This window comes from Chryseobacterium shigense (assembly GCF_900156575.1).
GTDB classification, from domain to species: domain Bacteria; phylum Bacteroidota; class Bacteroidia; order Flavobacteriales; family Weeksellaceae; genus Chryseobacterium; species Chryseobacterium shigense.
The window spans coordinates 1-57,671 of sequence record NZ_FTNY01000003.1 but is presented as its reverse complement, the minus strand read 5'-3'; the positions used below and the strand labels follow the sequence as shown (position 1 = coordinate 57,671).

Annotated in this window: 48 protein-coding genes, 1 tRNA gene and 1 pseudogene (1 of these 50 running past the window's edge); 27 read left to right on the top strand and 23 right to left on the bottom strand. The window is 36.9% G+C overall.

The window, feature by feature from the left end:
• From BW964_RS22825 to BW964_RS09730, 6 genes and pseudogenes are all read right to left on the bottom strand, one after another.
• A protein-coding gene (locus tag BW964_RS22825) for a T9SS type A sorting domain-containing protein (protein ID WP_262484542.1) crosses the window boundary here: on the bottom strand, positions 1-72 show its beginning. 297 nt of this gene lie to the left of the window's left edge; the window shows 72 of its 369 coding nt (coding positions 1-72); its start codon is at positions 70-72; the stop codon falls past the left edge of the window.
• A pseudogene (locus tag BW964_RS22820) lies at positions 58-702 on the bottom strand (S8 family serine peptidase); the annotation flags it as partial. The pseudogene BW964_RS22820 and the gene BW964_RS22825, both read right to left, overlap by 15 nt.
• 39 nt (positions 703-741) lie before the next feature.
• Complete coding sequence (locus BW964_RS09745; RefSeq protein ID WP_076506845.1) at positions 742-1,359, bottom strand: hypothetical protein; 618 nt, start codon at positions 1,357-1,359, stop codon at positions 742-744.
• A 243-nt stretch (positions 1,360-1,602) separates the two neighbouring features.
• Positions 1,603-2,730 carry a serine hydrolase domain-containing protein gene (locus BW964_RS09740; protein WP_076506844.1) on the bottom strand — a complete coding sequence of 376 codons (1,128 nt, stop codon included), beginning with the start codon at positions 2,728-2,730 and terminating at the stop codon, positions 1,603-1,605.
• A 75-nt stretch (positions 2,731-2,805) separates the two neighbouring features.
• Positions 2,806-3,255: a D-aminoacyl-tRNA deacylase gene (gene dtd / locus BW964_RS09735; RefSeq protein ID WP_076506842.1), complete on the bottom strand. Its 450-nt coding sequence runs from the start codon at positions 3,253-3,255 to the stop codon at positions 2,806-2,808.
• 1 nt (position 3,256) lies between these two features.
• Positions 3,257-3,712: a hypothetical protein gene (locus BW964_RS09730; protein WP_076506840.1), complete on the bottom strand. Its 456-nt coding sequence runs from the start codon at positions 3,710-3,712 to the stop codon at positions 3,257-3,259.
• 109 nt (positions 3,713-3,821) lie between these two features.
• Between BW964_RS09730 and greA the strand changes: the two genes are divergently transcribed.
• The 7 genes from greA to BW964_RS09695 all read left to right on the top strand — a co-directional run bounded on the left by greA (position 3,822) and on the right by BW964_RS09695 (position 9,675).
• Positions 3,822-4,292, top strand: a complete 471-nt coding sequence (greA, locus tag BW964_RS09725; RefSeq protein WP_076506839.1) for a transcription elongation factor GreA — start codon at positions 3,822-3,824, stop codon at positions 4,290-4,292.
• A gap of 36 nt (positions 4,293-4,328) precedes the next feature.
• Positions 4,329-4,718 (top strand): HIT family protein, encoded by a 390-nt coding sequence (locus BW964_RS09720; protein ID WP_076506837.1) that lies wholly within the window; start codon positions 4,329-4,331, stop codon positions 4,716-4,718.
• A gap of 60 nt (positions 4,719-4,778) precedes the next feature.
• The gene (clpX, locus tag BW964_RS09715; protein WP_076506836.1) at positions 4,779-5,969 is read left to right on the top strand and encodes an ATP-dependent Clp protease ATP-binding subunit ClpX; all 1,191 of its coding nucleotides are present in this window, start codon (positions 4,779-4,781) and stop codon (positions 5,967-5,969) included.
• Positions 5,970-6,044: 75 nt separating this feature from the next.
• The gene (locus tag BW964_RS09710) at positions 6,045-7,979 is read left to right on the top strand and encodes a T9SS type A sorting domain-containing protein (RefSeq protein WP_084175776.1); all 1,935 of its coding nucleotides are present in this window, start codon (positions 6,045-6,047) and stop codon (positions 7,977-7,979) included.
• Between the two features lie 5 nt (positions 7,980-7,984).
• Positions 7,985-8,203, top strand: a complete 219-nt coding sequence (locus tag BW964_RS09705) for a signal peptidase (RefSeq protein ID WP_076506834.1) — start codon at positions 7,985-7,987, stop codon at positions 8,201-8,203.
• 61 nt (positions 8,204-8,264) lie between these two features.
• Positions 8,265-9,557, top strand: a complete 1,293-nt coding sequence (locus BW964_RS09700; RefSeq protein WP_076506833.1) for a TlpA family protein disulfide reductase — start codon at positions 8,265-8,267, stop codon at positions 9,555-9,557.
• A 44-nt stretch (positions 9,558-9,601) separates the two neighbouring features.
• A tRNA-Met gene (locus tag BW964_RS09695) sits at positions 9,602-9,675 on the top strand.
• A gap of 184 nt (positions 9,676-9,859) precedes the next feature.
• Here the strand turns inward: BW964_RS09695 and BW964_RS09690 are convergent.
• From BW964_RS09690 to BW964_RS09655, 8 genes are all read right to left on the bottom strand, one after another.
• A complete protein-coding gene (locus BW964_RS09690; RefSeq protein WP_076506831.1) occupies positions 9,860-12,061 on the bottom strand; it encodes a peptidase domain-containing ABC transporter in 2,202 nt (733 codons plus the stop codon).
• A gap of 5 nt (positions 12,062-12,066) precedes the next feature.
• Positions 12,067-13,104 carry a hypothetical protein gene (locus BW964_RS09685; RefSeq protein WP_076506829.1) on the bottom strand — a complete coding sequence of 346 codons (1,038 nt, stop codon included), beginning with the start codon at positions 13,102-13,104 and terminating at the stop codon, positions 12,067-12,069.
• Between the two features lie 4 nt (positions 13,105-13,108).
• On the bottom strand, positions 13,109-14,302 hold the full coding sequence (locus tag BW964_RS09680; protein ID WP_076506828.1) for a lanthionine synthetase LanC family protein: 1,194 nt from the start codon (positions 14,300-14,302) through the stop codon (positions 13,109-13,111).
• Positions 14,299-17,472 (bottom strand): lantibiotic dehydratase, encoded by a 3,174-nt coding sequence (locus BW964_RS09675; RefSeq protein ID WP_076506826.1) that lies wholly within the window; start codon positions 17,470-17,472, stop codon positions 14,299-14,301. Before BW964_RS09675 ends, BW964_RS09680 begins: the two co-directional genes overlap by 4 nt.
• Positions 17,473-17,539: 67 nt before the next feature.
• Complete coding sequence (locus BW964_RS09670; RefSeq protein ID WP_076506825.1) at positions 17,540-17,782, bottom strand: class I lanthipeptide; 243 nt, start codon at positions 17,780-17,782, stop codon at positions 17,540-17,542.
• 63 nt (positions 17,783-17,845) lie between these two features.
• Positions 17,846-18,067, bottom strand: coding sequence for a class I lanthipeptide (locus BW964_RS09665; RefSeq protein ID WP_076506823.1), 222 nt, complete (start codon positions 18,065-18,067; stop codon positions 17,846-17,848).
• 157 nt (positions 18,068-18,224) lie between these two features.
• Positions 18,225-18,452 carry a class I lanthipeptide gene (locus tag BW964_RS09660; RefSeq protein ID WP_076506822.1) on the bottom strand — a complete coding sequence of 76 codons (228 nt, stop codon included), beginning with the start codon at positions 18,450-18,452 and terminating at the stop codon, positions 18,225-18,227.
• 336 nt (positions 18,453-18,788) lie between these two features.
• Positions 18,789-21,140 (bottom strand): outer membrane beta-barrel family protein, encoded by a 2,352-nt coding sequence (locus BW964_RS09655; RefSeq protein ID WP_084175773.1) that lies wholly within the window; start codon positions 21,138-21,140, stop codon positions 18,789-18,791.
• Between the two features lie 536 nt (positions 21,141-21,676).
• Between BW964_RS09655 and BW964_RS09650 the strand changes: the two genes are divergently transcribed.
• From BW964_RS09650 to BW964_RS09635, 4 genes are all read left to right on the top strand, one after another.
• Positions 21,677-23,191, top strand: a complete 1,515-nt coding sequence (locus BW964_RS09650) for a tyrosinase family protein (RefSeq protein ID WP_076507869.1) — start codon at positions 21,677-21,679, stop codon at positions 23,189-23,191.
• Positions 23,188-23,955 (top strand): copper chaperone, encoded by a 768-nt coding sequence (locus BW964_RS09645; RefSeq protein WP_076506821.1) that lies wholly within the window; start codon positions 23,188-23,190, stop codon positions 23,953-23,955. The genes BW964_RS09650 and BW964_RS09645 overlap by 4 nt, the downstream gene beginning before the upstream one ends.
• Before the next feature lie 404 nt (positions 23,956-24,359).
• Positions 24,360-26,096: a hypothetical protein gene (locus BW964_RS09640; RefSeq protein ID WP_076506820.1), complete on the top strand. Its 1,737-nt coding sequence runs from the start codon at positions 24,360-24,362 to the stop codon at positions 26,094-26,096.
• Positions 26,093-27,466, top strand: a complete 1,374-nt coding sequence (locus tag BW964_RS09635) for a hypothetical protein (RefSeq protein WP_076506819.1) — start codon at positions 26,093-26,095, stop codon at positions 27,464-27,466. Before BW964_RS09640 ends, BW964_RS09635 begins: the two co-directional genes overlap by 4 nt.
• 100 nt (positions 27,467-27,566) lie before the next feature.
• Here BW964_RS09635 and BW964_RS09630 read toward each other — a convergent pair whose 3' ends face one another.
• From BW964_RS09630 to BW964_RS09595, 8 genes are all read right to left on the bottom strand, one after another.
• The gene (locus tag BW964_RS09630; RefSeq protein WP_076506818.1) at positions 27,567-28,865 is read right to left on the bottom strand and encodes an HlyD family secretion protein; all 1,299 of its coding nucleotides are present in this window, start codon (positions 28,863-28,865) and stop codon (positions 27,567-27,569) included.
• A 41-nt stretch (positions 28,866-28,906) separates the two neighbouring features.
• The gene (locus BW964_RS09625) at positions 28,907-31,099 is read right to left on the bottom strand and encodes a peptidase domain-containing ABC transporter (protein WP_076506816.1); all 2,193 of its coding nucleotides are present in this window, start codon (positions 31,097-31,099) and stop codon (positions 28,907-28,909) included.
• A 153-nt stretch (positions 31,100-31,252) separates the two neighbouring features.
• Complete coding sequence (locus tag BW964_RS09620) at positions 31,253-31,447, bottom strand: bacteriocin-like protein (RefSeq protein ID WP_076506814.1); 195 nt, start codon at positions 31,445-31,447, stop codon at positions 31,253-31,255.
• A 99-nt stretch (positions 31,448-31,546) separates the two neighbouring features.
• A complete protein-coding gene (locus BW964_RS09615) occupies positions 31,547-33,055 on the bottom strand; it encodes a vitamin K epoxide reductase family protein (RefSeq protein WP_076506812.1) in 1,509 nt (502 codons plus the stop codon).
• Between the two features lie 754 nt (positions 33,056-33,809).
• The gene (locus tag BW964_RS09610; RefSeq protein ID WP_317044341.1) at positions 33,810-34,769 is read right to left on the bottom strand and encodes a DUF3810 domain-containing protein; all 960 of its coding nucleotides are present in this window, start codon (positions 34,767-34,769) and stop codon (positions 33,810-33,812) included.
• 91 nt (positions 34,770-34,860) lie between these two features.
• On the bottom strand, positions 34,861-36,630 hold the full coding sequence (locus BW964_RS09605) for an MFS transporter (protein WP_076506809.1): 1,770 nt from the start codon (positions 36,628-36,630) through the stop codon (positions 34,861-34,863).
• A 39-nt stretch (positions 36,631-36,669) separates the two neighbouring features.
• Positions 36,670-37,398, bottom strand: a complete 729-nt coding sequence (locus BW964_RS09600) for a lysophospholipid acyltransferase family protein (protein WP_084175770.1) — start codon at positions 37,396-37,398, stop codon at positions 36,670-36,672.
• A gap of 3 nt (positions 37,399-37,401) precedes the next feature.
• Positions 37,402-37,860, bottom strand: coding sequence for a GtrA family protein (locus BW964_RS09595; RefSeq protein WP_076506807.1), 459 nt, complete (start codon positions 37,858-37,860; stop codon positions 37,402-37,404).
• A gap of 515 nt (positions 37,861-38,375) precedes the next feature.
• Between BW964_RS09595 and BW964_RS09590 the strand changes: the two genes are divergently transcribed.
• The 3 genes from BW964_RS09590 (at position 38,376) to BW964_RS09580 (ending at position 41,871) form a co-directional block, all read left to right on the top strand.
• Complete coding sequence (locus tag BW964_RS09590) at positions 38,376-38,639, top strand: hypothetical protein (protein ID WP_073335575.1); 264 nt, start codon at positions 38,376-38,378, stop codon at positions 38,637-38,639.
• Between the two features lie 75 nt (positions 38,640-38,714).
• Complete coding sequence (locus BW964_RS09585; protein WP_076506806.1) at positions 38,715-39,566, top strand: ATPase; 852 nt, start codon at positions 38,715-38,717, stop codon at positions 39,564-39,566.
• 16 nt (positions 39,567-39,582) lie between these two features.
• Positions 39,583-41,871: an NADP-dependent malic enzyme gene (locus BW964_RS09580; protein ID WP_076506804.1), complete on the top strand. Its 2,289-nt coding sequence runs from the start codon at positions 39,583-39,585 to the stop codon at positions 41,869-41,871.
• Between the two features lie 118 nt (positions 41,872-41,989).
• Here the strand turns inward: BW964_RS09580 and BW964_RS09575 are convergent, their stop codons facing one another.
• Positions 41,990-42,349 carry a helix-turn-helix domain-containing protein gene (locus BW964_RS09575; protein WP_076506802.1) on the bottom strand — a complete coding sequence of 120 codons (360 nt, stop codon included), beginning with the start codon at positions 42,347-42,349 and terminating at the stop codon, positions 41,990-41,992.
• A 147-nt stretch (positions 42,350-42,496) separates the two neighbouring features.
• Between BW964_RS09575 and BW964_RS09570 the strand changes: the two genes are divergently transcribed.
• The 13 genes from BW964_RS09570 (at position 42,497) to BW964_RS09510 (ending at position 57,465) form a co-directional block, all read left to right on the top strand.
• Positions 42,497-42,712 carry a hypothetical protein gene (locus tag BW964_RS09570; protein WP_073335579.1) on the top strand — a complete coding sequence of 72 codons (216 nt, stop codon included), beginning with the start codon at positions 42,497-42,499 and terminating at the stop codon, positions 42,710-42,712.
• Between the two features lie 151 nt (positions 42,713-42,863).
• Positions 42,864-43,829, top strand: a complete 966-nt coding sequence (gene gwsG, locus BW964_RS09565; RefSeq protein WP_076506801.1) for a grasp-with-spasm system ATP-grasp peptide maturase — start codon at positions 42,864-42,866, stop codon at positions 43,827-43,829.
• Entirely contained in the window at positions 43,826-44,026 is a 201-nt protein-coding gene (locus BW964_RS09560) for a hypothetical protein (RefSeq protein ID WP_076506799.1), read from the top strand. Before gwsG ends, BW964_RS09560 begins: the two co-directional genes overlap by 4 nt.
• Complete coding sequence (locus tag BW964_RS09555; RefSeq protein WP_076506798.1) at positions 44,001-44,999, top strand: hypothetical protein; 999 nt, start codon at positions 44,001-44,003, stop codon at positions 44,997-44,999. Before BW964_RS09560 ends, BW964_RS09555 begins: the two co-directional genes overlap by 26 nt.
• Positions 45,000-45,005: 6 nt before the next feature.
• A complete protein-coding gene (locus BW964_RS09550) occupies positions 45,006-45,605 on the top strand; it encodes a hypothetical protein (RefSeq protein WP_123912031.1) in 600 nt (199 codons plus the stop codon).
• Positions 45,606-45,674: 69 nt separating this feature from the next.
• Positions 45,675-46,478 (top strand): vitamin K epoxide reductase family protein, encoded by an 804-nt coding sequence (locus BW964_RS09545; RefSeq protein ID WP_165789221.1) that lies wholly within the window; start codon positions 45,675-45,677, stop codon positions 46,476-46,478.
• Between the two features lies 1 nt (position 46,479).
• On the top strand, positions 46,480-47,139 hold the full coding sequence (locus tag BW964_RS09540; RefSeq protein ID WP_076506793.1) for a DsbA family protein: 660 nt from the start codon (positions 46,480-46,482) through the stop codon (positions 47,137-47,139).
• A gap of 9 nt (positions 47,140-47,148) precedes the next feature.
• The gene (locus BW964_RS09535) at positions 47,149-47,955 is read left to right on the top strand and encodes a GLPGLI family protein (protein WP_076506791.1); all 807 of its coding nucleotides are present in this window, start codon (positions 47,149-47,151) and stop codon (positions 47,953-47,955) included.
• Between the two features lie 79 nt (positions 47,956-48,034).
• Positions 48,035-48,619, top strand: coding sequence for a Holliday junction branch migration protein RuvA (ruvA, locus tag BW964_RS09530; protein ID WP_076506790.1), 585 nt, complete (start codon positions 48,035-48,037; stop codon positions 48,617-48,619).
• 57 nt (positions 48,620-48,676) lie between these two features.
• Positions 48,677-55,645, top strand: a complete 6,969-nt coding sequence (gene sov, locus BW964_RS09525; protein WP_076506788.1) for a T9SS outer membrane translocon Sov/SprA — start codon at positions 48,677-48,679, stop codon at positions 55,643-55,645.
• Positions 55,646-55,776: 131 nt separating this feature from the next.
• A complete protein-coding gene (locus BW964_RS22715) occupies positions 55,777-56,601 on the top strand; it encodes a cell wall anchor protein (protein WP_228432161.1) in 825 nt (274 codons plus the stop codon).
• A gap of 134 nt (positions 56,602-56,735) precedes the next feature.
• Entirely contained in the window at positions 56,736-57,113 is a 378-nt protein-coding gene (gcvH, locus tag BW964_RS09515) for a glycine cleavage system protein GcvH (RefSeq protein WP_076506786.1), read from the top strand.
• 25 nt (positions 57,114-57,138) lie between these two features.
• Entirely contained in the window at positions 57,139-57,465 is a 327-nt protein-coding gene (locus BW964_RS09510; RefSeq protein WP_076507866.1) for a VanZ family protein, read from the top strand.
• The last annotated feature ends 206 nt before the right edge of the window (positions 57,466-57,671 follow it).

Here is a 57,671-nt window from a genome sequence, read left to right as displayed (position 1 = left end):
TAGCGGCCCTATTTTCTGATTGGCAACCGTCCCTCCCTGAGGAATTCCCGTAGAGATTAATAAATTTTTCATCGCAGCCGGAGTGAGATACTGACCTGTATTCTGGTAATAGAAAGACTGGATCAAAGTAGCTGCAGAAGCCACAACAGGAGTTGCAGAACTTGTTCCGCTAAAATAATTATAAGTTCGGTTATCGTCATTATCATACTTTTGATAAGAACCATATCCGGCTGCTAAAACATTGCTTCCCCAGCCCTGAACATCCACCCTGTTTCCAAAGGTACTGAAGCTAAGTTTGGAATGGGTGGTATTAGGCGAACCGGCACCTACAATAATCGCTCCGCTGTTTCCTCTTGCCAGATAAGAGGCATAAAAAGGATCGTCCAGGTTTTGATTTCCATTTCCGGCAGCTGCAATAATGATGATTCCTGAGTCGGTAGCTGCTTTGGTCAAGTCCCAGATCACACGGTCGTATTCAGCAGGACAATATTGTCCATCTTTTCCGCCTGTCTGCATTTCATACAATATAATATCCCCGGCCTGCGAGGCATTAATGGATCTGCTGACTGCGGAAGCTCTGTTGTAGCCTACCGTCGTCCATTCCATATAGCCTTTGATTTGCGAAGCACTGTAAGCTGCACCTGAAAGTCCGATATTATCTTTTACTGAGCCTAATATACTCACAACAGCCGTTCCGTGATCGCGGTAGTTATTCCCCGATAAACCTGAATTCGGGGTGTATCATGTCTCCAGTTGGATGGAATTTTGATTGGATAGCATTTCGTGCGTTTTGTAAAAACCATATTCTACATCACGAATTCTGATATTTTGACCCGTAATTCCTCTTGACCAGGCATATTTGGCATTAATTCCAGGATTATCATTCAGATAGGTCTGCACACTTTCCAGGTCAGGAGTAGCCACGAATGCTTTGACAAAAGGAGGTTCTATTGGAGTACTGCTCATCACAGAAACATATTCTATTTCCGGGAATTTTTCAAGCGTACGGGCCAATTTATCAGCTGCTTCCGTATTTTGCAGAGGAATATTGACTTTGAATATTCGCTTGAGTTTTTCAACAGATTCTCCTGAGTTACCGTTGGCTCTGCTGTCTTTGATCATTTCGTCCAGCTTTCGTTCACTAAAACCGAAATCATTGATGAATGAAATCTTATAAGTTTTAACAAATTCTGCGAGCTCAGGATTTTGGCTGAGCGCTGTTTTTTCAGAAGTAATGTTTTTTGAAAAACATACATAAATGTTTGAGTTGAGGGGGGCATTTCTATCAGTCGGATTCTGACCGAAAGACAGGAAAAAGCTGAAAATAAAAAAGGTGAAAAGTCTAATTTCTGTTTTCATAATATTTTATTAAATGGTTGTAAACCAAATGTATAATTAAAAAAATGAAAAACATGAAATAAGAATATTAATAAACGAATTTAATTAATGAATTGATAATCGTAAAGTATAATCAATAAATATATTGATAAAATTAATTTAAATCACAATTTTGTGAAATTAAATCAATAGCAATAATTTTAATATTCTGTAATTAATAATGTAAAAATTATATCGAAGAAATAAGGAGATGATGAAATCTGTTTAGTCGATGTATTTCATCTGAAGAAGTATTCTGCGGATATGGCCTGTAATAAACTTATTATTGTTGGTCAGCCATACAATGGAAATGTTTTTTTCAGGGATCATGATGAGGTGAGATTTAAAACCGCCCTGATCACCGGCATGTTCTATAACATTTACCGTTTCTTCTGTTTTTGTATCAGCATAAAAACCCTGATGAACAAACCAGGTTCCGGTATGGTAGGCGGGTTTTTTGTCCTTCCAGCCAGAAGGATTATACACCTTTTTTGAAGCTTCAATAACAGAACAGTCCGTAAACCTGCATTGACTGATTGCTGTCATATACTTTTTCAGATCCTCAATAGAGCTCCACACGCCTCCGTTTCCGGCCGCTGTAAAAGTAGGGTATTCGCCATAGTCATATTCCTGATAGCGTTTATCCTTCAAAATATAACCATGAGCTACATTTTTATCCGGAAAGCTGCCATCCGTGATCCGGCTGTTTTTCATTCCTGAAGGCTTAAAAATATAGTCACGGATAAAACGCTGCCATTTCATGCCGCTGGTCTTTTCAATAACCATTGCCAGTCCATTGTAAGCCGGATTTGAATACTCGAATTGGGTTCCCGGTTCAAACGCCAGAGAATCTGCAAATTTTAACGGCTTGAAATTCTCTTCATCTTTGGCCGTAAGGTAAAATATACTGTCTTTGTCTACATTTCTCAAATCCGGCAACCCGGAGCTATGGGTAAGGACGTGGCGCAGTTTGATCTTAGTGGCGATATCCTTGTTCTTGAAATCCGGGAAAAATTTCAGCAGATTGTCATCTGTTGAGAGTTGGTGTTGATTCTGAAGGACCAAAATTCCGTAAGACACAAACGTTTTAGAAATAGAACCCAGGTTGGAAACGGTTTTGCTGGTGAACTTATCTTTGGTTTTCAGATCAGCCAGTCCGAAAGAGTTTTCGTACAAAACCTTATTCCCTTGTTGGATTAAAACAGCACCACCCGGCTCATCTGCTTTAAACAATTCTGAAAAGGCAGAATCCAGTTTTGACTTTAAAAGTTCATCACGACTCTGGGCATACCCCATGAAATAAAGACTGAAGGTTAAGAAAAATCCGGATATTAATTTAAAATCAAGGTGCATGAATAGAGCATTTTTTATTCAAATCTTAAGGCTTTGGAGACTTAAGTTACAGACGGGGATATTTTGTTTCCGTTGTTAGATTTTGGTGATGGAGTCCATGACGATCGTCACGGGGCCGTCATTAATGAGAGAGACCTTCATGTCCGCTCCGAAAATTCCGCTTTCGGTCTTTAATCCGGATTTAGCTATTTCCTCTTTGAAATAATCGAATAGAGGGATCGCTTTATCTGGTTTGGCTGCTTTGATGAATGATGGACGGTTTCCTTTTTTATAGTCAGCAATCAATGTGAATTGACTGATGCAAAGGATTTCTCCTGAAATATCCTTTACAGAAAGATTCAGTTTATCGTCTTCATCACCAAATATCCTGAGGTTTAAAATTTTCTGGACAAGCCAGTCTGCATCAGCTTTTTCATCATTCTCATCAATTCCGGTCAATAGCATCAGTCCTTTTCCAATTTCCCCGACAATCTGGCCCTCTACCTTTACACTGGCCTCAGAAACTCTCTGTATAACGATCTTCATTTTAATAGTAAATATTTAAATTTTTAGTGGCAAAGTCATAATTGTAAAGATAGGTTTTAGGCGGAAGGGATGTTTTTGCTCCGGTCTCCGGCTGACCTGTTCTCAGAATCCATCTGGTATTGTCTTTAGGGCAAAGAACACTGATATTGTCTTTAACTTCAAGGGTTGTGTTGGCATCAGGGCAAATGTGGGGGGCATTTCTGTCGTATACTTTGAAGGTGTCTCCCGCACGGACTACGATCAGTCCTCTTGTTCCGGATTGCTGCTCATTCACATAAATCCAGCTTCCGTCATAGTTAAGAGCATTATAAGCAGGAAGGTTAAGGTTTAAAGATACATTAATAGGGTTGTTGGGAAAGCAGCTTACCGTATCTTCTCTGCTTCCACATGAGTTTATAGTTAAATTACTGAAAATCAGTAGGGTTAAAATAGAGAGTATTGAAAAAGTTTTTTTCATTTCAATTTAAATTTTTATATATTTGTAAAAGTTAAACGATATAACACGTAATACATTGTCCGGCAAATGTCGGATTATTTTTTTATACCAAACCTAAATTTTGAAAATTATGGCAAGCTATGTAACAAAGGAGGGACAAGAGAAAATGAAAGCTGAGCTGGAACAGTTAGAAACTGTAGAAAGACCAAAAATTACCCAGCAGATTGCAGAAGCAAGAGATAAAGGAGATTTATCTGAAAACGCCGAATATGACGCGGCCAAAGAGGCTCAGGGTATGCTTGAAATGAGAATTTCAAAGCTTAAAGATATTATTTCAACTTCCAAGATCATAGATGAAAGTCAATTAGATACTTCAAAGGTTTCTATCCTTACAACGGTAAGACTTAAAAACAATGCAACCAACCTGGAACAGGTGTTTACATTGGTACCGGATAATGAAAGCGACCTTAAGACAGGAAGAATTTCTGTGAATACCCCTATCGCAAAAGGATTGCTTGGAAAAGTAATAGGCGAAACAGCAGATATTACATTGCCAAACGGAAACAAATTGTCTTTCGAGGTATTGGAAATTACTCTATAATCTAAGTACAAAATCCGGAATTTAACTTCTAAAAATATGAGCAGTATATTCACAAAGATCATCAACGGCGAAATCCCTTCATACAAAATTGCCGAGGATGACAATTTTATAGCATTCCTTGATGCAATGCCCCTGGTGAAAGGACATACGCTGGTAGTTCCTAAAAAAGAAGTTGACCTGATCTTTGATCTGGAAAGCGAAGAATATAAAAACCTTTGGGGATTTGCACAGCAGATCGCTCAAAAGATAAAAAATGCAGTGCCTTGCGTAAGAGTAGGAGTAGCTGTAGTTGGACTTGAAGTTCCGCATGCTCATATTCACCTTATTCCCTTAAACCAGGTGGAAGACATGAACTTCAAAAATGAAAGATTGAAATTAACAGACGAAGAATATAAAGAGATCCAACACTCAATTATTAATTCTTAAAAAGTATAAAATCGTAAAAAAGAAATTTTTTACGATTTTCTTTAACCTATATAATATAGTATGAATTCAAATCAATGTTCATTCTGCGGCAGAAAAAGAAATGAAGTACAAATGCTTATTTCTGGGCAGAGCGGATTTATCTGTGAAAACTGCATCGAACAGGCGCACGTTATTGTAAAAGACAGTGTTTCCAAACCTGGGGCTTCTGGTCCTGCAGAAAATATAGACGAACTTAAGAAACCGAAAGAAATCAAAGAATTTCTTAACCAATATGTAATTGGACAGGATCAGGCAAAAAAACAACTGTCGATCGCGGTTTACAATCATTATAAAAGACTTCTTCACGCTAAAGATGAAAACAGAGAAGTAGAGCTGGAAAAATCAAATATCATTATGATAGGTGAGACCGGTACAGGGAAAACGCTTTTGGCTAAAACCATTGCGAGAGAGCTGAATGTTCCTTTCTGTATCGTGGATGCTACGATTCTCACAGAAGCAGGCTATGTAGGAGAGGATGTGGAAAGTATTCTTTCAAGACTTCTTATGGTGGCTGATTACGATGTGGAAAAAGCTGAAAGAGGAATTGTATTTATTGACGAGATCGATAAAATTGCTAGAAAATCAGATAACCCGAGTCTTACAAGAGATGTGTCCGGAGAAGGAGTACAGCAGGGACTGTTGAAACTTCTGGAAGGAAGTATTGTCAACGTTCCGCCTCAGGGAGGAAGAAAGCATCCGGATCAGAAATATATTCAGGTGAATACCCAGAACATCCTTTTTATTGCGGGAGGTGCTTTTGATGGGATCAAAGAGATCATTGAAAGAAGAATGAATAAACAGGCAATAGGATTCAGCTCTGAAAAAATCAATAAAACGGATGAAGATGAATATATCTTAACCCATATTAATGCTATTGATCTTCGAACTTTCGGATTAATTCCTGAACTTTTGGGTAGATTTCCAATCATTACTTACCTCGATAAACTCACCAAAGAGACCATGGTAAGAATTATGAAAGAACCTAAGAATTCCATTATCAATCAGTTTGTAGAGCTGTTCAAAATGGACGGTGCCAATTTGGTTTTCACAGACGGTGCCATTGAAAAGATCGTAGAAGAAACGATTGAAAAGGGATTGGGGGCCAGAGGCTTAAGAGGAACAACCGAAAAGGTACTGGAAGATTATATGTTTTCAATAGGGGAAGAGAAGGAAATCATATTAACTGAGGATAATATTTTTGTTAATAAATAAAATATTTTTTTTTCTATTAAAAAAAATCTTACCTTTGCGGGTGAAGATTGTATTAACACACAAATAATTTATACAATGAGAAAAAGTTTATTTGCTATAGGTCTTTTAGCAATTAGTTACTCTGTTCAGGCGCAGATACTATGTCACGTTGACACTAATGCTAATATGTATGTGAGCGAAGGCACCCTTGTTTATAGTGGTGGAGGTGTACAGACAAGAGGTAATGGCCTTTTGGATGTGCATGGAAACGTTATGGTTGTAGGTACAGCCGGAGATGCGTTTAAAACAGTTGACACTGGCGGTGGAGATAAAACCGATGGTGGAAATATTATTTTAAGACTTAATACTCCAACGGCTACCGACGACGTATCTACTTACGGACAATTATATGTTGATGGTTTAAGCCAGGGACAGATTACCGGAATCGTAAGTAAAGAATTCAGAACCAAGAAACATGGAAATGGCAATTTTTACCAGCAGGTCGCAATCCCTTTCTCTGGTAAACTTTTGAATACATTATCCACTGAGCTTGGTAAAACATTTACTAACACACGAAGAAGCAACAATGAAATCTTAAAAATAAACAACACAGCAGCTGTTGCAGATTTTACAGATTTACTTGCTCCAACCACTGATGGTACCATATATTATATGTTGGGATCTGCCAATAATAATTTGGACACAAGTAGTGCGCTTCGTACTGTTAACGGTCGTCCATTTACTACATTGGCAAGCAATACCACGCTTCAAAATGGAGGAAACGTCCCTTTTGGACCAGGAGGTACCACTGTTAATGCGTATAACGAAAGGTACAATACCTATCTACAGGATCAATTCGAAGTTTCAATTACTCCATGGGGAAACACATACGGTAAAAATATTTATCAGTTTGGAAATCCTTTCTTAACCAATCTTGATTTATCAAGAATTGGATATGTAGAAAATGCAGGAACTACTGATGGAAATAACATCTCTAATATTTGGGGAGTTAGATACGATCCAGGTACTGTAATGGTAGGGGCTCAAGGAAATGCTTACAGTGCAGGAGCATTAATTCAGACTTATACTACTCCCGGAGGAGTTCCGGTTGGAGATATTGGTATGATTATCAAGCCAATGCAGACTTTTGTGCTGAAATTAAGAACCTCTGCAGCACAGACATTGAATTTTAATACTCTTAGAAGGTTTAACCAGACGGTACGAGCTGCAGCAACTGATTATAGCGTTACTGCTGCCAAAAACGGTGGTAAAAGTATTGAAGGAACTGTAAAACAACTAGGAGTCATTGGGTTAGATGCTGATGGAAAAGAAGTAGCGAGAACTTATTATGTAGTTTCACCTAATTTTACTACAGGTCACCAGACTTCTGTAGCTACTACTGTTCAGGCAACATCTACTCCAGAAAATATGATTGGTACATATGAAGAAGCTTTAAATGGAGGATATGATACCAATTATACAGGACAATATTGGTTATATATCAATGAAGCCAATGAAAGTAATTTTGCAGGTAAAAATGTGAAACTTGTAAATTACAGAACAGATAAAGTTAAATCTTATAAATTTGAAATAAGAGAAAACGGAGAGTTAGTTCCTGCCGGAACTCATCTGCTTTCTGCTGGTATCGGCTTTTACTATAAAGCATCTAACGGTACTGTACAGCAGGCAAAGCAGGGAGGAATTGCACCTAACGCTGTTTCATCTTATGATCTATATTACGGGGAACCGAGCAATGTGGTGTTAACGACAAAAGATATTGCGGCTACACCTTCAAGAACAGTGGTGGTATATAATGCAGAAATTACCAACTACATTGTTAGATTCGATCCAAACTGGAAAAAAGCAGATATTGAAGTTTATGATATGAGCGGTAAACTGGTTATCTCTAAAAAGGCAGTTGATGCATCTAGGGATTTTGTAATTGAGCTTAACGGCGCTATTAAAAATTCTTATGTTGTAAAAATTGTTTCTGATAAGGGAGAAACTGTTAACACTAAAATCTTAAAATAAATATTATGAAAACTATTAGTAAACTATTATCCGCTCTTTTTCTATTTGCAGTGCTGCTGGTCAAGGCAGATGATATACCGCCCGTACCAGGAGGAGGGGGTACAGGAACAGTAGGACCAGGAGCTGCAGCATCACCTATTGATACGTATGTTTATCTGCTATCTGTAGTTGCCATTGCACTTATTATATTCTATACAAAAAAAATTAAAAGCGTAAAAGCCTAAAATTTTATTAAAATAGCATTAAACTCTCTGATTAATCAGAGAGTTTTTTTATTTTTACTTTATGAAAAAGATATATATATTATCTGCAGTATTAGCTGCATTTTCTTTGCAGGCCCAGTTTACCGTTACAGTACAAGCTCCTGCCGAATTTAAAGATCAGGATGCCATTCTATATACATTAAACGGTTCCAAAGACATCATCGTGACAAAAGAACAGAGCAAGAATAATACATGGACTTTTAAATATCCCAATCATTATATGGGAATGATGAAAGTCTATTTTCCTGCTTCAAATAATGCGGTGAGCTTTATTTCTGAAAATAAAAACGTAAGTGTAAAACTTGAGGTGCAAAATAATAAGATCAAAGACGTCGCCTATCTTGATGAAGCCAATGATCTTATGAGCAGACAGCAGGAAGGTTCTCAGAAAAAAGAACTCATTCTTCCGGCATTAGCACAAATCAAGGAGTATTATAAAGACAATACCGAATTCGGAAAAGCACTTAAAACAGAAATAGAGAGACTTTCCGGAACAAGCAATAGCATTGATGCGGCAAAACATCCGTTTATTTCATATTATAATACCAACTACAGTAAGTTCTTATCTAATTCTACAGATCCTGCTAAAAAGGTCACTCCTGATGATATTGTTAACTTCCTGGATAAGTCTAATGATATGCTTGAGTCTTCTTCCCTTTTAAGACCTGTTTTGGTCTCCTATCTTAATTCGGGAGGCAATACCAATGTTGCAGGTTCAGTAGACACGCTTTTAGACCGTTTAAAGGTTGAAACTCCGAGAGGGCAGACTGTTCTTTCAGAGCTTATTGATATTTTTGATGCGTATGATATGGAAGAATTTAAAACTAAATATCTTACATTGGCCAAAAATCTTAAATGTACCATTAATGACAGACTGGCGACGACTTTAAAATCTAATGCCAATGTTGAAATGGGAGCAACCTTTCCTAACGTTAAATTTCAGTCAGCAGCCAATACATCTGCCAAGTCGCTGTATGATGTGAAAGCTGATAAAAAAGTGATTATTTTCTGGTCGTCCACATGTTCACACTGTGAAAGTGAACTGCCGAAATTATTGGAAAAATACAATGATTTAAAGTCAAAAAATGTTCAGATTATCGGTCTTTCATTAGATACAGATAAAGCTTCATATACTCAAAAAATTGCGGCATTCCCTTGGATCAATGATTCCGAATTAAGAGGATGGAACAGTAGTTATGTAGATACTTACAATGTTCATGCAACTCCGACGTATTTTATTTTAGATGCTAACAATAAGATAATCAATAAACCAGACCATGTGGGAGATGTTTTAGAATATTTTAAGCTAAAATAATTTTGGTGGTAAACAAATATTTTCTATATTTGCACCACCAAAACGGCGAGGTAGCTCAGTTGGTTAGAGCGCAGGATTCATAACCCTGAGGTCACGGGTTCAATTCCCGTCTTCGCTACAATAAGAGGGAAAGTAATAAGTATTACTTTCCCTTTTTTATTTTGGTAATTTATCATTTAAAATTTTAGAATGATAAATTAAAGATGAATTACCATAGTTTTATGTAACTTATTTTCACATTACATTTTCAATACTGAACTTTTTATAGTGACATCTGAATCTGATCATTGAAAAAGTTTTTCTTACAGTCCCAGCTCTAATTGATTTTTGACCAAATTGAAATATTCGGTTCTTTCGCTGACTAATTGCTGATGATTTCCTTTCTCTATAAGTTCTCCATTTTTAAGAACCAGGATCTGATCTGCATTTTTGACCGTTGAAAGTCTATGCGCAATGATGATCACTGTTTTTCCTTTAAAAAACTCCTGAAGATTATCATGAATAATTTTTTCATTTTCTGAATCCAGAGCTGATGTAGCTTCATCGAAAAAAATATAATGTGGATTTTTGTATACCGCACGTGCAATAAGAATACGCTGCTTCTGTCCACCGGAAATTCCATTGCCTGAAGCACCTATTTTGGTTTCATATCTTAAAGGAAGGGATTCAATAAACTCCTCGATATTGGCCGTTTTTACAGCCTGTCTGAGTTTTGCCTGATCTGCATTTTTTTCACCGGTTATAATATTCCTTTCGATACTGTCGGAGAATATATATCCATCCTGCATTACCACTCCACAACTGCTTCTTAAGTTTTCGGGAGATATATCATTAATATTGATGTCGTCATACGAAATTTTGCCTTCTGTAGGCTCATAAAATTTTAACAGGAGTTTCATCAGCGTTGTTTTGCCACTGCCGCTGGCCCCTACAATAGCTGTTATTTTTCCTTCGGGAATAAAGAGATTGATATTTTTTAATACATAGGGAGATTTACTGCCTGCGTATTGAAAACTTACGTCGTCGAAACTGATTCCTTTGAGTTCAGAATTATTTTCTGTATATAAAGGTAATGCTACCTGTCCCGGACTTTCTTCAGCAGGATAGTTCTGTACTTCGTTCAACCTTTCCAGGCTGAGCTTTGCATCCTGAAGTGACCGGAAAAAACTGATGAGCTGATTAACCGGTGAATTCATCTGGCCGATAATGTAAGAGACACTAAGCAGTCCACCCAAAGTCATCTTATCATTCACAACAAGCGTTGCAGCCAGAAAAGTGACAAGAATGTTTTTCAGCTGGTTCATAAATTCAAAACCAGAAAGCTGAATTTGATTTAGCTTTAGTATTTTAATATTTACTTTAAATAACTTTTGCTGTACTTCTTCCCACTGACTGCGTTTGAAATCTTCAAACTGATTAAGCTTCATTTCCGTAACACCTTTAATGATCTCAAATACGGATTCCTGATTTTCTGCACGCTGCTGGAAGCGGAGGTAATCTAAAACTTTCCTTTTTTTCAGCCAGTAATAAGACCATCCTATAGAGAGCACCGTAAGAATCAGGTAGACCGTGAGGATAGTATAATTGTAATAAAGAAGAACTCCAAAGAAAACCGAAAAATTGATAATGGAGAAAAATGTAAGCAAACTCTGTGAAGTAAGAAATTCTTCTATCCTTTCATTGTCCTGTATCCTCTGATTGAAATCCCCCATTTTTTTTGTGTCGAAAAATCTGATGGGAAGCTGGAGCATCTTTTTTAAGTATTCCGAGATAATGGTAATGCTCAGTTTGGTCCCTATAAAAAGCATGAGCCAGTTTCTGACCACCTCTATAGTGATTGATCCCAGGAATAATCCTAATTGTGAAAGAAGAATTAATGCGATGAGATTAAGATTTTTTGCACTTACTCCATCATCTATTAATGCCTGCGTCAAAAAAGGAAAGGCAAGGGTTACAGCACTTCCTGCCAACAATAAAAAAAACATGACGATAAGCTGTCTTTTGTAGGGAGTAAGATATTGCAGGATATAATTCAGGGTTATTTTTTTTTCTTTCGGAACCTGAAGATTAAAAAATTCTGCGGTAGGCTTTAAAAATAAAGCTATTCCCATATTGTCATTGGAAATCCAGTATTTTTTAAATTCCTGTTCTTTAATGGAGATCAACCCGTGTGCCGGATCTGCAATCTGAAAAGTATAGTCTGAGGACAAAAATTTTTTAGTTACTTTCTTTAGAACCACAAAATGGTTTTTACCCCAGTAAAGGATACAGGGGAAAGATTCTTGTGAGCTGATCAGTTTTTCTATGGTGAGTTTTACCGGATATGTCTCAAAACCGATTTTTTTTGATGCTTCAACGATACCGAACATAGACACTCCTTCTTTCGTGATAAATGAATTGTCACGCAGATACTGAAGACTGTAGTTTTTTCCATAATTGCTGGCTACCATGGCAAGACATGCCGGGCCGCAATCCATCTGATCATGCTGAATAATAATTTTCATATACGTTATGCTTTGAAAATATTTTTAATAAGAAGTGTACGGATCGATTGATTAAAGTATAATTTGTTTTCCATAAAATCAATGATTTCCCGTGTCAGTACAGGATTTACAGAGCTGTTCTTTTCTGCAAACTTATAAAGATCAAGAAGCAAAGATATTTTCAGAATATCATAAAACTGATTATACGACTGCTGGAAATAATACATTAAACCCTGAAAATAATCTTTATAATTGGAATCCCGAAGCTGCTTATTGATGTAGATCCAGTTATAGATAATCTGTCTGTCCGGAGTGTTGACTTCAAAATCTAACCCTGAGTACCAATTATCCGGCAGAAATTCTTTACTGTGAATATTAAACCTGATCATGTCTTCGGTGATCATCGTAAAAAGCTCATATGAATAAGTTTCTCTTATAATGGGTACTTTCATCCAATATTGGTTATGGCTGAAAATATTCCCGTAAAGGTTTTCATTAACCCCGTTAAGAAGATAGTTAATCAGATTGAATATAAGCTGGTGTCCGGATTCTTCCTGGTGGTCTCTGAAATATATTCTTGAGATGTTTTTATTCTGCTCAAAGCATCTTAAATTTAAAGTATAAATACCCTGCTGGACGAGATAGTCATTCAGAACCAAACATTCTAAAGTGAAGGTAAGAGCCTTTGGAAAATCCTTGATCTTATAGTAATAAAGTGATTTTACAGATAACGCTCCTTGCTTGGCGTACATATAGAGATTTCCGGAAAAAGAGTCTTCAATTTTCTTTTCAATATCAAGGTAATCTTTTAAGGACTGATCCAGATTTGTTTCTCTAAGGAGATCGGAAACAATTTTTCCTAGTTCCCGGTCAGTCCGGTCTATTGAATCATACTGTTCTTCGTCCGTATTGCATATTTCAAATACCTCTTTTTTCTGTAAGATTTTAATTAATTTTCCGGTATCATACTCAAACGTTGCATTGAAAGACGAGGCTGGAAAAGAAGGCATTGTTTCCACGAATTCTGTCAGCTCTTTATGATATGTTGTTATTTCTTTTTCCATAGGATTATGCAATAAAGGTTAAGTCTGCCAATGAAGGGAGAGAGGGATGATCAAAATACATAAGCGTCGTACCTATTCCTAACAGTCCCCATCCAAAAGAGATCTGCCATAGCATATTATCTTCGAGAAGACGGCTTTTGAACCCAGCACAATCATTGGAATGAACTGCATACGTCAGAATTTGTTGATTCCAGTAATCTGCTCTTTGGGTATATCTGATGTCACCGGATATTTTTCCCAGTTTATCAAAGGTAATGGCAAGCCCCGATGCTCCATAAAATATTCCTGCATCCAGCGTAAGATTGTCTTCTTTGGTTCTCAGCAAGCAGTCGTCGAGTATCTTATTGGCAAAGTCTGCAATATCACTGTCTTTCAGTACTTGTGAAGCTCTGAGAAGCGCATATCCTATTCCGAGATCTCCATAGCACAAAGCAAATTGCATCGGTTCTACTGCATCTCCGATCATATTGGGAAACAGGCCTTTATATTCTGATTCTCTATATTGTTTAATAAGAAATGCAGTTGCCTTTCTGATGATGTTTTCACATAATTGCATTTCTAATCCTGCTTCACAGACTGAGCTGAGAAATGAAATGATAAGTGATGAGCCGTGTGAAATTCCCAGATATATCCTGTCATACAGAGACGGACATTTCCAGTAATAATCTCCTGCATCATCTTGAAAGGCTGCTTCATCGATGCTATGGATAAGAAATGAAAGCTGCTCCTGGACAGCGGCACCACTTTTCAGACGCGCCAGATAATAGTATCCTGCGGCCATAGCTCCCGTTCCCGAGTCAAAATCTTTGATATTGATTTTACTCTTCATGAGACCGAATAGGATCTGGTCCAGATTTAACAGATAGTCTTCACTAGATACAGATAGCAGGCCACTGTTTTCACAGAAAATCAAATATCGTCCAATATGAGCCAGGTGAGCATCCAAAGAATCGGTACCGTGTACCCTTTGAAATGTTTTGGGATTAAAGCTGGACAGGCCTTTATTAAAATATTCCTCTGCAGTGGTCATATATTCCTGGTCACCGGTATATTTTGATAAGTACAAATAATAAAGAGAATATCCTAAAAGCCCCGTTTCATAGGAAACATTTTTTAACTGGTCTTCATCAGAATATTTTTCTACAGATTCTGTTATTTTATCAATGAGTTCTCTATGTTTAGTTTGATCTTTTATCATATGGATATATTATTTTTGGCTTTTGCAATTTCCGATTCGTAGAATTTTTTCAAAAAATAATAGATAACAAGCTCATGTTTCCGCTGGTTTACCATAAATAGACGGTTTAAGGTCATATGAATGTAGCTCATTATGAGATGGTCTTTAGTTTCCTGCGGCAATTCAGGATATCGGGATAGCTCAGCCGTAATGCTCTCACTTCTTTTATTAAAGCATTCATATGCTTCATCATATTGTGCTCTCTCTTTTTCAAAAATAATGTCAGATATTTCTTTTTTAAGTTCCCTGTGCCTGGCACTCAATGTTCTGGACAGAGCTACATAATGATCAGCATTGTTGAAACTGAATTCATTGGTGAAATTTTCACATAAAGTGCCGATAACTTTTATTTTATCTTTTACCGAATATTTAAAATCATCCAGGAGTTTGTCTACATTAACTAATGCAAATTTCCATCTTAATTTCTCACCCTCATTACCATGAATAAGATTGAGAAACTCTGAAACGGCTGTGCTGTCATAATAAAAAATATTTTCGCTCATTTCCATGGTATGATCACCGTACCTTTCCAGTTCTCTTACATAAGTATCTACTGTTAGCCTTAACGCTTGCTCTTCGGGAATAAATTCATGGATAGCCTTTTGTAGTTTTTCTGATATGAGATACCATTCTTCCTTTTTCTGGTCAGGATTAAAGCAGTGAAATCTGACCCGTATATGATGGTCGGGATCATTATATTTGATAAAGAACCATTTGTCAATGATTTTTTTGTTTAAAAGATCAGCGGCAAAGTCGGAAATGACTTCTGTAAGGATGTCCTCAACATTTTTACTTCCTGAATAGATTTTTATATAAAACCACTCGCTTCCGGGAGGGAATACTCTTTTTATTTTTGGAGATGAAAAATTGTGTAAGGATGGCAGATAAACCTGCTTTGTATTCAGAAGAGGAATGACTACTTCATTAGCATAATGGTTTTCTCCTTTTTTGATAAAACAATTTTCCTTAGTATGAATGTTCTCATAAAGAATAACGTTTTGCTGGCTGATTTCTTTGAGTAGAATAGCCTGACTTATTTTGTTGTCCAGATCGATAAGAAGTTCGTTGTCCCCGGAAGATAAAACGACGTACTGGGGTAATTTATATTGTATTCTAAGATCTGATATAGCTTTTTCTGCCGTGTGTTTATTATTGTAATCTGTTTTTACTTTTTTTAGGAACCAGCGTGCCCGGCTGATAATGAACTTTTTATATTCAATTCTTGGCAGAAATGGTTCATTCTGAAATATGCCCCAATCCCAAAAATAACCCAGTCTCATATTTTGGCTTCCCACATCAGCAAGAAACTTATATAATGGCTGTGCCAGTGTTGTATTATAGGTATTGGAAAGGCACGGGATAATTTCTTTATTCAGTTTTTTGGATCGTAAAATTACTTTTCCGTTTCTTACGGAAACCATAAGGTCGTCAGCATTGATCTGATGATCCGGATTTAATTTTGAGTTTGACAGGAACGGAATCTCATAATCCCTGATTGTGGCATATAAGGTTATATTGGCATAATTGTCATCCGGTATGGTGAGTACCTCAGCCATCACAACATTAGGATTGGCTTTCTGCTCTAGCTTGGCTATTTTTTTCACCTGATCTTTAAGCTGGCTGTCTCCGTGTGTGAACCGTGTTAATAATCTGTTTGCGAAAGGGGCATGGCATTGAGTTGGAAAAAATTTATAATTTCCGCTATCAAGCGATTCTACAGAGGAAGATAAAATTCTTCCGAATATATAGGCACTTGGAGCTTCTCCTTCATGAGAAAGCTGTTTTTTAGGGGATAAGTAATTTTTGAAATCTTCGTCAGCATAAATAACAGTTTCGCCTGTTTTACAATATTGTTTGAATATTTTTTCCCTCATCATTTCAAATCCTCCATACATGATTCGTGTTTCAATGCGGGAGTCTGCCATCACAGGAATACCATCCAAAAGGGGAGTATATTCAGCATTACCGGATACAACTTTCTCATATCCAATACCGTAATTAGTATCTAAAACCTGTACCAGCGGAAGTTCTTTATCTTCATATCTGGAGGCAAATGCCATTACAAAATGACTTAATGCTAAAGAAGTTCTCGGCGAAAATAGGTGCATTACTTCGTAAGAAGTGGCATTGATTTCCTCCAGGATTTTTTTATTTAAATTTTTCTGATTCAGCTGGTAAAAAAGATCCAGCTTGTAGAAGTCCTTTGATATAATCTTGCTATCTGAATTATTTTTAATGTTGGTTCTGAAAGGCTCAATATCATTAACAGAAGAAATATTTCTGATAATGCTGTCGATCTCTTTTAATTCATTGATCTGCTCAATATTTATTTCCTTTTCGTCTATAGTGTTTATTAAATCTTCAATGAAATTTTCTGTGGAAACGCTTGGAAGAAGCTGGCTCACCAGCATTTGGGACTGGATAATATTTTTTATAAAGTTTTGTTTCTGTTCAAGAGTGATGGTAGGGTTTGATATTTCGTTAGCCATTTCAGCTACTGTTGCTCCCTGTTCAGCGCATTTCAGGATGATCTTCACATATTCGCTGAGTCTTATGGAGGTGAGGTTGGACGCTATATATCGGCCATTATCAAATTGCTCAACAAAAAAAGCTTTGGTTCCTAAAGTATAAAGGGTATTGTTTTTATAATATTTTATTTTGTCAATAAGCTCATTATTCAATGGGTCAATACTGCGGATCAGCTTGGTAAGGCTGTGGATATTGAGCTGACATACGAGTTTGTATCTGTCAGAGTCGAATTGTATGGTACTGGGTTCATCATGTATACTTGCAGAAGATGTACCAGAAAAGAGGCCGTATGGAGTTGACCTGTTAGACATTCTTGAGAGGTATTTATAGAAAGTAATAAGGAAGCGCTTTGCTGCATCCTTGTTGGTAAAATCGTTTTCTTTAAGTTCTAAAAAAGTTTCATACAGGTCTTTGGAGGCGATGTAAATTGCTTCTTTGTAATAGGCATTCGAAAAAATATGATTTAAAACCTGTACCAGTTGTTCATGATTTTCTATGCTGATTTTTTTGATGTTTTCATTAAAATCCAAAAAGGTTTCTATAGGATGAGATGGGATTCTCAGACAGCAATGATCAAGTAAGTGATATTTGTTATTCTCCATTAGTGTATATCCGGTGTTTGGTAATTAAAGAAAGAAAGGGCTGTAAAAAATACAGCCCCTCTTGTTGTTATCCAGCTGTTGCCTGTGCAGAACAAGTACTTCCTCCGGAACCGCATCCTGTAGATCCTCCTCCGGTGCTGATAGTAGTTGTTGTTTGTGCAGCACCGCAAGTACTGCCTCCTGTACCGCATCCTGTGGATGTTCCCGGAGCTACAGCTTTACCGCCGATAATTTCCATCAACTGCTTTTCATCTAATAAAGCAATTGTTTCCTTGTCTAATGACAATGGGTCTAGTTCTAATTTTTTCATAATAAAAAAGATATGATGTTGTGTTGCCTACTCTTTAAAGGTTTTTCGGCTTCCCCCTTGTCTTTATTTTATAGCTACTTCTGCCTGTGATACACAAGTACTACCTCCGGAACCACATCCTGTAGAACCACCGCCGGCACCACATCCACTTCCTCCTGATCCACATCCTGTAGATGTTCCCGGAGCCGCGGCCTGCCCGCCAATGATTTCCTGCAGTTGCTTCTCATCTAGTAAAGCAATGGTTTCCTTGTCTAATGATAATGGATCTAATTCTAGTTTTTTCATGATAAAAAGATTGAATGGTTGGTCTGTTTTAAGATTTTTTCAGGAATTATTCCTTAATAATTCTCAGTTCGAGATCAAAATAATCCCTCTATTTCATTGAATCAGAAGAATAAGGGCAATTTTTCTGAGTGAAAATTACCCTTATAAAAGTCTAAGATTAGTTTGCGCTGATAGTATCTGTCACACTGCAGGTACTACCTCCTGATCCACATCCTGTAGATGCGCCTGTTCCGGTATTGTCACAAGTACTGCCTCCGGTACCGCATCCTGTAGATCCTGCAGGAGCAATACCTTTACCTCCAATAATTTCCATTAATTGCTTCTCATCCAATAAAGCAATGGTTTCCTTGTCTAGTGACAATGGGTCTAATTCTAATTTTTTCATATTAAAAAAGTTTTTATAAGCGCCTACTCTTTAAAGGTTTTTCGGCTTCCACCTATTGATCGTATGGTGTATATGATGAATTGATTATTCTAACCTGGAGCGAGTACAGAAAATTGAAAACTGCCACATCATGGCGTAAAGAATAGGTGCTGTATAGTATGGAGCTGTGGCTTTCTGCCCAATAGGGAAATCCTTTCTTACAGCTTTTAATGTTGAATTTCTGTTTTCAGCCAGGGAAAATAGTTTACCTGTTTAACGGGGAATAGATAAGATTTTCTTTTTTTTCATAGTATAATTTGATGTATGGTTATTGTTTGTTTTTGGTTCGTTTATATTTTAATTTGCTCTGTTTTTTTCTTCGAGTTGTATTTGCTTATTATTTGTTTTTATATTCTTGTTTCCAAATGAATAGGTAAGATTTAAGGTAAAACGTCTTGTATCGTAGTAGTTATTGTAGAATTGAGTGAATTCATCGTAGAAAATCTTTCCTTTACTTTGAGTGCCTCTAAAAATATCTTCCACCATCATATTCACTCTCAGCTTTTTTTCCATGAGTGAGAATCTAAAACCGGCAGAAAGATTTGAGATATTACCAATGTAGGTATTGCCTTGTTTATTAGGTAAATAGTGGTAAAAGTTCAATAAAAACAATACAGATTTTTCTTTATTTATTGTAAAAGTATTATTAATGGTATAGTACATTGATACTCCGTTTTGAGGAACAACCTCAGGAATAGACGATTCTGATTCAGAATAGAAGGATACAATGTTGGTGTTATTTTCCCACCATTTCGTTACATTGGTATAAAGACTGGCATTTAATCCTGCATCATATTGTGTAAGATAATTTTTATAATTTACTTCTTTGATTCCTTGAGTTAACGAAGTAATTCTTCCATATCCGTTGATCAGTTTTTGCCCGTATACCGTAACGGAAAATCTGTTTTTATAAAGGTACGAGAGCTCTACATTATGATTGTAGGATGGAGAAAGAAACGGATTTCCCGTATAAAAAGAATAAGGATTAGAATACCACCTGAAAGGATTTAATGCGGTGAAGTTGGGACGGTTGATTCTTTTTGAATAATTAACTGACAGGGTATTATTCTCATTGGCTTTGTACTCCAGATAGGCTGAAGGAAAAAGCCGCCCATATTCATTTTTATTTCTTTCGCCAGCAGTTTCTGAATACCCGTCAATGGTTGAATATTCGTAGCGCAGACCCGCTTTAGCAGACCATTTTTCGCCCAGACTTTTATAAACACTTACATAAGCAGCAGCATTGTTTTCCTTATATTCAAAATAGTTGCTTCTGCCTGTATCCATAATATATTGATCATTTTTAAATGATAAATACTTGATGTTTGAATCATTCATAAAATGAGTGAATTTCAATCCGGTTTCGAGAGTCCCCCATTTGAAAGGAAGATAAAGATCTGCCTGACCGGATACTATCTGGTAATCAAGATTGCTCAGGTTTCTGATTTTCTGAATACCCGGAGTATAGTCGGCAATGGTCTGAAAATTGACCTCTGCATCCGGACTGTTTGAAAAATAATTTCCGGCAATACTCAATTTTTTCCCTAAAGAATCAATTTTATAATCATAGTATACATTTAATGAATGGGTGAGTATTGGTTTTCTGTGTTCAGAAGAGGTCGTTAATAAAGAATCCTGAATACCATTTGTCTGGTAGATCGATCTATTAAAGATATCCATATCAGAATGAGACTTGGAAATATCATAGATAACTCCGATATTGGAATTTTGATTCAGTTTGTAATCAAAGCTGAAATTGGCTCCCGCTCCTTTGAATTGATCTTTTCGTTTATCTGCACTTAAAATGGAATTAGTTCCGATAATATCGATAAGTTCCACGGCTTTTGATGGTCGCTCAAACTGTCTCAGCCGTAATGAACTTGTAATTTTGTTAGAATTGTAGTTTAAAGTAAGGTTATTGGCATTTCCTACATAGGTAGTCTGTATGTACGAGGAACTCAGGATACCATTCCAGCCTAATTTTGTATTTTTCTTCAAGATGATATTGAGGATTCCGCTATTTCCCTGTGCTTCATATTTTGCCGGTGGAGTGGTGATAATTTCCACTCTGGAAACATCATCAGAACGGAGTGAGCGTAGATAATTGATCAAATCTGTACCACTAAGATTCAGAAGTTTGTCATTCACCATTACTGCAACGCCGCTTTTCCCAACAATGGAAACCGAATTATCGCTAACGGACAGCATCGGAGTACCGGATAAAACCTGAGCCAGATCTGCACCACTGGAAAATATAGAGTTTTCTACATTGAATACGGTTCTGTCTATTTTTTTCTCAATCAGTTTCTTTTTCTTTTCAAGGATAACCTCTTTAATCTGTTTTATATCCTCGATTCTCAGGTCATTTAAACGAAGGTTATTTTCCAGTTTTATCTTTTTTGAATAGAGTATACCCTTAAATCTTTTTACTTGTAATATATAGGAATCTTTTGGAGCATCGATAGTGAACAGACCATTGGCATCAGTAACTTCACTTCTTATTTTGACAGAGTCATTTTTTAGAAGGAGTACCTCAGCAAAGTCTACAGGAGAATTTTCATTGTTTAGAATTCTTCCTGTAATTTGAACATTTTGTGATAAGAATATTTGGCTGCATAAGATCAAAACAACCAATATAATATTTCTCATGGATTAGAATTATATACCGTAAATATAAAAATAAATCAAAAATATTCATCTAATGGAGAATAATATTTTTAATTTAGAATCAATATAAATAGAAGATTTATCGAACTTAATAATTTATTTTAAAGAATTTAATAATGGCCAATTTTTTTAATTTCCGACCCTCGTCAATTTAATTTATAATAATTGTTTTGTGGTTTATTACAGTGTTAATCAATGTTTTAATGTATTGTTGATGTTGTTTTTTTTATTCATTACATCATTTAAACAGATGGAAATAATTTTATAATTATAAATGATTTTATATTATTTTTTCAAATTGTATATTTTAAAAAATTCAACTTTATGTCGACTCCATTGATGCTTTTTCAGCAATTTTCTGATGTTTAAATTTCACTTTAAAGGGATAATTACGTATAAATACGTAATCCTTTTTCATTGCGTGTTCCTAGATTTGTGGTAAACATGAAACATGCTTTTTGAAAGCAATTGTTTTTGATAAAAACTTTATAATAACCAGAAATCAAAAAATTAATTCTATGGCAAAGTTTACAAGAAAAAATGCTTGGGAAGAGAACGGAACTTTTGACAATCCGGATCTTCTCTGGTATGCAAAAGCAGTTGGCGTGATGCAATCCCGGACTCTAAATGATGAGAACAGCTGGTGGTTTTTTGCAGCGATGCATGGTGAGCAAATGGGAGGAGAAAAATTTCCTAATTGGAATGTTCTTCCTGGTCCTCCAAATGTTCCTACAACTCCGCTTCCTGATTCAGGTACCGTCGCTAAATATTGGAACCAGTGTCAGCATCAAAGCTGGTATTTCGCACCTTGGCATCGTGGTTATCTTATTGCCCTGGAAGAACAGATTCGTCAGGCCGTGATCAGCTTAGGTGGACCTGCTGATTGGGCACTCCCATATTGGAATTATCTTGGTTCAGGAGATCAATATAAAATACCGCCCGCTTTCACACAGAAAACCCTTCCGGACGGAACTCCGAATCCTTTATATGTAACCGCACGGTACGGCCCTAAAAATGATGGAAACATTTATGTTGAAATTCCACCGCTATCAGAGGCCTGTCAGGGAAATACGATCTATACGGGAAGTAATTCTGCTACGTCAAAACCTGGGTATGGCGGACCGGAAACCAGATTCTCACATGACGGAGCCTTGAGCGGGAATCTTGAAAGTAATCCTCATAATCTCGTACATGTACAGGTAGGCGGACAGGATGGGCTGATGTCTGATCCCGACTCTGCAGGACTTGATCCTATCTTCTATCTTCATCACTGCAATATCGACAGAATGTGGGCTGCCTGGAATGTGAAAAACCATAATCCTATCAATCCGTTGTGGCTTGGAGGACCTGCCCTCTATGGTGAAAGAGAATTCATTATGCCTTTGCCGGATAACAAAGCCTGGGTGTATACTCCTGAAGAAATGACTAGCTTAGCGAAGCTGGATTATACCTATGACGATTTAGCACCAACAACAGCTCCTTTGGTTGAAAAAACACTTTCTCAAAGATTAACGAAACTAGGAGCAAAATCAGTAGGAACAGAATCTTTAGAAGAACAGAATATGGATTTAGGAAACAACTCAGAACTTGTTGGCGCCAATGCGGGACAAATTCTATTAGACGGATCGGGAGCCAAAACCACGGTAAAGTTAGAAAGCAGCTCCTGGAAAAATGTACCCAACAGTCTGATGAAAGCATCTTCTACCCAATTGCCGGATCAGGTGTATCTTCAGCTGGAGAATGTAAAAGGAACCAGAGATGCCAATATTCTAAGTGTTTCTGTCAACCACCAGCTTGCCGGACATGTTTCTCTGTTCGGACTGCGAAATGCTTCGGATAAAGAGGGTCATAATGGTGGAACAGGATTGACATTTATCCTTAATATTACAGACATTATAGATAACCTGTTTATTAATAATGAGCTTGATATTAGTTCTTTGGACGTCACCATACTTCCTGATAATGTCATTCCGTCGGATGAAAAAATTACGGTAGGCCGCGTAAGCATCTATCGTGAAGAGCAACAGCTATGAAAACCTGGAAAAGGATCCGTTATTCAATAAGTATAACGATTCTGGCAGTAAGTGCTGTGTTTTGGGTGATCCTGTTATTTAATCCAGGGGGCATTATGACGGTAAAACATTGTCATGTCACGCTTGAAGGTCCATCAAAGGCGTCTCTTCAGATGATGATGCAGATGAATCCTGTATCAGATCTTATGATCGGCTGGACCTTGATGGTATTGGCGATGATGCTTCCGAAATTGATTACGCCTGTTCAATATATTTATGACCGAAGTTTCAAAAGCCGGCGTTTAGGGTCTGCATTGCTTTTCATAGCAGGATATACCGCAGTATGGATCGTTATGGGATTTTTTATGAATGTTTTGATCGTTGGATTGAATCTGTTATTGCCCAATTCTTATATTCCGGCTATAGCAATTGGAGTTATTGCAGTGATATGGCAGTTCTCTCCGATTAAACAGCGGTATCTGAATCGTGGACATGATCATGTTTCACTGGCTGCTTTCGGTTCCGAAGCCAATCGGGATGCATTCATGTTCGGAATTATGCACGGAGTCTGGTGTGTAGGAGCAGGATGGGCACTAATGCTTTTCCCAATGCTTCTTCCTTCGGGACATAACGTGGCCATGATTGTGGTTACTTTCATCATGATCAGTGAACATATGGAGCACCCAAAGTTTCCAAAGTGGTATTTCAGTTTTCGGCTGAAGCTTCTGCGTGTTATCATTGCCCAGACAAAGGTCAATATGAAAAAGGCATTGAATTTAAACTGAATACTTTTGTTTTCTACTATATTCAACTTCACCGGACTTATTGAAGAATTTAAAATAAGGGTGAACAACTACCGCACGTTAAAGTGCGGTTTTTTTGTGCGATAAAATAAGGGGTACATTTTGAAGGTTTTTTTTTCTGAAACTAAAGAGCATGTAAGCTTAAGTAAAAATTGCGAAAAATAAAAATGGGTATAAATACGTAAAGAATATCAAAGGATTAGATCTAGCTTTGAGTATCTCATTTACATTTCAGATAAGCATTACTAAGAATGATCACTTTTTAAATGATGCTTTTTTGGATTCAGACCTTCACTGCACGTTTCCGTGCTGATATATCGAGGATACCCATTCTGCTATCATGACTTCAATTTCATAAAAACGATACCCTATTAAAAATTAACACCATGAAAAAATTTGACACACCTGCCTATCAGGCGGAAAAAGATTTTAAAGACCAGCCGAATCTGAAAATTCAGATTGAGAATGCCTGGAGCAATTATGTAAAATACTGTACGATTAATTCCCAAATGGGAAATCCATGGTCAAGCAGCTACGATCATCCCAGAAGCTGGTACTATAATCCTCTTGTAACCCCTGTAACTCCCATTAAAAATAATACAGTTCCTATACAATGGGGGGCTTTTCCGAATAGAATCAATCACTATTTCACAGATTTATTTACTCAGAAGTTTGGAAAAGCTGATGCCACCGACAAATTACATGAACTTGCCGATATAGGCCCGGATGCTTTCAGTAAAAAATATGATATTACATTAACAGTTACTAAAAATCCATGTGATCCTGATAATACAGCTACAAAACCTTTTGGCCCTTCCGGTCCCCGAGGTTGGCAGGACGAATACTGTGAATGGGCAGTGACAAGAGATACAAACGGAGGTATCATTGCCGTAGATTTTACCCATGAAAATCCTGAATACTGGTTTCATATGTGGAAAGTATCTCAGGATATGGTAGTTTCCCTTTATCAGCAAATTCTGAACAATTCAAATGTAAAAAAAGAAGATCTTTATCTTTTAGATGAACATCATAATCCGGTTATTGTACGGGAGACAGGGCTGCCTGCATATAATCCGATCAATAAATGGAATAAGGGTTCCTCGGCCACCGCAGAGGGCGGGGGAGCAGTACATCTTACCAGTCCACCCAATTCTTTAGGTGCAGAGATTTATCTAGGAGCCGCAGCAACAATTTTAAGAGTGGTTAACGGAAAGGTAATCACAGATGCCAATACCCTGATTTGTGCTGCCCAGTACGGACAGATCTACAGAAACAGTGATCCACGCATCGGGCAGAATGTTAATTCACTCGTTTACAATAATAAACTGAAAATATCATTAACTAATCCTATTGCATTGTACGGCCAGCTGCCGGATTTTACCCAGTTTACAATGCCGGCTTCAGCGGAAGGCTATAAGATTGAAGACTGCTATAAAATTATAAGAGGAACGGATATTAATCCGGGGACCACTTTTTATCCTTCTAATATGATTTTGCACTCTAGATTTGAAGTTCCGGCTGGGGCTAATTTTAAACTCAGCGAGATTCTGGTACAAAACCAGCCTCTAAAATGGGGTTCTCAGATTGCAGATGTTTTTAAAGTGCAGTTGGCAGGAACGGGAATTCCCACCAGTGGAGAAAAGCCTCAGGAATATCCTCCGGTTGGAGATCCTGATGTGACTTTACCAAGCGTGCAGTATCTTCTGGATAATGGTTTACTTCAGGCCAGTCTTTACAATAAACTGAATACATTTTCTAACTTAACTTCCTGTATTACACAAATCGAGGCCGGAACTACTACGAGAGGAATTGCGGTATTGGCCAGTGATGCCAATCAGAAAACGGGATTTGATTTTGGTGCTGGAATCAATGCTTCTGTAACGGATTTTCAGGATCTGGGTAATGATAATCAGCTTTTCATTATAGATATTACAGCTGAAGCTGATGCCGTGTTAGGTGAGAAACCACTTGCGTTGTACAATAATGCTTCAGATGCTAGATATACTCTATCCGGAGTGTTGGAAGTTGTAGCTCCAGGCTCGCTCCCTAAGCTGAATATCGCAGCCAACCATACATTACTTTCTGATCAGCAAATCCAACAGGTTCAAAAAATACTGAAATGAGAACATTAATATTTTCCTTTTTTCTATTGAGTTTAATTTCAATTTCCTGTGAATCCGGAAAAAAGGATAAAAAATTAAACTCAAGATTGGGCTTTTCCAAAGAAATGGCAGATATGGATTGTGGAGCTTTTTGTGATCCACCTACTGTGGGTTATCAATTGCCCGCTGACTCTATCTGCGGACACAGTTCTCAAAGTGTGCTGAATTGTTTTGCATGGAAAAATTTTCTCGCTCTAAACTGGAAAGCTTCAGATGAAAGAGGTCTTCCTGATACTACCGCCGTTGCTGCTGATTACGGAATGCCGGGAGATTATAGTCCTACCGTATGGGAAAGCTACTTAAGTGCAGATGATGTATTTGCTGCCAAACAACCTGAACAATGGAATCTTAAAAGCAAAAACGGCTATATAAAATACATCAATGAAATCAATAAGTTTACTGACGTAAATGCGAGTCTTCCAAAACCTAAGCTGAGAGCAATGCTCGGAGGTAATGTAGATGAAATCATGCAGGCTAAAGGAGCATGGCTGACAGATCAGAGTGGAAACATCGTTTGGTATGAGATCCGGATGAACAGTATTGAAAGTGATTTTATAAGGAAAAATAAATTATACAGTTCTGAAAATTTAAATGCTTTTGCCGCCAAAAATCAGGGAGTATGGCTTCCGATGGAATCCATTGAGATCAAAGCAGCATGGCGGATCATTCCTGAAGATCAGTTGGAATCACTAAAGAATTTTTATAAAATATCCAAAGCTATGGTTCCGGAAATTAAAGGTTTTGATAAGAATAACCAGCCGATCTATGGAAAATACACGCAGAAATATTTAGGATTGGTAGGCCTTCATATCATCCGGAAAACAAATCAGTCCCCCCAGTTTACCTGGATGACCTTTGAACATGTCAACAATGCTCCGACAGAAGGGCAGGTAGATCCTTCCGTGAAATATTGTTTTTATAATCCGAAAAGTACAGACCAACCTAATCAGTCTCCGGTACCTGGCAAGGACAGCTTGAGTAAACCGGTTCAGGTCATGCGTATTGCCAACAATGCCATTACGCCGGAGATACAAAATCTGAATAAGCAAATCAGAGATATGATCAAAGCCAGCAATCCTAAATCCGTATGGCAATATTATCAGCTGGTCAATGTACAGTGGCCGGAAAATCCAATTCAGGATGGCAATAACAATAAAACAGCTCCGCTGATGGATGGAGGGATCACTCCGAATAATATAGCTAATGTTACCATGGAAACCTATATTCAGGAGAAGCAGTGTATGGATTGTCATAAGAATGCTTCGGTAGGAGCACAGAAATATCCTACGGATTACAGCTTTATATTTTTAAAGGTTAAACAGGCAAAATAAATGGCAGACTACCCTCTATTTACAGTAACTTCAATTTTATAAAAAGCAAAACCGCAGCTCATAGAAGTTGCGGTTTTATTTAATATCTGTAAGGAATACGTTAACTCTGATATCCCAATAATTTTCTGATCTGGTAGAAGAATCTTTCGATAAGCCGGAGATCCTGAGTTACGATCTCTGCGTTACCTCTGAGCTCCTTGTCAAAAACCAATTTTTTATTGTAACTGGTTTTTAGTCCTTTAGGAAGAGTAATATCAACATAATAGTTTCCTTTATCATCGGGGATCAGAGATATGTTCTGTACTTTCCCTTCTACAATACCGTATTCCTGGAAACGGTAGTTATCAAGTTTGATCAGTACCTTCTGCCCGGTAAGAACTTTTCCTGAATTAACGGTAGGAACAGACATTCTGCCTACCAGCTTCTCTTTGTTGGTCGGAAGTATGGAAAGGATTGGCTCAGCTGCTTTTACAAACTGGTTTTCACCGAAGAATTGTTGAAAACTGGCCATTCCATCTGTAGAAGAAATCACAAGATAATTCTGTTCCCATTGTTTCAAAGACTTACGAAGCTGCTCGAAAAGCTGTAAACTCTGGGAAGAATAGGTGATCTTATCTTTTTCTGTATTAATGGCTGTTCCGCTTTTCGTTTTATTCAGATTAGAAATCCCTTCATCCATCTGGGAGATAGAAATATTGAGATTTTCAAGATTTTGCTGAGCCTGAAGATATTTTATTTTTTCATTTTCAAGTTCTACGGAAGCAATGACTCCCTGATTGAATAATTCCTGAGATCTCTGATAGCTTTTCTTTGATAAATCATATTTGGCCAGTTCCAGACTTTTTTGCTGTTTTAGTGTGGCAATTCTTCCCCTGTATTCTGAAATACTCTGATTGGCGGCTATATTTTCCGGTGCATAGGGCTGAAGTCTTGTAAAAAGTTCCTCATCCTGAAAAGCTTTTGCAAAACTGTTGTAGTCTCCCTGCAGCTCACCCAGTTTAAATCTTGAGGTCTGTGCAATCGGGAAGTTTTGCAGCTGTTGAGGCGAAATAGAATCCACGAGCTTTTTCAGTTCTAAAACATCTTTATAATTGGCCGTAGACTGCATGACCATCAGGACATCATTTTTCTTCACTTCCTGATGATCCTTGATAAAGATTTTTTCAATTTTTGAGTTCATTCGCGCCTCAATTTTCTCAGGAGGGTTTTGTGAGGTAACGATAACCGGAGCAGAAACAAATTCCGGATATTTGATGATATAGCTCATCACAAGGATAAGCAGAAGTATAACTAAAATAACGCTGTTTCCCCAGCGTATCATCCAATGAGGAGGCTGGGTGAGAATGTCCTGAACACTTTCCGAGCGGAGTTCAATATTGTCTAAGATGTCTTCTTTCATGTTTCTAAGATAAAATTCCCCATTTTTCAGAGGGAGTACAATTAATTTCCTAATTCCAGTTGATTTTTCACCAGTCTGTAGTATTCACCTCTTAAAGCAACCAGGTCAGTGTGGCTGCCTTCCTCTACTACTTTACCTTTATCCAGAACTATAATTTTATCAGCATGTTTCACTGTTGATAATCTGTGCGCAATAACAATAGCCGTTTTGCCTTTAAAGAATTGCTCTAGATTTTCCATAATAACTTTTTCATTATTGGCATCCAGCGCTGAAGTGGCTTCATCAAAAAATATAAAATCAGGAGATTTGTACACTGCTCTCGCTATGAAAAGTCTTTGCTTTTGACCGCCACTCACTCCCACACCTTCGTTTCCGATTTTTGTATTGTAACTCAACGGAAGACCTTCAATGAAATCCTTAATGTTGGCGATTTCCACCGCACGTCTTAATTTCTTCTTATCAACATGGTCTTCTCCTACGGCTATATTATTGGCTATCGTATCATTAAATACATACCCTTCCTGCATCACCACTCCGCAATGATCTCTCCAGAATCTGGGGGAAATATTTCTCAGCTGGGTATTTCCAAGTCTGATTTCTCCGGAATTAGGTTCATAAAACTTCATCAAAAGCTTTAGGAGCGTTGTTTTTCCACTTCCGCTGGCGCCTACAATAGCCGTCGTTTTCTGATAAGGTATTGTAAGGCTTAAATCTTCGAATACAGGAACATCCGATCCTATATACCTGAATGATATATTGCTCACATCAATATCTTTTTGCGGGATTTCTCCGGCATACTGTTCATTTTTATCCTCTTCGTCGTCTTTGTCATGAATTTCGCCTAATCTTTCAAGAGAGATTTTGGCATCCTGAGTCTGTTTGATAAAATCGATAAGCTGTAACAACGGACTGTTCAACTGTCCGATGATATATTGTACCGAAAGCATCATCCCTAAAGTAAGGTTTCCTTCCAATACAAGTTTCGCCGAAAGAAAACTGACCAGAATATCTTTCATCTGGTTAATGAAATTTCCTCCCACAGATTGCCACTGTTCAAGGGAAAGAGATTTTATTCTTATTTTAAATAATTTCACCTGCAGGAATTCCCAGTCCCAACGCTTCTGCTTTTCTGCGTTATGCATTTTTATTTCCTGCATCCCGTTAATAAGCTCGATAACTTTACTCTGTTCCTGCGATACCTGAGAGAATCTTTTGTAATCCAATTCCTTCCTTTTACTGAGGAAAAAACTGATCCACCCGATATACAGTGCTGCTCCTACAAGATATACAACAAACAATCTGTAATCGTAAAACAACAGAACAATACTGAAGATGACCAGATTGACCAAAGAAAACAAAGTATTTAAGGATGAACTCGTCAAAAGCTGCTCAATTCTGTGGTGGTCATTGATCCTTTGCATGATATCTCCCGTCATCCTCGTATCAAAAAAGCTTATGGGAAGCTTCATCAGCTTGATAAAGAAATCCGAAATGATAGAAATATTGATCCTTGCCGAAAGGTGAAGAAGAATCCAGCTTCGGATCACTTCAATACCCATTCTTCCCAGGAACAACATGATCTGGGCAAGCAGGACAACATAAATGAAGTTGAGATCCTGATTCTGTATCCCAACATCTACAATACTCTGGGTAAGAAAAGGGAAAATAAGAGAAAGTAAACTTCCTGCTAAAAGACCTACGGCAAGCTGTATAACAAGAGACTTGTATTTAAGCAGATATTTTGAAAGGAAAGAAAAGCTGGCCTTACTTTCCTCTGTATCAAACTCGGTCTGAAAAAAGGCCGGCGTAGTTTCAAGGATAAGGGCGATTCCTTCTTCCGTATTTTCGTTGGCGTTTTCACCGATCCATAATTTGATAAATTCATCACGGGTATAGGTGATGAGTCCGTAGCTTGGATCGGAAATATAGACTTTGTTGTTTTTATCAATTTTATAGACAACAACAAAGTGGTTCTTGTTCCAATGGACAATGCAGGGGAAAGGTACTTCTTCTGCAAGGGTATTAAAATCGATCTGGACTCCAAGGGAACGGAATCCTAAGTCTTCTGATGCATCGCTCAACCCTAAAAGGCTGCTTCCTTCACGGGTCGTTTCAGAAAGGGTACGGATCTGCTGCAAGGATATACTTCTGCCGTAATATTTACTTACAATTCTAAGGCAGGTAGGGCCGCAATCTTTAGCATCCGGCTGTTTATAAAAGGGAAATTTCTTCAAAATTGATACTCATTATAAAATGCCGCCAAAATAGGACGACATTTTTACATATTCAAATTAATATTCAAATTATATCGTTCATTGATATGATGCTGTGTTCTTACAGGCATCAATACAAATTAAATCGCATTAATAGCTCACGCAGAGGTATGTTTACCCTAGCGGTGTGAAATCAATTGCTGTATAGGGAGTGCAATAATAGGTATTGGGTCCTGCTCCTGCTATGGATCTGCATACCCCGTTGGCACAGCACTGGTCCCCACCACATTCTCCATCATCCGGACATCTTCTAAAGCCTCCTTTAATAGATTTTAAATTATCTCTTGAAATTTTTTTTAAGTTTTTCATAGCGTGGTTTAGTTTTGTTTTCCTACTCTTTTAAAGCTTTTCAGAATCCGCTTATATTTTTTCCTAAGATAGTGAATTTTTCAATTCACGAATAATTTCTTATTGTAAATCCTCATCTTCCATCAATTCGTCAACGAAAAACCAAATATCATCACGGTCATATTTATCCGGGAACTGGTGCCCGTTAAGAATGAAAATAGGAGTGAAGTTCAATCCCGAATTGTTGTTGTCTTTTGTCATTTCAACAAATGAGGTCAGATCTTCTGTTGCGGAGGATCCCGACAGGGTTACGATTTTATTTTCGTCTCTCGTTTCAAACCAGTCTTCCACTGATTTCAAAAACTCTTTTTGTGATCTGGTATCGTAAATATGCTTAAAGGCTGAAAGCAGCTTCGTGTATTTTTCATCTGCTCTTTCCGTAGAGTAATTGAAACGGATCTGTACAGAGATATCATCAGGATATTTCTCCAGAAGTCCTTCCATTATTTTGTGGCCGTCCTTACAAAAGCCACAGTAAGGATTAGATATAATTGAAAGACGCAGTTTGGCATCTTTATTTCCCAGTGAAAAAGTTTCGGTATCCTGAAATTCTATCTTTTCATTTTCCAGAAGCTGACTCTTGAAAAGTTCATAGTTTCTTTTAAATCTAAGATTTTTAGCGTTTGACTTCTGAAGACTTTCTTTTTGAGAAAGAATATTATTAAAGTATAAAACCGCTGAGAAAATGAGAATCCACAAAACAGCCGTTAATAGCAGAACACCTGCACTGAATGAGATATTTTGGAAAAAGAAAATACTGAGCGCCAACTGGCCAATAAGAATTGAAATGATTAAAAGGCAAACCCTACAGAAAGTTTTTTCCACAAAAGCCTGAATATATAATGAATACCCTATAGCCAATATGGAAACCAAAGTAAAGCCTTTTACGATATACGCAGTAGCCGGAAGGAAAAGGCCTAATATGGCGATTCCGGCAAAGTAAATCAGGGAAAAATCTGAAAATTTTAATCCTAAAATACTTGTTTTGTCCTGCTTGATAATCTTATCACATGAATTGGCCGTTTGCTTGGCAGAAGTATCTCCACAGATACTTCCAATGACGGTCGATGTATTTCCGAACTTCTGGTTAAAAATTTCCATAGAAATATACACTCCTGCCAGGGAAAGAATAGTAAAAACGGCTTCGTATACATTTTGGCTGAAAAAAGAATAAACAATGATAATCGCAAAGACAAGATATAAAAGAGGTGTAAAATTGAAAGCCAGTCTGCTTTCTGCATTTTCGCTTTTCTCAAACAACAGAACAAAATCCGTAGATTTCTGGTGAAGCTCTTCTTTATTAAGTGTTTTTGCTTTTTCGGAATATACTGAATAACCCGCTCCCGATTTCTTCACCAAAGAAAAGGAATTATCTACAATCGCAATAAATTCTTCAGGAAGCTCGTCCCAATATTCCTTATCAAGTTCATAGGCGTCATTTTTTACACCCATAAAATTAAGTGTATCACTGAAAGCTAATGCTGAAGGGTAGTTGGGGTGAGAATTGAACTGGAAGGAAAATTCCTGTTTATCGAGCTTTAGATAATTAATGAGTTTATCGAAAATCATGTTATTTTTTTTAACTAAAATACGCAGATGTTTTAAAAAAACAAATTTTTTTCTTTTGTCAGTGATATACCATTGTTAAATGATTGATTATGTGATGATATTATTATGTTTTTTGTTTTATTTGGATTAAAATGAAGCTGATTTCGTAATAGAACCCTATGTCTTTGCTCTTTATATAGCGATGATGATGCTTCAGAACATATAATAGGAATATAGGTAGTGGATAAAGGTTCCTGTTTAATCTTTGTAAGCTTCTGGAAATTGAAAATGATTTCCCTTTTGTTTCGATCTGCAACTTCCCGTTTTGGTTGGTCAATTTAAAAGTAAGAAAAGTGATGATAAACAGAAATAGTTTGAGGAAAGAAGTTATCTTTTTTTTTGAATCATTTTTTAGTTGGAAAGAAAATAACTCTAATTTTTTGATGTCAAAAAAATGGAGCAGATCAGAATATGATATTACTAAACAATCGTTTGGTTTTGTACGTTTTTAACAGCATCAATAATGTTTATATAATGAATTATTGTTGAAGCATTCATTTTACTAAAAGGATGATTTCCACCTGTAAACTCAAAAGAACTTAAAAAATCATAAAGTTTTCTTAAAGTTTTAAAAAAGGATAGAAATGTTTTTGTATTTATAAAATATGTTGTACTTTTACATCGCCTTGAATGAGGGAACAAGTCAAGGTAATAAATTTTTTTTCATCATTTGTGTTTTTAGAATCGTATCGCCTGATACGATTCTTTTTTTTGTTTAGGGCTTTTCGTAGTTCAAAAGAAGATCAATAAAGTAAGAGTAGGTCACCGCTCCTTCCTGCTGATTACTCTTTAAAAACAGATTATTGGTAAACCCAAAAAAGTCATCCAGAAGGCCCTGGTGTCTGAAGACAAAATTCCTTTCGTACATTCTGTCTCTTTTCATAGCCGGAGAATATTCCTTCAGAATATTTTTTACAAACTCAGGATCTTCCTCAACAATAAATCTTAAAAGACTTTTCAAAGTGAAATATTCTGTACTGTACCTCAGATCATTATTTTTAGAATTAATGCCGATCAGATAGCCTATAAAATTAGCTTCCTGTTCTCTGGCAAAACCAAGCTGATGCGAACTTTCATGGGCTGAAGTAAAGGGGATCAAGGTGTGGGGAAGCTCAGCATTGTACTGGGCCTCTGCTGTAAAAGGATTGTAGTACCCTAATATACCGGTAAAATTCATCACACTTTTAAAAAGACTGGGCTTGAAAGCATTGATCTGTGGTGCTTCTTTGCCGGAAATATATTTTGGAAGCTGAGTCTGCTGGCGAAGAATTTCATTCTGTACCGCATTAAGGTCGGTAATGATGAAGATGCCATTTTTATCTTCACGTACAGATGGTCTGGTCGCTTTGCATTTCTCAAGATAGAGGAGGGCTAATACTTTCGCTTTAGCCATTTCCGGTTCTTTCTGACTTGAAAGTTTCTTAATAACGGGAGTCTGAAAATACAGCATTCCCCAACAGATCTGATAAACGAAGTAGAAGATATTAATAGCCATAAGAAGCTTTAAAATAGCCTTCTTTCTGCTTTTCTTTTTAAAGCATAGAATAAGGGTGTACAAGAGAAAAATACCCAAAAGAATATAGATAAGATCTCCAAAAGAAAATGGGATCCAGCTGAAAAGCAGTTGATGAATCTTTTTTTGCCATTCAAAGAACCCTTCAAAAAAAGCAATCATTATTTTCAGCTTAGAGAAAGCATAGAACAAAAGAAATTGGGCAAGTAATACACCTGCCCAAAATCTTTTTTTATATTGTATTTTTGTTGTATTAGTGACCTCCATCAGATTCTAAAATATCAACATTGATTCCTTGCTTAGACAAAGCTTTTTTGGTTATGTATGCGAATAATGCAATATACGCAAAACAAAGCACAGGGATAAAATAAGAATTGTGGATTCCTATAATATCAGACAATTTACCCTGTAATGGTGGAATAATACCTCCCCCTAAAATCATCATCACAAGGAAAGCTGATCCCTGAGCAGTATATTTTCCCAGACCGGTAATAGCCAAAGTAAAAATGGACGGCCACATGATGCTACATGCCAAACCTCCGGAAAGGAATGCATAAATAGCAATATTTCCAGTGGTAAGAAGTCCTACGATCATGGCTGTTACTCCGAACAAACCGAAAATAGTTAACGTTGCAGCCGGTTTGTTTTTACTGATCAGGAATAAAATAACCTGAATCGCAATACAGATTGCATAGAAATAAAGGTGTGACATGTCTTTCTGAGCAACCGTATTGATTCCGATAATCACTAGGAATGCCACAAAAGGAACAACAATGGTAGCAATGGTTTGCTGGTGCTTGTTCAGATTAAATACAGCAATCGCACCGGTCCATCGTCCGATCATTAAACTTCCCCAGTACATCGAAATATAAGGAGCCAGGTCTGAAGACTGATGTCCTCCGAATGCAGGGGTGCTTAAAAGCTCTCCGAGGTTACTTCCTATCGCAACTTCCACTCCTACATAGCAGAGAATCGCTATCATTCCCAAAACAAGCTGTGGATACTTCATAGCACCCCAGCCTTCCGGATTCTTTTTCGAACGGGTGTTGGCAAAAAGAAGACAAACGATAACAGAAAGCAATGCACCGCCAAGGTAAATCATTCTCTCCTTTTCAAGAGGATGTTTGATGGTTTCAAGTTCTGTTTTTTTATGATCGATCTGCGCTTTGAATTCAGCCGTTTTTGTAGCATCGGTCTCTTTTTTCAAAGTAGAGTCCAGTACTGAAATCTCACTGCTTAATACTTCAATTTTCTTAGCTTCTTCAGAATTGTAGCTGCTGAATACCGGAATGAAAAATAAGATAACCAATATAGTCATGGCAATCAAGGTTTTTCTTGCTTTTCCAGCCTTTTCCATCGGCTCATTAGAAATTCCGTCAGGAAGTTTTTTAGAGAAATAGAACACTCCGGCGGCAATTAAAAATAAAGCTCCCACAGCGGTATACAGTAATATTACTTTATCCAGTGCCAGATGTTTGATCTGATCATCATCTACGGTAGCCGTAGTTCCAAAAAGAGCAAGTCCTACAATGATGGGCCCGATTGATGTTCCAAAAGAATTAATTCCTCCGGCTAAATTTTGCCTGCTGGCACCTGTCTTGGGATCACCCAAAAGTACAGCAAATGGATTGGCAGCCGTCTGCTGAATTGAAAAACCTAAGGCTACAACGAAGAGTCCTATGAGCATTCCGTAGTACACATTGGCTTTAACGGCCAGAATCATGATGGCGGCTCCTACCGCTGATAGAAGCAGCCCGTAGACAATACTCCTTTTGTATCCCCATTTGCCTATGATATCAATCCCTTTAATCGTACTGGATATGAACAGCAATAACGCTCCAAGAAAATAGGCAGTGTAAAATGCAAAGTCTATTAATTGGGACTGAAATTGGTCAAGGGAAAAATAGTTTTTACAAAAGGGGATGAAAATACTATTGCCGGCTGCAATAAAACCCCAGAAAAAAAATACAAGCACCAGGGTATATAGTGCAGGGTAATTAGTCGGTTGATTTGTTTTAGACATGTTTGTTAAAAATTTCGCAAACAAATATAACTATTTCTTTTATATAGAGTGTTCCAGCAGCGTTTTTTTTATCTCCTGATAAGCTTGTGTTTTTAAATCTTTCGGAGAGTCTGATGGTTGCATGATTCCGTTGAAATAGACTTTGACACGTCCCGGATAGCCTTTCGAGCTGTCGAAAGGGAAAATTTCCTTCAGGCCGACAAATGTATAAACTGCGATAGGAGATTGATGTTTGGAAGATAAAGTAAATGCTCCGTCTTTAAATTCATCAAGAATAATAGTTGTATCATCCGGTACCCCTCCTTCTGGGAATAGAGCAATACTGTTTCCTTCTTCCATTTTTTCAGCGCATCTTCTGTACACATCTGCACGGCTTCTGGCGCTGCTTCGGTCCACCATCACACATATCCTTTTATATATGGTGCCGAAAATCGGGATTTTTACCAGTTCTTTTTTACCGACAAAACAAATGGGATGATCAGGCATCAGGATGCAGGTAAGCATGATATCCATAATGGAGGTGTGGTTTGAAATGAAAACATACGGCTTGTTTTTGTCTTTTTTCTGGTCAGAAAGGTGGATGAGATCATATCTTAAACCCATCCCGTAAAACATCCCGAAACACCAGATGCGGATAAACCGGTAAGCGTATTTGTAATGCTTTTTATTGAAGGATAAAATATAAACAGGGATTCCCAATGTCACTGTTAAGACAAATGCCAATAGCAGCAGCCAGAATCTCCAGAGATAATTTAAAATTTTTGTCACTGCTTAACCGTTAAAAATTACTTTCTTTTTCACTGAATAATTAAGAATGGAAACCAATAGAATGGCCGCAATCTTACTAATCATTTCCGGGCTTAAGGTATAAAAAATTAAATTGATATTGTCCTTAAATATAAAGCTGTAAAAAATCTGGAAAAAGCCTAAACTGAATAAAGTTGAAACAAAAGAAACCCCCATGAAGTACGCAAATTCTTTGCTCTTGGAGTGCTTTCCTCTTTCAAAAACAAACCAGATGCTTAAAAAGTAATTGGTGATAATCCCGCAGCTGGTGGAGAAGATATTACTTAAAGGATAATGGATGCCATGAAAATTGGTTTCTCTGGCAAAAAAATGCGGAATATAGGTGCTGAATAATTTGAAGCTTCCAATTTCTACAACAGCACTGAGCCCTCCGGCTATAATGAAGAACAAAACCTGTTTCTGGCGTATTAGTAATTCTCTCATTCAATAAATATGAAGATGCAAATTTATAATTATATGTTAATAATGTAAGAATAAAAGATTATTTTAAAAGAGAAATTGACTTTATTTTGTTGATTGGCAGTTAAATAGGTAGCTTTTTTAACTGCTCTATACGATGAATTTGTTATAAATACCAGTAAATATGGTCTGATGAGCCATTGGGTATCATGAATCATAATGCATAAAAATTACTTTATGATTATTTTAAAAATACGTAGAACACGATGACAATCGTTGCAGTATAAAGGAATTCATAACAGTAGGTGATTTTTTGCCCAATTGTATTGTGGTAAACATATGTTAAACAATGAAAAAAGTTGTTAAATTTTTTTTTTGAATCAAAATAATTTCTAAATTTAGTCTTCAGAATGATGTAATTATAACCTGATAATAAATTCATTTTCAACTTCTTGTGTTGATGGTTTTTTCTATCTTGTAATGCGCACTATACCGCATACTACCTTAATTTTCACGACCCAATTTATAACAATATTTGTATGAAAAGTCAAAACAAATACAGAAAATTCCAGCTTCAGCAAAAAAATATTGAGGCTCTTGAGAGAGAAAATTCCCGCTTCAAAAGAGTGTATTCAGAATATGAAAATATGGCAGACGAATTGTGGAACCTTGAAAATTCTACAGACCAGCCTGTACCCGATGATTTTATTAACGCAATCATGCTTCAGAGTTCTTATCTTGAAGATGAAATTGAAGACTGGTTAATAAAGTTCAATAATCAAAAAGCTGATATAAAACATTAGAAGCTTCCAGTCTGTTTTTAAACGCTATTTAAAGATAAATTCATAATTTAGCATCCTTAAACTAAAATGTAAAATATGGTTGCTATTGTTGATAGTGGTTCTACCAAATCAGATTGGGTGATCCTGGATGATTTCAAAAAAGTGTTTTTAAAAACAGAAACTATCGGCTTTAATCCTAACTTTATCAACAGGGAACTTATCGTTCCTGAAATAGAAAAAAACAGCAGTCTTATATTGGTCAAAAACTCCATCACGAAGATTTTCTTTTATGGTTCAGGATGTGGTGTGAAAAAAAACTGCGAAACCATTGAAGAGGAGCTGAAAAAGATTTTCACAAAAGCTGACATCGTTGTAAAAGAAGATCTTATGGCTGCGGCATATGCCGCTTACAGTGGAAAACCTGCTATAGTGTGTATTTTAGGAACAGGTTCCAATTCATGCTATTTCGATGGTGAAAAGCTTAAAATAAAACTTCCTTCCCTTGGTTTTCTTATCGGAGACGAAGGAAGCGGAAGCGCTATTGGAAAACAGCTTGTACGCAGATACTTTATGCAAAAGCTGCCTGCAGACCTTCTTGCTGAATTTGAGCAGAATTATACCCTGACTGTAGAAGACGCATTGCAAAATATGTATCACAGTCCGAGACCCAATGCCTATCTGGCTGATTTCAATAAATTTGTGATCGAAAGAAAGGATCATCCTTATTTTAAAGAGATGGTATATAAAGAAATGAAAGATTTCTTTGAGTACCAGGTGATTCCCTACGAAGAATCAAAAGAGGCCGAGATCAATTTCATCGGTTCTATCGCTTATTACTATGAGGATATTCTACGCTCAGTGGCGGAAGAATTCAATTTAAATGTTGGACATGTTGTCCAGAAACCCATCGAAAGTTTAGTAGACTACCATATTAAGTATATACTTTAATAAAAACCAAAATTCTATGTCAAGTAAAACCCACCGCGACGAAAAGAACTTTAATCAGGCCGCGTTAGATTATCATAAAGCCGAACCTAAAGGAAAGATCGAAGTTATTCCTTCGAAGCCTCACTCTTCTCAAAGAGATTTATCATTGGCATACTCACCAGGGGTAGCAGTTCCTTGTATGGAAATCCACGATAAGCCGGAAACTGTTTACGACTACACAGGGAAAGGAAACCTTGTCGCTGTAATTTCCAATGGAACCGCAGTGCTTGGACTTGGTGATATCGGAGCAGAAGCTTCAAAACCGGTAATGGAAGGGAAAGGTCTTTTATTTAAGATCTTTGCAGATATCAATGTCTTTGATATCGAAATTGATGAAAAAGATCCGGATAAATTTATTCAGATTGTCAAAGGGATTGCTCCTACATTCGGAGGAATCAACCTTGAAGATATTAAAGCGCCTGAAGCATTCTATATCGAGCAAAAATTAAAAGAAGAGCTTGATATTCCTTTAATGCATGATGATCAGCACGGAACCGCTATTATTTCGGCTGCTGCCCTGATCAACTCTCTTCAGATCGCTAATAAAAAGATCGAAGAAGTAAAAATGGTGGTGAATGGAGCCGGAGCAGCTGCCATTGCATGTACCAACTTATATATTTCTTTAGGCCTGAAAAGAGAAAATGTATTGATGTGCGACAGTAAAGGAGTTATCAATCATAAAAGAGAAAACCTGACGCCTGAGAAAATAGATTTTATTGCCAATACCGATCTTGAAACACTAGAAGATGCCGTAAAAGGTTCGGATGTTTTCATTGGTCTGTCAAAAGGAAACGTAATGACACCGGAAATGCTTTCCAGCATGAAGGAGAATCCTATCGTTTTTGCTTTGGCTAACCCGGATCCTGAGATCGCTTATGACGTGGCTCTTGCAACTCGTAAAGATGTGATCATGGCGACAGGAAGAAGTGACTATCCTAACCAGGTGAATAATGTATTGGGATTCCCTTACATTTTCCGTGGAGCTTTAGATGTTCAGGCGAAAGGAATCAATGAAGAAATGAAACTGGCTGCGGTACACGCTATCGCTGATCTTGCAAAAGAACCGGTACCGGAAGCTGTAATCTTGGCGTATAATGTTCAGAATTTACAGTTCGGAAGAGAATATTTCATTCCGAAACCATTTGATAACAGACTGATCACCAAAGTATCCAGTGCTGTAGCAAAAGCTGCTATCGAAAGCGGGATTGCCAGAAAAACCATTGAAGACTTCGAAGAATATGAAAACCAGCTGCTGGACAGAATGGGAAGAGACGAGAAGCTGGTAAGAATGATGCAGAGCCGTGCCAAATCGAATCCGAAGAGAATCACTTTAGGAAATGCTGAAGAATACAACGTATTGAAAGCTGCACAGATTCTTTACGAAGAAGGAATTGCATTCCCAAGTCTTTTAGGAGATAAAAAATACATCAAAGAACAGATGGAGCGTTTCGGGATCAATCTGGATATCCCGATTATCGATCCAAGTGATGACGATCAGAAAGAAAACAGAAAAAGATACAGAGAAACACTTTGGAAACTTCGTCAGAGAAAAGGCATGAACGAGTACAAAGCGAAAAGATATGTACGTCAGAGAGACTATTTCGGTCCGTTAATGCTGAGACACGGAGATACAGACGGCCTTATTGTTGGCTTCTCTAAAAATTATACCTCAGTGCTTCGTCCTGTTCTAGAAGTGATCGAAAAAGATAAAGGAGTAGATAAGGTCGCAGCGATGATGATGATCCTTTCAGAGAAGAAACCTATTTTCTTTGCAGATACATCCATCAATCAGAATCCTACAGCAGAAGATCTTGTGAATATTGCTAAAATGGCAGAAATTACAGTGAAATCTTTCGCCATAGAACCTAGAATTGCCATGCTTGGTTTCGAAAACTTTGCAGCAATCTCTGAGACCTCTAAAAAAGTAGCCAAAGCGGTAAGCATCCTTCACGAGAAATATCCTAAAATGGTTGTTGATGGTGAAATTCAGCCGGATTTTGCAATGAATGCAGACCATTTGAGTGATTATCCATTCTCAAAATTAGGAACAACGCCTGCCAATACCTTTGTTTTCCCGAATCTTGAAAGTGCCAATCTTTCTTACAAGATCATCAGAGGAATGAAAGTAGCACAGGTGATAGGCCCCATCTTAATGGGTCTGAAACAGCCGGTACACGTTTTACAAATGCGTTCAAGTGTGGATGAGATTGTAAACCTGGCCACTGTAGCCGTACTTGATGCCCAAAGAAGAGAAAACAAAAAATAATAAGAATCTTCTGCATTAAAAGAAGATTTAAAAAATATAAGAGCCGTTTCACAACTTGTGAAACGGCTCTTATATTTTCAGATTTATATTTTTAAATCAGTTCAGGACTATCATCAGTTTATTTCAGTGTCTTTAATTTAATATTCTCTTTTAAAAGCTCCATATTTTCTTTTTCTAATTTCTCAATATATTTTTGCTGAGTTTCCAGAATAAAATCGGGAACATTTAAATAAGTAATGTGGGAACCTGATAATTGATCTTGGGACTGTAAGGCAGATTTTTCTTGATGGTCTTTAATATCCTCCAAGGGTACATTCAGTGCTTTTGCAAGTTTTTCCCATTCATCATCGTAAATTTTAACTTTTCCACGTTCTTTGCGGGAGTAATTTGAAGCATCTGTACCTAATATCTGCCCTAATTGCAACTGGGAGAAACCCATCTGTATCCTTAGCTTTTTTAAGTTTTCCTGAATTTTCATGTTATGATGTTTTTTACAAATTTGCATATTTGGTAAATTATCTGCAAGGAAAATGCAGGAAAAATGCATATTATTTCTTCGTTGGGTGATTTTTAACTTGTATATTGAGCATGTCAATAGTGGCAAATCAAACTAAAAATTTAACCTATGAAAAAATTAGAAAACCTTAAAGGAAAAAAATTAGGGAACATGAAAGACGTTATTGCTGGAGCCAGAACGTTAGGCTCAGTGGGAATAGCGGGAGGAACTAATGTGTCTTTAGCCGGTCCATGTGGAGGAACGGGTACTGCAAGTGATCCTCATGTATTAGAAACTGTAACCATTTATTCTAGTGGAGGAGGGAAAAATGACGGATGCGATTAGTATCCCTTTTCTGTAACATCTAAAGAGGCCGTCTCAAAAGGTAAATTCTACTCTGAAAATTTCCTGAATGACAAATAATTGTTAACCAAGAAGCCGGAAGAGGAGTACTTTTGATACAGTCTCTTCCTCTATTTATGTAACTTTAGAAAATATGATTTTAATTTTATCAACTCCAAATGATGATGATACCAATCTGGTGATGGAACATTTGGCTATTCTTGGAGAAAAATTTATCAGAATAAACGATCTGGATTTATTTAATGGAAACACCAGAATGCATTACGAGCAGTCTTCCAAACCCAGGCTGTTTGTTGAGAATATACATTTCGGAAAGATAGATTTATCGGATATTAAATGTGTGTGGTACAGGAAATTCGGATTCTTTGATAAATTTAAACAAAAATTAGCAGGAGAAACGAATGTGGAAATGCTGGAATATTTAAAAGCAGAATATACTGCTGCATTGGATATTTTTTTTGAATTTTTAAAGGAAAAGAAATGGCTTAATCATTATTTAAGTGTTAAAAGATTAAATAAAATAGGGGCTTTAGTCGCTTCACAGAAAATAGGATTGAAGACCCCGGAAACCTATATAACAAACAGTAACAGTTTGTTGGATTTTGAAAAACCATATATTACCAAATCTATAAAAGACGGTACAATTATCAATGCTAGTGATAAAACATTTTTCTTTATGACAAAGGAAGTTAAGGCTAAGACAATGGACCGTTATGAAAATTTTTTTCCCAGTTTATTTCAAGAGAAAATCGATAAGGAATATGAGCTCAGGGTTTTCCATTTAAACGGGAAAAACTATCCTATGGCCATTTTCTCTCAGAGGGATTCCCAAACCGGTGTGGATTACAGACATTACAATTACAGTAAACCGAACAGAATGATTTCTTATGCTCTTCCTGAAGAAGTAGATAAAAAGATAGGCAGGCTGATGAAAAATCTGGGATTGGATACGGGTTCGCTGGATATTATAAAAGGGATGGATGGAGAGTACTATTTTCTGGAAATAAATCCTTCGGGACAGTTTAGGATGACCTCGTTGCCATGCAATTATAATCTTCACTATGAGGTAGCACGCAGCTTAAAAAAAATGAACACATGAAAAAAACATTACTGAAAGAACTGGGATATGAGAAGAAAAAAGAACTGCTTCCTGTTATTTTCTCCCATACAACCCCCATGGATGTAAAAAAAATAAAAAGGGATCGCCCGTTCAGAATAATTGATACTTTCATGCACCAGTCGGAAATCTATTGTCTAAGAATATATAAAGATGGAATCAACATATCTACAGAATAACAAAGGTAAATATATCCATGTATTTTCATGTTGTATACCGGTTAAAGGACATGAACGAGGGGCCATCTATGATCTTCAGAGAGAAGAAATTGAACTGGTGCCCAATACAATGATCGATTTTTTGAACCATATTAAAAATAAAAAATTAAACCTGATCCTTGAAGAATTCAGATCCGATGCAATGGCTAAAAAGTATCTTGATTTCTTACAAAAAAATGAATTTATTTTTTATTCGGATACGCTTTTCTTTCCTGAGTTGGCTGATAAAAGTATCAATGAAGACACGGCCATCCTACAGTTTATGACTATCACATTGTCGGATTTCATGATTGATAATCTGGATACGATTGTAAAAAATATCACTGAGCTGGGGGTGAAAAGGCTGCATATTCATATCGATAACCGAAACTGTATGGGGACAATAAATGATATTTTGCTCTTATTGGAATATTCAAGAGTGACGAATATATCATTTTCAGTTCCCTATCAGAAAATTGACAGGAAATTATATAACAACAACAGGCTGAAATTTTTATATCTTTTCAACTCTCCTAAAGAAAAAATAGAAACGAATAACGAAGTGTTGAGTATCTTTATAAAGATTAACGATGCGAAGATGTTTTTGCCCAAATTTAATGTCAATACTTTAGATATTAATACGACAGCCTATAACATTGCAAAAAACTACAACCTCTCCATCTATAAAACTGTATTTGTAGATGACCAGGGAAAAATTAAATTTAATATATCGGATGAAATAAGCTATGGTAAGATCACGGATTCATTTGAAAGAATAAAAGACAATGCAGTCCCGGAATTATCAAAGCTTTGGAATATCAAAAAAGATGATATAGCCCCATGTAATATTTGTGAGTTCAGATTCTGCTGTACAGCGGTTTATGTACCTTTCAAAACGGATAATGGCTATGCCGTAAGCTGTAATTATAATCCATACAAAGCTGAATTTAACTAAAAAAATATGAATAAAAAACTGAGAATACTGTGTACACTGCTCTTTTTAAGCCTTACAATGCAGAGTTGTAAGAATTACTATTATTTACAGCATACACCCGCAGTCAGTGATGAAGAGGGTAATAATATTCATACTCTAAAGTTTGCCAAAGAAAATATACAGTTTGTGACTTTCGCCGATTATCAGATCAATACGGTCAACAAAAAATACATTTTCTTTAAGACCAAAGATATAGATGACATATTGAAAAGAAATATTAAAAAAACTTCCAGCGGACAATTTTTATTTATGTATACGAATATGAGTATTTATAATAATCTGCTGGGATTCTATTATGAAAACGTAACATTGGAAGAGATCATCAAAGACTACGGCAAAATAGTAGATGCCAATATGGAGAATGGTGTTTTGTATACCTATAATTCAGGGAAATTTAATGTAGTTGATATTTACAGAAAATATAATGGCGGAGTAGTGAGATTTATTAATGTGAACAATCCGGAGGTGGAAGATCCCCAAAATAAAAAATTTCACCTTGAAGTCAGGAACCTGTTTTTTGATCTCAACAAAAAATTATGGGATAAAAATGCAGCTGACTTCCAATAATTAAGAAAAAATTATATGGTTGAAAGCATAGCGAATATCTTACAATACCTAGAAAAAAAAAATATATACTTGGACAGAAGCGAGTTTTCGTTTCAGATTCATTCCCATCCGGCATTTCCAAGCTTACTTTCAATAGTGAGTGCTTTGAATGTAAATAAAATCTCCAATTTTGCCATTGAAATAGATGATTCCGAAATAGATGAGCTTCCGGATGATTTCATGACTTTTATAGCCCTTTCAGAAGATCAGCAGGAACTTGCCTATGTTGAAAAGACCAATGGAGGTTTTTTAGTTAATGAAAAACATACAATGCCGGAAAACGAATTACTTTCCAGATGGAATCATGTAGTTGTTTTGATAGATGAAACTCAGTGGAATTCCAAAAGGAAGAAAGATAAGAGATATCCCCTGTTTTTTGCAGCGGTTTTTTTTCTGACGTTTCTGGTTTATATCTATTCTCAAACAAAATTGTATTCTTTTCTATATTTGTTCTTATCACTAGGTGGTTTGTCTCTGTCTGTTCTCTCATTAAGAAAAATATTCGGCATAGAAAACCCTGGATTGAGCAGGGTGTGCTCCGGAAATTTTACAGACTGTTCATTTTCCGGTGATGCATCAAAAGCGGGCTTTGTTTCTTATTTTGGGGACTATAGTCTTGTATTCTTTTTTACTAACATTATAGGATTTTTGTTCTTATTGCCTTATCAGGATGAAGCCATTTTTTTTGCCATCCAGAAAATATTACTGATATTTATTATCCCGGTGATAGGATACTCTCTTTTTTTCCAGTTATTCAGAATGAAAAAAATTTGTCCTTTATGCCTTGGGATTATCATTATATTACTTTTACAAACCTATATTTTACTGATGTGATATGAATTTGAAAACCTTTATCCCTTTCGTTTTATATGGTATTTTTTTTCTGGTTATTCTTATCGTGTGGTTCAGGATCAGAAAATATTTAAAGCAGAATGAAGAAATCAGGAGCCAGCTTATCAGAAAAAACAGGATTGCCAGAAATTATGATGTTTTTATGAATACATTAGGTAAACAGGAACAGAAAGAATTACCGGAATCTATGATTACTTTGGGTAATGGTGACGGTACTTTAGAATTGACCCTATTTACAAGTCTTTATTGTGAAATGTGTAAAGATATATGTACTATTGTCGACCGGATAATCTTCGCTTACGAAGATGAAATAAAAATAAATATTTTTTTTAAAAAACAATCTTCAGTAGAGAAAAACAGCTTTTTGTATATACTTCACAGTATTTTCCTGTCTCAGGGAACTCAGGAGTTCTTAAAGGCTTTACAATTTTGGTTTGAAAACAGCAACCTCGAATCGTGGAAAATGGCATCAGATTACAATCATGAGAAAAGCAAAGAAGCCTTAAGCGCCTCGAACGATTGGTATGTGCAGAACGGAATTATTGCAACGCCATCTGTTTTTATCAACGGCTATATTTACCCTGATCAATTTGAAAAAGAAGATTTGTTTTATCATATAGAAGGAATTATTGAAAATAAATAACGAATACATATGCGTAGTAAAATAGTAATGCTCAGCCTGCTTTTCTTTGCCATTCAAAACCTTTATTCCCAGACTATGAGAATAGATTATGTTATGGTGTATAAAGAAGATTCCTTAAATGCAGAACCTATCTCTAAAAAAATGGTACTTCTTATCCATGACGGAAAATCGAAATTCTTTTCTGAAAAACAATATCAGGTAGATTCAATCAGGGATTCCGGATTTAGAGGCTTTGTAGTAGGAGATACCAATTTTTTTCACGTGATTAAAGAAAAACAGAATCTTATATCGAAATATTACTTTCAGCTCAATGATGTTTACAAACTTACAGAACCCATCACCCTGAATTGGAAAATCGGGAAAGAAACTGCTACACTATATGGCTATTCCTGCCAGAAAGCTACTCTCAATTATAAAGGCAGAAAGTGGGAAGCCTGGTTTACACAGGAGATACCTGTTCAGGAAGGTCCTTATATTTTCAAAGGATTGCCAGGGTTAATTGTACATATGAAAGACTCCACAGGGTCGTATGAATTTTCATTTTCGGCACTTAAAAAGAATTTTTATAAAAGAGAATTCGAAAATACCAATCCTAAACCCCTTGAAGTTTCAGCGGCTAACCTGAAAAAGATATTTCTGGATTATTATAATGATCCGTTCAGGGAAATAAAGTCAAGAGATGTAAAAGTGAAATTTAAGGATGAGAAAGGAAATGATATTGAGCCGGATTTCAGGGAAATGACCAAAAAGATGCAATCTACACTTAAAAAGTACAATAATCCCATAGAATTATCAGATGCAATTAAATATCCTTAACTACTTACAGCCATTTGCAGATGAAATGAAAATATTAATTAGTTTAAATTGCTATATTTGGGAGTTTTAAAAATTAATAATGATATTTTCCTTACAAGGCAGCGTTCAAGAACTTACGCCCACTTACGCAGTAATCAATGTACAAGGAGTTGGTTACTATGTAGGTATTAGTTTGATGACCTCCCAGGCCCTGGCCCTGAATAAGCCTGCATTCTTATATATTCAGCAGATCATCCGGGAAGATGCCCATCTTCTCTTTGGATTTAACACTCGTTCAGAAAAAGAAATGTTTAATCTGTTAATAAGTGTTAACGGAGTAGGAGCCGTTTCTGCCCTTATTCTTCTTTCCACTTTAAGCCTTGAAGAGATCGCTACAGCCATCCTTTCCAAGAACAGTGCCCTCATTCAAAAAGCTAAAGGAATAGGGGCCAAAACCGCAGAAAGAATCATAGTAGATTTGAAGGATAAAGTCCAGAAATTCGGCATTGAAGCGGAAAATATTTCTGCATTCGTGGATAATAAAGTCAAGGAAGAATCGTTATCTGCATTAGAAGTTTTAGGAATTCCAAAACGGATGAGCGAGAAGATTGCAGACAGAATGATGAAACAAGATCCGGGAATCACTGTGGAAGAATTGGTAAAACAAATTTTAAAAAACATTTAACATTTGGTGGCGAATAATAAGCATCTTAACATATTTTTGTTCCTGTCGTTCCTCTGTATGTCAGTAAGTGCCTTTGCACAACAGGTACGGGATACTGCGATCATAAAGAAAGATTATCAACTGGCTGACCCCACAAGGTACGAAGCCTTTTACGACATAAAAACCGGAATGTATTACGTCTATCCAAAAATAGGGAATACATACACCGGTCCTCCTACAGCAATGTCTCCGGAAGAGTATAAAGAATTTATGCTCGCTACCCAGACCAAAGCTTACTACAAAGAAAAATCCGATAAATACAGCCTTCTTTTCAGAAGAGACAGAACCGATGCCCGAAAGCAGGGACTTATTCCGTCTTTAATGATCAACAATAAGTTGTTTGAAACTATTTTCGGAAGCAATAAAATTGAAATCATTCCATCCGGATATGCCTCTTTAGACTTTGCCGGACTCTACCAAAAAATTGATAACCCCCTGATCCTGCCACAAAACAGGACCAGTTTTACTTTTGATATCGATCAGAGAATACAGCTGGGATTATTAGGTAAAGTAGGAGAAAATCTACAGTTAAAAGCCAATTACGATACCCAGAGTGGTTTCGCATTTGAGAATAGAATGAATCTCGTATGGCAAGCGAAAGGGAACTGGAAGGATCTTCAGTCCAAAGGTCTTGGAGAGGTGGATAAACCTAGCGCAGGAGGAGAAGATAAAATTATAAAAAGAGTAGAATTCGGTAACGTAAATATGCCGCTTTCTACCAGTCTTATCCGTGGTTCTCAGTCATTATTCGGGGTGAAAACAGAATTCCAGCTCGGGAAAACCTACGGAACAGTAGTCCTTTCTCAGCAACAAGGGGAGGCCCGTAATATCGTAGTACAGGGTGGAGGAGTCATGAACAACTTTAAGGTCAACGCAATTGACTATGAAGACAATCAGCACTTCTTTCTGGGACACTATTTCCTGGACCGTTATGATAATGCATTAGCCAATTACCCACAGATCAATTCCACCGTGAACATTACCAGATTGGAAGTTTGGGTACTCGATCAGGGAAACAGTAATCTGGCATATCAGAAAAGTATTATCGGGATCAGAGACTTGGGAGAAGGAGCTTCCGGATTGCCGGACAACTCTCAGAATGGATTGTACCCATCTATTAATGCAGCCATAGGAACAAGGGAAGCAGGGAAAAACTATGCAACAACCTTTCAGGGGCAAAGTTTCCCGGGGAGTTTGCAGCCATATGATAACGGAGAACAGTTTATTTTTAACACAAAAGCAAGAAGACTGAATGCCAATGAGTACACATTACAGCCGCAGTTAGGATACATTTCATTAAATCAAAAACTAAACGAAAATCAGCTTTTAGCCGTTTCATACTCTTATACAGATGGTTCCAATAAGGTGTATAAAGTAGGAGAATTCTCCGAAGAAAGCCCGGTATTGGTAACTAAAGTTCTTAGAGTAAACAACAAAGTGAATACAGAGTCTCCGATGTGGGACCTGATGATGAAGAACATCTATTCTCTGGATGCAGGGCAGGTAGCCCAGGATGGCTTTATTCTTAACGTCTTCTACAGAGATCCTAAAACAGGGGGTAAAGTAAACTACCTTCCGGGAACCAGTGTTCAGGATAAAAATTTACTTAAATTACTGAACTGGGACCGTCTTAACATGAATGGCGACATTCAGGCTAGTGGAGGCGTACTGGGAGATGGTATTTTTGACTTTGTTAATGGAATCACGATACGGCCGGAAACAGGGAGAATTATTTTCACCAAAGTACAGCCTTTCGGAAGTTTTATGCAGAGTCAGGTCGGGAACGATCCTCAATTTGTTTTTACAGATCTGTACAGACAGCAAAAACAGGTCGCTACTTCCAGTAATCTTGCACAGCGTTATACCATAGAGGGACGCTACAAAGGAACACAGGGACAAGGAATTTCTCTTGGAGCCGTAAATGTTCCGCAGGGATCTGTTAAAGTTTCTGCCAATGGTGTTCAGCTGACAGAAGGAGTAGACTATACCGTAGACTATATGCTGGGTACAGTAACCGTAATTAACGAGAATGTTAAACAGTCCGGACAGGCCATCAATATCTCATTGGAAAACCAGCTTACCTTTAATACCCAGAGAAAAAGATTCTTAGGTCTGAACCTGGAAAGAAGATTCAATGAAAATTTTATATTAGGAGGAACCGTTGTTAACTATTCAGAATCTCCACTTACCCAGAAAGTAAATTATGGGCAGGAAGCTGTTAATAATACAATGGCAGGGATCAATATGATGTACAACAATCAGATTCCTTTCCTGACCAGATTGACCGATAAAATTCCATTTGTCAATACTGAAGCTCCATCCAATCTGAACTTCAAAATGGAAGCAGCTTATTTGCTTCCGGGACTTAATAAAGGAACAAATGATCAGTCTTATGTAGATGACTTCGAACAGACAACTTCTAAAATTTCCTTAAAAGAACCTGCTGCATGGAGCCTTGCTTCAAGACCTGAAAAAAATCTTGCAGCTCCATTTAACGGGGCACCAGCTAATGACGCTTTAACGAGTGGCTACGGGAGAGGACTTTTATCATGGTATAACATTGACCCGAGATTCTGGGGAGTAGGAGGAAGAGCACCTGCGGGAATCACTGCGCAGTCTGTTTCAAACCACGCATCCAGAAGAGTTCAGTATTCCGAGATTTATAACAACAGAGATTTTGTGGCGGGTGAACAGACCTTCACCAATACTTTAGATATATCTTACTATCCGCAGGAAAGAGGTCCTTACAACGTAAACCCAGGGTCCGAAACAGCAGCAGCGCGATGGGCGGGTATTATGAGACCTATCAGCGTTTCCAATTTCGTCAATTCCAATATTGAATATGTTGAATTCTGGATGATGGATCCTTATGCCGATGGAAATACCTTAGGAGACAGAGCAAGACTTCTACTTCAATTAGGTAACGTTTCCGAAGACATCCTGAAAGATGGTAAGATGCAATATGAAAACGGACTTCCTACTCCGGGAGCACCTTCTACTACCACTACCTCTACCTGGGGGGTACAGCCAAAACAGCCACCTATCCTTTATGCTTTCTCAAGTGAAGGGGACGACAGAAAGGCTCAGGATTTAGGATATGACGGTTTAAGCTCTGATCAGGAATCGATGAGATTCGGAAATACATTCGTTAACCCGGTAACCAATTTAGTGGATCCGGCAGTAGATGATTTTGTATTTTTTATGTCTGATAAATTTACAGGTAACCAGGCCGCATCACTTGTTCAGAGATATAAATATTTCAGAAACCCGGAAGGAAACTCTCAGGCCAACTCTTTAGAAGTGGCTTCCCAGACTCCGGACGCAGAAGATATCAACAAAGATTATAATCTTGATCAGACAGAAAGCTATAATGAATATGTCATTAAACTTGATAAGCCGAGTCTTGCATTAGGACAAAATAATGTTGTAGATGTAAAAACGGTAAAAGCTACTTTCCAGAACGGACAGACTTCAGATGTGAAGTGGTACCTGTTCAGAATCCCCGTTTCCAAATATGCAGAAACTGAAGCGGAAGGAGAGAGAAGTGCCTCTGTACTTAATAATGTAAGATTTGCGAGATTAATGCTTGCCGGTTTTGAAAATACTTCCACGATAAGATTCGGGACAATGGATCTTGTAAGATCAGACTGGAGAAGATATCCAAATAAAATTGCCAGTCCATCAGTGAATTCACAAGAGGAAGGTGTAGGATTAGCGCAAAACAATAACTTCGAAGTAGGAAGTGTAAACATTGAAGAGAATGCCTTGAATCAACCTCCGTATGTACTTCCTCCGGGAATTGACAGACAGGTATTAAGTGGAAATGCTGGAGCACAGAGACAGAATGAAGCTTCACTTTACATGAAAGTGGAAAATCTTGCAGGAGAAGCAAGGGGGGTATTTAAAAATACAACATTAGACATGAGAAGATACAAAAAGCTAAAACTTTTTGTACATGACCAGTCTCCAAATACCAGAGATGTAGGTATTGATAAAGAAGCGAAATTCTTTATCCGTTTCGGAAGCGATGCTACAGATAACTATTACGAATATGAATCTGAAATGACGTTGACCCAAAGTAACGCAACATCACCTTTAGAAATCTGGCCTGTTGAAAACAACGTTGATTTCGAGATCCAGAATTTTGTAGATGCCAAAATCAGAAGAGATAAAAGCTCATCGAATATTGTTGATCGAATAATGGATAATGTTTTTGGGGATAACTCCAAAAGAATTTATATCAAAGGACGTCCAAGTTTAGGAAATATCACGACGATTATGATCGGGGTAAGAAATACAAACCGAACCGAACCAGTAACCAGAATTCTTTGGGTAAATGAGATTCGTTTGTCAGAAATTGAAAATGATGGAGGTTATGCAGGTAACGCAAGTTTGAACTTTAACCTTGGGGATTTTGCAACAGTAAATACAAGTGCTTCCTATACCTCTGTAGGTTTCGGAAATATAGATTCAAAACCTTCAGAAAGAAACCAGTCTACTCAGTCTGCATTCAGTATTAATACCGCAGTAAACGTAGATAAATTCCTTCCTGAAAAAAGTGGAATGAAAATCCCTTTGAACTATTCCTATTCACAAACGATTGAGGATCCAAAATACAATCCTCTTGACACCGATGTGGAATTCAGTAAAGCCGCCAATAAAGAACAACTGAAGAAAGTAGCGAGAACTTATACGCAGCAAAGAAGTATTGGGGTGGTCAATATGCACAAGGAAAGGGTAAATCCAAATAAAAAACCTAAGTTCTACGATATTGAAAACGTTTCTGTAACTGCTGTCTATAATGATGATTATTTCAGAGATATTTATACTTCAAGAAACTACAGACAGTATCTGAGAGGATATGTTGATTACAACTATACCTTCAAGCCATGGGTAATTAAGCCGTTTAACAAAATGATCAGTGATACGGCAAAATCTACAAAATATCTGAAATGGGTAAAAGAATTTAATTTCAATCCGATTCCTACAAGACTATCTTTCAGAACTGAAGTAGACAGAAATTATAACGAGCTTGAATTCAGAAATGTGGAAGCAATCTTAAGTGGAAATACAGGAGATAGTTTTGCAGCGATCAAAAACAGAAACTTCTTCTTCGGATGGCAGTACGGTTTAGGATTCAACTTTACAAAATCATTAAAACTTGAAATTAATTCTGCAACAAGAACCCTTAACGATAACGTAGATGTTAATGGGATGAATGATAAATCCATTTTTGGAAATGTATTCAGAGCAGGGAGACCGGTATTGTACAATCATAGAGTACAGCTGAATTACAAACTGCCGTTCCAGTACCTTCCTTATTTGGATTTCATCGATGCAGAAGTAGGATATGGTTTTACGTACAATTGGAATGCAAGATCTACTGCGCTCCTTTCAAGTCCGGAAGGAAGTCTGGGGTCTGTCGGGCAGAATACGAATGTTATTCAGGCTACAGCTACAGCAGATATTCCAAAGTTCTTCGGACAGTTTAAGTATTTTAAAAATATCTCCGCAAAATTGCAGAAACGTAAGCAGGAAATAGATTCATTAAACAATGTATATACGCAGCAGTGGGAAAAGAGGAGATATAAATTTAAGAGCTATAAATTTAAAAATAAACTGACCATACTTCAAAGTGCAGCTTTCGTATTGACATCATTCAAGCAGTTAGATATTAACTATACTGAAAATAATGGAACAGTACTTCCAGGTTTACTTTCAGCTCCGAATATGTATGGTTATGGTCAGACTCTTGGAGGTCCTACGCTTGGATTCCTTTTTGGATCTCAGGCTGATATCAGAAGAACGGTGTTAGAAAATGGGTGGGTAAGTGATTCACCTTACATGACCGATCCTTATGTGAAAATGTCCACCAGGGAATTAAGGGCCAATTTACAGATCGTTCCAATGAATGATTTTAGAATTGATCTTAGTGCATTGCATAATTACAATAGAAACTTCTCACAGTCTGGATTTAATAACCGTAATAATCTTGGAACAGCCAATCACGATTATGCATTCGCGAATGATCAGGTGACTTATTCCAACTCTGTTGTGCTTCTTAAAACATCATTCAAAGAAACCCAGGCAGTTTACCAGGCGATCAGGGAAAATGCAATGGTCCTTTCGCAGCAGCTGGGAATGGGAGAAATCTTGACAACTGATGGTTTTGCAGAACATTATAGTATTGCCAACGCTTATGTATTGATCCCGGCATTTAGAGCAGCCGTTGAAGGAAAATCCGTTAAGAAGATTGGAAATGCGAAAAAAGCCGGAATTCCAATTCCAAACTGGAAGATTACCTACTCTGGTTTAAGAAATGTTCCGATTATTAATGGTCAATTCTCGAAATTTGATTTGCTGCACGGATATACGGCTACGTATACTGCGACAGGAATTCAGTCAAGTATTGATTATTTTAACAGGATTTCGGGAGGAAACGCATTTGATGTGAATAACGACTATATCAATCCATTTACATTCTCACAGGTAGGTTACGTTGAATCATTCTCACCACTTATCGGGATAGATGTTACCATGAGAAACAATATGCAGTTCGGACTCCAGTATAACAGAAATAGAATGATGTTGTTAGGATTAGTCAACCATACCCTTACAGAAGATTCCAATTCGGAGTATGTTGTGAGGCTTGGGTATATCGTGAAAAATTTCAGATTAGGAATGGCCAATACAAGAGGTTCCAGAGGAAAAGGAAGCGATCTTAACATCAGGGGAGATATCTCACTGAGAGATAGCAAAACCTCTATTATGAATATCCTGTTAAATGACTCCCAGATTACAGGAGGTCAGAAACTCATGAATATAAAGATTTCCGCAGATTACAACGTCTCTGAAAATCTGAACCTGAGAGTATTCTACGAGCAGATGACTTCCAAGTATAAAATATCGACTGCATTCCCGCTCTCTACTATTAGAGCTGGTCTGTCCGCAACATTTACATTTGGAGACTCAGGTGGCGGTTTCTAAGAAAAAAATTAACACATAATTACTAAAATAAAAATCCCTTTCTATGCAAGAAGGGGATTTTAGTTTTATTTCACAAAGTAAAGAGGTTTTCAATTCTATATAGTACTTTTGCAAAATAGAATTTTTAAAATATGAAAAAAACACTATTGATTTCTGGATTGATATTTTCAAGTATAACCTATGCCCAGCAGGCTGCAAGTTTAAGTGTTGCGGATACAAGAGATGTCAATTCTCTTCCCTCTACCTATAGCCAGATAGCAAAAGTAGAATTTAAATTAAGAGATGTAGTACAGGCACCAGGAGTAGGGAGCTTTTCATCGATGCTTACTCTAGCACCTTGGGTTAATAGTTCTGGTAATAAAATACATCAACTTAACTTTAATGATGGAGGTGTCTTCTATAGAAATGCCTCTCAAGCGGATAGCCAATGGGGTAGTTGGAATCAGCTATTAATGGCAGATATGAATCTAGATGTCAAATTTGGTGACTTTATTAGTGGAGGAATTAATTCATGGATTTTCCACACGCCGGATGATACCAGAAAGTCTTTACATATTGCCCCAAGAAATACAGCTAATAACGGTTGGGATTGGGGAAAATCATTTGTAATTAATGGAGAGAATGGAAACGCTTTGTTAAATGGTAAATTTGAAGCAAAAGAAGTAAAGGTAACTCTTACTCCTACAGCTGATTTTGTATTTGATGAAAACTATAACTTGCCAAAACTGGAAGAGGTAGAAAAACATATAAAGGATAAAAAGCACCTTCCTGAAATTGCATCGGCAGCACAGATGCAAAAAGAAGGGGTTAATATTGGAGAGTTCCAGATTAAGCTTCTTCAGAAGATTGAAGAACTTACATTATATACCATTGAACAAAATAAGCAGCTTAAAAAGCTTCAGGTAAATAATGAAAAGCTCATGAATGAAATAGAAGAGTTGAAATCAAAAAAATAAAAAATTATTCTAATATATTCAGTCGCTGCTTTTGTAGCGATTTTTTATTTTCACTCTAAAATTTAGTCAAGATATTCATTACCTCTTTGAACCTTTTATTATTTTGAATACATTTGTATAAAATAAAAATTAAAATGAATACACCATCAGAATTAAAGTACACGAAAGATCACGAATGGATCAAGATTGAAGGTAATGTGGCTACAATCGGTATTACAGACTTTGCACAGGGAGAACTTGGTGATATAGTATACGTAGATGTAGATACCGTAGATGATGATATTGAAGGGGGAGCTGTTTTCGGAAGTGTAGAAGCGGTGAAGACTGTTTCAGATTTATTCTTGCCTATTTCAGGAAAAGTGATTGAATTTAATTCACAATTGGAAGATCAGCCTGAGCTGTTGAATACAGATCCTTATGGAAACGGGTGGATCATTAAGTTAGAACTTGCTGATGGTGCAGATCATTCAGAACTGCTTACAGCAGAAGAATACCAGGCAATCATTGGATAAGATTCCAAAAATATTTAGTAAGATTTTGCCCATCTATTGGGCATTTCTTACTTATATGCTCCTCAAGCCGGGTGAAGAGAATCAGGAGTATTGGTTTATGTTCGACGGTATTGACAAAGTTTTACATCTGAGCATATTTGCAATGTTGGGTTTCTGCTTCATTGCCACTTTTCCCAAGATCAAATTTTCTTATTTCTTTCAGATCATTCTTATATATGCCTTTCTTACAGAGATTCTTCAGGAAGAGATGGGATTAGGCAGATCCATGGAATCTTTGGATATCGTTGCCGATGCTATAGGATGCTTAATCGGATACTATATATATAAGGTATTAATTAAGCGCTTTTTCTAGGTAAGAATCCTCATTATTCTACAAGCCTTCATTGTGGATAAGTCTACTTTTTGATTAATAGATTATAAATCAAAATCTTACAGAGTTACTTATCCCCAATGTAAACCCTGTGTAAATTTTATGTTAAATAAGTTTGTTTTGCTATGTGATAAGTTGTTATCTTTGCCCCACTGAAAAACGCGAGTTATCCAGTAGCACAGAAGAGC

What these genes read in the sequence shown, in the direction of transcription:
- BW964_RS09590 (WP_073335575.1), top strand. Translation starts at nt 38,376, where the DNA reads ATGAAAAGTCAAAACAAATACAGAAAATTCCAGCTTCAGCAAAAAAAT.
- BW964_RS09535 (WP_076506791.1), top strand. Translation starts at nt 47,149, where the DNA reads ATGCGTAGTAAAATAGTAATGCTCAGCCTGCTTTTCTTTGCCATTCAA.
- dtd (WP_076506842.1), bottom strand. Translation starts at nt 3,255, where the DNA reads ATGAAGATCGTTATACAGAGAGTTTCTGAGGCCAGTGTAAAGGTAGAG.
- BW964_RS09640 (WP_076506820.1), top strand. Translation starts at nt 24,360, where the DNA reads ATGAAAAAATTTGACACACCTGCCTATCAGGCGGAAAAAGATTTTAAA.
- BW964_RS09555 (WP_076506798.1), top strand. Translation starts at nt 44,001, where the DNA reads ATGGAATCAACATATCTACAGAATAACAAAGGTAAATATATCCATGTA.
- BW964_RS09680 (WP_076506828.1), bottom strand. Translation starts at nt 14,302, where the DNA reads ATGATAAAAGATCAAACTAAACATAGAGAACTCATTGATAAAATAACA.
- greA (WP_076506839.1), top strand. Translation starts at nt 3,822, where the DNA reads ATGGCAAGCTATGTAACAAAGGAGGGACAAGAGAAAATGAAAGCTGAG.
- BW964_RS09540 (WP_076506793.1), top strand. Translation starts at nt 46,480, where the DNA reads ATGAATTTGAAAACCTTTATCCCTTTCGTTTTATATGGTATTTTTTTT.
- BW964_RS22715 (WP_228432161.1), top strand. Translation starts at nt 55,777, where the DNA reads ATGAAAAAAACACTATTGATTTCTGGATTGATATTTTCAAGTATAACC.
- ruvA (WP_076506790.1), top strand. Translation starts at nt 48,035, where the DNA reads ATGATATTTTCCTTACAAGGCAGCGTTCAAGAACTTACGCCCACTTAC.
- BW964_RS09670 (WP_076506825.1), bottom strand. Translation starts at nt 17,782, where the DNA reads ATGAAAAAATTAGAACTAGACCCATTGTCATTAGACAAGGAAACAATT.
- BW964_RS09665 (WP_076506823.1), bottom strand. Translation starts at nt 18,067, where the DNA reads ATGAAAAAACTAGAATTAGATCCATTATCATTAGACAAGGAAACCATT.
- BW964_RS09745 (WP_076506845.1), bottom strand. Translation starts at nt 1,359, where the DNA reads ATGAAAACAGAAATTAGACTTTTCACCTTTTTTATTTTCAGCTTTTTC.
- BW964_RS09585 (WP_076506806.1), top strand. Translation starts at nt 38,715, where the DNA reads ATGGTTGCTATTGTTGATAGTGGTTCTACCAAATCAGATTGGGTGATC.
- BW964_RS09730 (WP_076506840.1), bottom strand. Translation starts at nt 3,712, where the DNA reads ATGAAAAAAACTTTTTCAATACTCTCTATTTTAACCCTACTGATTTTC.
- clpX (WP_076506836.1), top strand. Translation starts at nt 4,779, where the DNA reads ATGAATTCAAATCAATGTTCATTCTGCGGCAGAAAAAGAAATGAAGTA.
- gcvH (WP_076506786.1), top strand. Translation starts at nt 56,736, where the DNA reads ATGAATACACCATCAGAATTAAAGTACACGAAAGATCACGAATGGATC.
- BW964_RS09720 (WP_076506837.1), top strand. Translation starts at nt 4,329, where the DNA reads ATGAGCAGTATATTCACAAAGATCATCAACGGCGAAATCCCTTCATAC.
- BW964_RS09690 (WP_076506831.1), bottom strand. Translation starts at nt 12,061, where the DNA reads ATGAAAATTATTATTCAGCATGATCAGATGGATTGCGGCCCGGCATGT.
- BW964_RS09645 (WP_076506821.1), top strand. Translation starts at nt 23,188, where the DNA reads ATGAAAACCTGGAAAAGGATCCGTTATTCAATAAGTATAACGATTCTG.
- BW964_RS09710 (WP_084175776.1), top strand. Translation starts at nt 6,045, where the DNA reads ATGAGAAAAAGTTTATTTGCTATAGGTCTTTTAGCAATTAGTTACTCT.
- BW964_RS09740 (WP_076506844.1), bottom strand. Translation starts at nt 2,730, where the DNA reads ATGCACCTTGATTTTAAATTAATATCCGGATTTTTCTTAACCTTCAGT.
- BW964_RS09605 (WP_076506809.1), bottom strand. Translation starts at nt 36,630, where the DNA reads ATGTCTAAAACAAATCAACCGACTAATTACCCTGCACTATATACCCTG.
- BW964_RS09550 (WP_123912031.1), top strand. Translation starts at nt 45,006, where the DNA reads ATGAATAAAAAACTGAGAATACTGTGTACACTGCTCTTTTTAAGCCTT.
- sov (WP_076506788.1), top strand. Translation starts at nt 48,677, where the DNA reads ATGTCAGTAAGTGCCTTTGCACAACAGGTACGGGATACTGCGATCATA.
- BW964_RS09705 (WP_076506834.1), top strand. Translation starts at nt 7,985, where the DNA reads ATGAAAACTATTAGTAAACTATTATCCGCTCTTTTTCTATTTGCAGTG.
- BW964_RS09595 (WP_076506807.1), bottom strand. Translation starts at nt 37,860, where the DNA reads ATGAGAGAATTACTAATACGCCAGAAACAGGTTTTGTTCTTCATTATA.
- BW964_RS09635 (WP_076506819.1), top strand. Translation starts at nt 26,093, where the DNA reads ATGAGAACATTAATATTTTCCTTTTTTCTATTGAGTTTAATTTCAATT.
- BW964_RS09580 (WP_076506804.1), top strand. Translation starts at nt 39,583, where the DNA reads ATGTCAAGTAAAACCCACCGCGACGAAAAGAACTTTAATCAGGCCGCG.
- BW964_RS09650 (WP_076507869.1), top strand. Translation starts at nt 21,677, where the DNA reads ATGGCAAAGTTTACAAGAAAAAATGCTTGGGAAGAGAACGGAACTTTT.
- BW964_RS09655 (WP_084175773.1), bottom strand. Translation starts at nt 21,140, where the DNA reads ATGAGAAATATTATATTGGTTGTTTTGATCTTATGCAGCCAAATATTC.
- BW964_RS09560 (WP_076506799.1), top strand. Translation starts at nt 43,826, where the DNA reads ATGAAAAAAACATTACTGAAAGAACTGGGATATGAGAAGAAAAAAGAA.
- BW964_RS09675 (WP_076506826.1), bottom strand. Translation starts at nt 17,472, where the DNA reads ATGGAGAATAACAAATATCACTTACTTGATCATTGCTGTCTGAGAATC.
- BW964_RS09685 (WP_076506829.1), bottom strand. Translation starts at nt 13,104, where the DNA reads ATGGAAAAAGAAATAACAACATATCATAAAGAGCTGACAGAATTCGTG.
- BW964_RS09620 (WP_076506814.1), bottom strand. Translation starts at nt 31,447, where the DNA reads ATGAAAAACTTAAAAAAAATTTCAAGAGATAATTTAAAATCTATTAAA.
- BW964_RS09610 (WP_317044341.1), bottom strand. Translation starts at nt 34,769, where the DNA reads ATGATTGCTTTTTTTGAAGGGTTCTTTGAATGGCAAAAAAAGATTCAT.
- gwsG (WP_076506801.1), top strand. Translation starts at nt 42,864, where the DNA reads ATGATTTTAATTTTATCAACTCCAAATGATGATGATACCAATCTGGTG.
- BW964_RS09660 (WP_076506822.1), bottom strand. Translation starts at nt 18,452, where the DNA reads ATGAAAAAATTAGAATTAGACCCATTGTCACTAGACAAGGAAACCATT.
- BW964_RS09575 (WP_076506802.1), bottom strand. Translation starts at nt 42,349, where the DNA reads ATGAAAATTCAGGAAAACTTAAAAAAGCTAAGGATACAGATGGGTTTC.
- BW964_RS09700 (WP_076506833.1), top strand. Translation starts at nt 8,265, where the DNA reads ATGAAAAAGATATATATATTATCTGCAGTATTAGCTGCATTTTCTTTG.
- BW964_RS09630 (WP_076506818.1), bottom strand. Translation starts at nt 28,865, where the DNA reads ATGAAAGAAGACATCTTAGACAATATTGAACTCCGCTCGGAAAGTGTT.
- BW964_RS09570 (WP_073335579.1), top strand. Translation starts at nt 42,497, where the DNA reads ATGAAAAAATTAGAAAACCTTAAAGGAAAAAAATTAGGGAACATGAAA.
- BW964_RS09615 (WP_076506812.1), bottom strand. Translation starts at nt 33,055, where the DNA reads ATGATTTTCGATAAACTCATTAATTATCTAAAGCTCGATAAACAGGAA.